This window comes from Streptomyces sp. NPDC055254 (assembly GCF_053606025.1).
The window spans coordinates 1-40980 of the sequence record NZ_JBSGQV010000007.1; the positions used below are offsets into that span (position 1 = coordinate 1).

At 71.8% G+C, this 40980-nt stretch carries 31 protein-coding genes and 1 pseudogene; 23 read left to right on the plus strand and 9 right to left on the minus strand.

Annotated features, from left to right (window positions below):
* Positions 1-194: 194 nt before the first annotated feature.
* On the plus strand, positions 195-2012 hold the full coding sequence (locus ACWFQ8_RS09860) for a glycoside hydrolase family 3 protein (protein WP_453785679.1): 1818 nt from the start codon (positions 195-197) through the stop codon (positions 2010-2012).
* 70 nt (positions 2013-2082) lie between these two features.
* On the opposite strand, the gene ACWFQ8_RS09865 is transcribed toward ACWFQ8_RS09860, so the two are convergent.
* The 5 genes from ACWFQ8_RS09865 to speB form a co-directional block, all read right to left on the minus strand.
* Entirely contained in the window at positions 2083-3516 is a 1434-nt protein-coding gene (locus ACWFQ8_RS09865; protein WP_453785680.1) for a S28 family serine protease, read from the minus strand.
* 84 nt (positions 3517-3600) lie between these two features.
* Positions 3601-3951: a hypothetical protein gene (locus ACWFQ8_RS09870; protein ID WP_453785681.1), complete on the minus strand. Its 351-nt coding sequence runs from the start codon at positions 3949-3951 to the stop codon at positions 3601-3603.
* 375 nt (positions 3952-4326) lie between these two features.
* Positions 4327-8178: an ABC transporter ATP-binding protein gene (locus ACWFQ8_RS09875; RefSeq protein ID WP_453785682.1), complete on the minus strand. Its 3852-nt coding sequence runs from the start codon at positions 8176-8178 to the stop codon at positions 4327-4329.
* A 153-nt stretch (positions 8179-8331) separates the two neighbouring features.
* Positions 8332-10014 (minus strand): thiamine pyrophosphate-binding protein, encoded by a 1683-nt coding sequence (locus ACWFQ8_RS09880; protein ID WP_453785683.1) that lies wholly within the window; start codon positions 10012-10014, stop codon positions 8332-8334.
* A gap of 4 nt (positions 10015-10018) precedes the next feature.
* Complete coding sequence (gene speB, locus ACWFQ8_RS09885) at positions 10019-10987, minus strand: agmatinase (protein ID WP_453785684.1); 969 nt, start codon at positions 10985-10987, stop codon at positions 10019-10021.
* A 122-nt stretch (positions 10988-11109) separates the two neighbouring features.
* Between speB and ACWFQ8_RS09890 the strand changes: the two genes are divergently transcribed.
* The 3 genes from ACWFQ8_RS09890 to tesB all read left to right on the plus strand — a co-directional run bounded on the left by ACWFQ8_RS09890 (position 11110) and on the right by tesB (position 15634).
* The gene (locus ACWFQ8_RS09890) at positions 11110-13179 is read left to right on the plus strand and encodes a helix-turn-helix domain-containing protein (protein WP_453785685.1); all 2070 of its coding nucleotides are present in this window, start codon (positions 11110-11112) and stop codon (positions 13177-13179) included.
* A 391-nt stretch (positions 13180-13570) separates the two neighbouring features.
* On the plus strand, positions 13571-14728 hold the full coding sequence (locus ACWFQ8_RS09895) for an acyl-CoA dehydrogenase family protein (protein WP_453785686.1): 1158 nt from the start codon (positions 13571-13573) through the stop codon (positions 14726-14728).
* 27 nt (positions 14729-14755) lie between these two features.
* Positions 14756-15634: an acyl-CoA thioesterase II gene (gene tesB, locus ACWFQ8_RS09900; protein WP_453785687.1), complete on the plus strand. Its 879-nt coding sequence runs from the start codon at positions 14756-14758 to the stop codon at positions 15632-15634.
* Between the two features lie 105 nt (positions 15635-15739).
* On the opposite strand, the gene ACWFQ8_RS09905 is transcribed toward tesB, so the two are convergent.
* Positions 15740-16558 (minus strand): phosphatase, encoded by an 819-nt coding sequence (locus ACWFQ8_RS09905; protein ID WP_453785688.1) that lies wholly within the window; start codon positions 16556-16558, stop codon positions 15740-15742.
* A gap of 64 nt (positions 16559-16622) precedes the next feature.
* Positions 16623-17201: an SACE_7040 family transcriptional regulator gene (locus tag ACWFQ8_RS09910; protein WP_453785689.1), complete on the minus strand. Its 579-nt coding sequence runs from the start codon at positions 17199-17201 to the stop codon at positions 16623-16625.
* Positions 17202-17291: 90 nt separating this feature from the next.
* Between ACWFQ8_RS09910 and ACWFQ8_RS09915 the strand changes: the two genes are divergently transcribed.
* The 10 genes from ACWFQ8_RS09915 to ACWFQ8_RS09960 all read left to right on the plus strand — a co-directional run bounded on the left by ACWFQ8_RS09915 (position 17292) and on the right by ACWFQ8_RS09960 (position 30553).
* The gene (locus tag ACWFQ8_RS09915) at positions 17292-18908 is read left to right on the plus strand and encodes a carboxyl transferase domain-containing protein (protein ID WP_453785690.1); all 1617 of its coding nucleotides are present in this window, start codon (positions 17292-17294) and stop codon (positions 18906-18908) included.
* A 23-nt stretch (positions 18909-18931) separates the two neighbouring features.
* Positions 18932-20965, plus strand: coding sequence for an acetyl/propionyl/methylcrotonyl-CoA carboxylase subunit alpha (locus ACWFQ8_RS09920; protein ID WP_453785691.1), 2034 nt, complete (start codon positions 18932-18934; stop codon positions 20963-20965).
* Complete coding sequence (locus tag ACWFQ8_RS09925; protein WP_453785692.1) at positions 20962-21906, plus strand: hydroxymethylglutaryl-CoA lyase; 945 nt, start codon at positions 20962-20964, stop codon at positions 21904-21906. The genes ACWFQ8_RS09920 and ACWFQ8_RS09925 overlap by 4 nt, the downstream gene beginning before the upstream one ends.
* Positions 21907-21911: 5 nt before the next feature.
* On the plus strand, positions 21912-23072 hold the full coding sequence (locus ACWFQ8_RS09930; RefSeq protein ID WP_453785852.1) for an acyl-CoA dehydrogenase family protein: 1161 nt from the start codon (positions 21912-21914) through the stop codon (positions 23070-23072).
* A gap of 144 nt (positions 23073-23216) precedes the next feature.
* Positions 23217-24251: an ABC transporter substrate-binding protein gene (locus ACWFQ8_RS09935; RefSeq protein ID WP_453785693.1), complete on the plus strand. Its 1035-nt coding sequence runs from the start codon at positions 23217-23219 to the stop codon at positions 24249-24251.
* A 58-nt stretch (positions 24252-24309) separates the two neighbouring features.
* Positions 24310-25239, plus strand: coding sequence for a siderophore-interacting protein (locus tag ACWFQ8_RS09940; RefSeq protein ID WP_453785694.1), 930 nt, complete (start codon positions 24310-24312; stop codon positions 25237-25239).
* A gap of 164 nt (positions 25240-25403) precedes the next feature.
* The gene (locus tag ACWFQ8_RS09945) at positions 25404-26894 is read left to right on the plus strand and encodes a pyridoxal phosphate-dependent decarboxylase family protein (protein WP_453785695.1); all 1491 of its coding nucleotides are present in this window, start codon (positions 25404-25406) and stop codon (positions 26892-26894) included.
* The gene (locus ACWFQ8_RS09950) at positions 26878-28188 is read left to right on the plus strand and encodes a lysine N(6)-hydroxylase/L-ornithine N(5)-oxygenase family protein (RefSeq protein ID WP_453785696.1); all 1311 of its coding nucleotides are present in this window, start codon (positions 26878-26880) and stop codon (positions 28186-28188) included. The genes ACWFQ8_RS09945 and ACWFQ8_RS09950 overlap by 17 nt, the downstream gene beginning before the upstream one ends.
* Positions 28185-28775 carry a GNAT family N-acetyltransferase gene (locus ACWFQ8_RS09955; protein ID WP_453785697.1) on the plus strand — a complete coding sequence of 197 codons (591 nt, stop codon included), beginning with the start codon at positions 28185-28187 and terminating at the stop codon, positions 28773-28775. Before ACWFQ8_RS09950 ends, ACWFQ8_RS09955 begins: the two co-directional genes overlap by 4 nt.
* On the plus strand, positions 28772-30553 hold the full coding sequence (locus ACWFQ8_RS09960) for an IucA/IucC family protein (RefSeq protein ID WP_453785698.1): 1782 nt from the start codon (positions 28772-28774) through the stop codon (positions 30551-30553). The genes ACWFQ8_RS09955 and ACWFQ8_RS09960 overlap by 4 nt, the downstream gene beginning before the upstream one ends.
* A gap of 65 nt (positions 30554-30618) precedes the next feature.
* Here ACWFQ8_RS09960 and ACWFQ8_RS09965 read toward each other — a convergent pair whose 3' ends face one another.
* Positions 30619-32214, minus strand: a complete 1596-nt coding sequence (locus ACWFQ8_RS09965) for a beta-N-acetylhexosaminidase (RefSeq protein ID WP_453785699.1) — start codon at positions 32212-32214, stop codon at positions 30619-30621.
* A 271-nt stretch (positions 32215-32485) separates the two neighbouring features.
* Here ACWFQ8_RS09965 and ACWFQ8_RS09970 point away from each other — a divergent pair, with 271 nt between their 5' ends.
* From ACWFQ8_RS09970 to ACWFQ8_RS10010, 9 genes and pseudogenes are all read left to right on the plus strand, one after another.
* Positions 32486-32761, plus strand: coding sequence for a hypothetical protein (locus ACWFQ8_RS09970; RefSeq protein WP_030008735.1), 276 nt, complete (start codon positions 32486-32488; stop codon positions 32759-32761).
* A gap of 55 nt (positions 32762-32816) precedes the next feature.
* Complete coding sequence (gene glmS / locus ACWFQ8_RS09975) at positions 32817-34634, plus strand: glutamine--fructose-6-phosphate transaminase (isomerizing) (protein WP_453785700.1); 1818 nt, start codon at positions 32817-32819, stop codon at positions 34632-34634.
* Between the two features lie 875 nt (positions 34635-35509).
* Positions 35510-35821, plus strand: a complete 312-nt coding sequence (locus ACWFQ8_RS09980) for a hypothetical protein (protein WP_453785701.1) — start codon at positions 35510-35512, stop codon at positions 35819-35821.
* Entirely contained in the window at positions 35818-36459 is a 642-nt protein-coding gene (locus ACWFQ8_RS09985) for a DUF5819 family protein (protein ID WP_453785702.1), read from the plus strand. The genes ACWFQ8_RS09980 and ACWFQ8_RS09985 overlap by 4 nt, the downstream gene beginning before the upstream one ends.
* The gene (locus ACWFQ8_RS09990; RefSeq protein WP_453785703.1) at positions 36456-37457 is read left to right on the plus strand and encodes an HTTM domain-containing protein; all 1002 of its coding nucleotides are present in this window, start codon (positions 36456-36458) and stop codon (positions 37455-37457) included. The genes ACWFQ8_RS09985 and ACWFQ8_RS09990 overlap by 4 nt, the downstream gene beginning before the upstream one ends.
* Before the next feature lie 241 nt (positions 37458-37698).
* A complete protein-coding gene (locus ACWFQ8_RS09995; RefSeq protein ID WP_453785704.1) occupies positions 37699-38193 on the plus strand; it encodes a hypothetical protein in 495 nt (164 codons plus the stop codon).
* A 93-nt stretch (positions 38194-38286) separates the two neighbouring features.
* The gene (locus tag ACWFQ8_RS10000) at positions 38287-38697 is read left to right on the plus strand and encodes a thiol-disulfide oxidoreductase DCC family protein (RefSeq protein WP_453785705.1); all 411 of its coding nucleotides are present in this window, start codon (positions 38287-38289) and stop codon (positions 38695-38697) included.
* A gap of 8 nt (positions 38698-38705) precedes the next feature.
* Complete coding sequence (locus tag ACWFQ8_RS10005) at positions 38706-39572, plus strand: serine hydrolase domain-containing protein (protein ID WP_453785706.1); 867 nt, start codon at positions 38706-38708, stop codon at positions 39570-39572.
* A gap of 133 nt (positions 39573-39705) precedes the next feature.
* Positions 39706-40245 (plus strand): annotated as a pseudogene (locus ACWFQ8_RS10010) (Scr1 family TA system antitoxin-like transcriptional regulator); the annotation flags it as partial.
* Positions 40246-40392: 147 nt separating this feature from the next.
* Here ACWFQ8_RS10010 and ACWFQ8_RS10015 read toward each other — a convergent pair.
* On the minus strand, positions 40393-40770 hold the full coding sequence (locus ACWFQ8_RS10015) for a hypothetical protein (protein WP_453785707.1): 378 nt from the start codon (positions 40768-40770) through the stop codon (positions 40393-40395).
* Positions 40771-40980 lie beyond the last annotated feature (210 nt).

The window sequence follows — 40980 nt, forward strand, 5'->3', positions numbered from 1 at the left end:
CGGGCCGCGTTGGCCGAGGGCCGGGGGCTCCGCCACGTGGGCGCCCGCGGGGTGAGGGGCGCCCGCGGCGGCACCGCCGCCCGGGGGCCCCCGCCGGGGCGTGGCCCCGCCGCGCGGCGGGGCCACGCCCCGTCCGGGGGACCTCCCGAGTGTCCCCGGCCCCGTCGGCGCGGGCGCGCAGTAGGGTCCGGCGCGTGCCGAACCACGCCTCCCGCCGGACCCTGCTCGCCGCGGCCGCCCTGGCCGCCGTCACGGCCTCCGGGGCCGCCTCCGCAGCCCCGGCGGACCCGGGCTCCCGGCGCGCCCCCGGTCCGCGCCCGCCCGTCCCCTCCCCCGACCGGGACCGGCTGCGCGGCCTGATCGCCGGGATGAGCCCCGCCGAACTGGTCGGGCAGCTCTTCGTGTCCCGGGCGTACGGCCATTCGGCCACCGACCCCGACCCGGCGGACGCCGAGCGGAACATGGCGCTGTTCGGGGTGCGCACGGCCGCCGAGCTCGTGGCCCGCTACCACCTCGGCGGGGTCATCTACTTCGCCTGGGCCCACAACACCCGTACCCCGCAGCAGATCGCCGCTCTGTCGGGCGACCTCCAGCGGGCCGCCCTCGGCTCCGGCGCCGGAATCCCGCTGCTGCTCTCCACCGACCAGGAGCACGGCGCCGTCGCCCGGATCGGCGAGCCCGCCACCCTGCTTCCGGGAGCCATGGCCCTGGGCGCGGGGCACGCCGCGACGGGCTCCACCCGGGAGGCCCTGCGGGCCGCGCGCATCGCGGGCGCCGAACTGGCGGCGATGGGCATCCGGCAGGACTACGCGCCGGTGGCCGACGTGAACGTCAACCCGGCCAATCCGGTCATCGGCGTCCGCTCCTTCGGCTCCGACCCGCACGCCGTGGCGGAACTGGTCGCGGCCCAGGTGGCGGGCCACCAGAGCGCCGGGGTGGCCGCCACCGCCAAGCACTTCCCCGGCCACGGCGACACGGAGACCGACAGCCACGTGGGACTGCCGGTGATGCGGCACACCCGCGCCCAGTGGGAGGAGCTGGACGAGCCGCCGTTCCGGGCGGCGGTGGAGGCGGGGGTGGACGCCGTCATGACGGCGCACATCGTCTTCCCCGCGCTGGATCCCTCCGGGGACCCGGCGACCCTCTCGCGGCCGATCGTCACGGGCATCCTGCGCGAACGGCTCGGCTTCGCGGGCGTGGTGGTGACCGATGCCCTCGACATGGCCGGGGTCCGGCAGAAGTACGGGGACGACCGGGTGCCCGTACTGGCCCTGCGGGCGGGTTGCGACCAGCTGCTGAACCCGCCGGACCTCGGGCTCGCCCACCGCAGCGTGCTCGCCGCCGTAGGGTCCGGTGAGCTCTCCCGCGCGCGGATCGAGGAATCGGTCCTGCGGATCCTCGAACTGAAGGAGCGCCGGGGCCTGTTCGCGCAGGCCGTTCCGGTGGCGGGCGCCGTGGACGCCGTCGTCGGCACCGCCGCCCACCTCGCCGCCGCCGACGAGATCACCGCGGGTACGACGACCCTGCTGGCCGATCCGGGCGGACTGCTGCCGTTCGACGCGGCGTCGGGCCCCCGGCTGCTGGTCACCGGGGCCGACCCGGCCTCCCCCACAGGTACGACGGGCCCCCCTACGGCGGTACTGGCCCGGGAACTGACCGCCCTCGGCTGCCGGGCGGCGGCGGTGGCGCCCGGCGGCGCCGCCGCCTCGGCCGCCGGACACGCGGCGGTGGTGGTGTGCACGTACAACGTCCCGGAGGGGAGCAGCCCGCAGCGCACGCTGGTCGAGGAACTGCTGGCGACCGGGGTGCCGGTGGTCACGCTGGCGATCCGCAACCCGTACGACGGGGCCCGGCTGCCGGTCTGCGCGGCGGAACTGGCGACGTACTCCTGGACGGACGTGGCGATGCGCGCGGCCGCCCGGGTGCTCGCCGGGGCGGCGCGCCCCAGCGGCCGTCTCCCGGTCCCGGTACCGGGCCGCTACCCGCTGCGGCACGGCCTGACGTACGGGTGAGGGGGACGGACGGCGCGGGGGGCGCGCCCGCACCGTGGATGCGGACGCGCCCCCCCTGGCCGGTGACGGATTACGGCCGCAGCTGCGGCTCGCGCTCCGTCTCGTGCTGGTCGAGCGCCGCGTCCGGCTGCGCCAGCGGCGCGGCCTTGCCGGTGTCGGCGAGCGCGGCGGCCGGAGCCACTCCCGCCCACTGGAGGATCTTGGCGGTGGCCAGCGTCCGCTCGCCCTCCTGGAGCTTGGCGACGTTCGCACCGTGGTTGGCGCCCGGTGCGATCATCACGTAGCTGTCGTGCGCCCCGTACCCGATGCGGAACGGCTCGGAGCCCCACGGGTCGTTCTGCCCGTTCACGAACAGCATCTGGTGCGCGTTGTCGCGCACCCAGCGGTCCACGTCGGCCATGGCTCCCGGCTGGAAGGTCATGGGGATGTCGCTGGGAACGAAGTTGCGCGGCGGCTGGTAGCCGTAGCGGCTGAGGTTGCCCAGGTGCGGCAGCTTGATGTCGGGGGAGCCGAGCTGCGTACCCGCCTGGTAGTAGTACGGCGTGTAGGTCTGCAGGCCCTGGTCGGCGTAGGCCGAGAAGCCCGAGATGGCGTCGATCGTGTCCCAGATCTCCTGGTCCGACGCGGTCGCGGCGGTCGGGATGGTGGCGCAGTCGGCGAGCAGGCTGTACTGCCAGAAGGCCCACACGTAGTCGAGCACGACGGCCTCGTAGGCCTTGTCGAGGCTGCCGACGGTGGTGAAGGTCCAGCCGTTCTCGGCGGCGGCCGCCGCGTACTTGGCCTCCAGGGGCTCACGGCGCACGAGCGCCTCGCGCTGCACGGCGTTCAGGCGGTCGCGGCACTCCTTGGTGCCGACCTTGTTGAAGAACCGGTCGTAGGCCGAGTCCTCCTTGTCGTTGACGTCGTTGGGCGCGACGTACGCGACGACGCCGTCCATGTCGCGCGGGTAGAAGCGCTCGTAGTACGTCGCCGTCATACCGCCCTTGCTGCCGCCGGTGGCCAGCCAGTTCTTCTTGTAGGTCTTCTTCAGGGCGGTGAAGAGGCGGTGCTGGTCACTGGCGGCCTGCCAGATGTCCAGGTTCGCCCAATTGGCCGGGTCGGGCCGGGAGGGCGTGAAGAATCGATACTCCAGTGACACCTGGTTGCCGTCGACGATGGTCGTCGGCTCGCTGCGGCGCGGGTTGGTGTTGACGTTGTAGCCGGAGGTGAAGAACACCGTCGGCCGCGAGACGTCCTTGTGCAGCAGGGTCAGGCGCTGCTTGAAGGTGCCCTTCCACGGCTTCCGGTGGTCCACCGGCTGCTCGTAGTTCAGTACGAAGAAGCGGTAGCCGGGGTACGGCTTCTCCTCGATCAGGCTCATCCCGGGAATGCCGAGGATCTGGTCCTTGATGTCCGTGGCGGCCGCCGGCTCCGCGGCGGTGGCCGCTTGTGCCGTGGAGCCGGCCGCACCCATGGTGCCGATCAGCACCACGAGTGACAGCAGCCATCCGAGCGTCTTGCGCATTCACCCTCCCCTTGAGTTCACTTCGGTCGCCGTGAACCTAACCGGGTGAACGCGGCTGTGAACAGACCTAGTTGGGCCGCTCCGTCAGCACAGAATCCAGCCGGAATCAGCCGATCCCGGGCCGACTCGCCCCCGTACGTACACGCAACGGCTGATCGCGGCGACCGTAACGGGCCCCGTGCGCCGGTCGAACCGGCCCGCCACGCGCACCGGGGCACCGCCCCGGGCCTGGATGCTCACGGCCATCCGCCGCTCCCCCGAACCCCGGGCCACGGTCACCGCGCAGGCGTGGGTGCGGCTCTTGTACACGCGCACCTCGCCCGTCGTGAAGGACACCGTCCTGGCGAGGCGGCCGGCGCAACCGCCGGGCGCCGCGTCGGCGTCCGGGGCCGCGAACAGGCCGCCGACGCAGAGCCACAGCGCCGCCGCGAGCACCGCCGGGGGCGTGACCCGCCGGCCGAGGCCCCGCCGCCACCGCCTCCCCCGCCACCTCTGTACCACCCTGTCCCCCGATCAGTCGTACGTACCACGTGCGTACGCACGTACGACGCCCGGATCCCCCGGAAGGTTGCGGCGGGTACGGCCCCGGACCGGACGGCCCACCGGTCGGTCGACCCTGCCGATACCGGCGGACACAACGGATGCCGCGCCCGCCCGCCGGACGCCCTTGACGCGGTACGGGAGTACTGCACGGGCACCGACGAGGACGCCCCGGGCAACCTGCTCTTCGGCGAGCTCTGATTCCCCCGGGCCGGCTCCTCGGTCCGCGGGCACACCGGTCCCCGTGGGGGCCGCTCGTGAGCGATACGGCTAGGCCGCGGCCCGTTCGTCCTCCCCGACGAAGGTGCGCCACAGTTCGGCGTACCGGCCGCCGAGCGCCAGGAGTTCGGCGTGGCTGCCGTCCTCGACGACCCGGCCCCGGTCCATGACCACGACCCGGTCCGCGCGGGCGGCGGTGGTCAGGCGGTGCGCGACGACCAGCGTGGTGCGCTTGCCGGCGAGGCGGTCGGTCGCCCGGTTGACCTGGGCCTCGGTGGCCAGGTCGAGGGCGGCCGTGGCCTCGTCGAGGAGCAGCACGTCGGGGTCGACGAGCTCGGCCCGGGCGAGCGCGATCAGCTGGCGCTGGCCCGCCGAAAGGTTGCGGCCGCGCTCGGCGACCGTGTGCAGGTAGCCGCCGTCGAGCGTGGCGACCATGTCGTGGGCGCCGACCGCGCGGGCGGCGGCCTCCACCTCCGCGTCGCTCGCGCCGGGCCGCCCGTAGGCGATGGCGTCCCGTACGGTCCCCTGGAAGAGGTACGACTCCTGGGGGACGACGCCGAGCCGGTGGCGGTACGCCGTCAGGTCGAGCTCCCGCAGGTCCGCGCCGTCGGCGGTGATCCGGCCGGAGGTCGGATCGTAGAACCGGGCGACCATCTTGACGAGGGTGGACTTGCCCGCCCCGGTCTCGCCGACGAAGGCGACGGTCTGCCCGGCGGGGATGCGCAGGTCGATTCCGGCCAGCGCCTCCCCCTTCTCCCCGCGCTCCTCGGCGGTTCCGTACTGGAAGCGGACGTCCTCGAAGGCGATCTCCCCGCGCAGCCGCGGCACATCGCGGGGCTCCGCCGGGCGAGGGGTGGTGGTGGGTTCGCGCAGCAGCCCCTGGATCCGGCCGAGGGAGACGGTGGCCTGCTGGTAGCCGTCGAAGACCTGGGAGAGCTGCTGGACGGGGGCGAAGAACAGGTCGATGTAGAGCAGGTACGCCACCAGCGCGCCGGTGGTCAGGGTGCCCGCCTCCACCCGGCCCGCGCCGACGATCAGCACGGCGGCCGCGGCCCCCGAGGACAGCAGCTGCACGAACGGGAAGTAGACGGAGATCAGCCACTGGCCGCGGACCCGGGCCTCGCGGTACGCGTCGCTGCGCTCCGCGAACCGCTGGGCGCCGGAGCCCTCGCGGCGGAAGGCCTGGACGATGCGGAGCCCGGAAACCGATTCCTGGAGGTCGGCGTTGACGAGGCCGACCCGGTCGCGGGCCAGCTCGTAGGCGGCGACCGACTTGCGGCGGAAGACGGCCGTGCCGATCACCAGGACGGGCAGGGTGGCGAAGACGATCAGTGCGAGCTCGACGTCGAGGACGAGCAGGGCGACCAGGATGCCGAAGAAGGTGAAGACGGAGACGACGGCGGTGACGAGCCCGGTCTGCAGGAAGGTGGCCAGGGCGTCCACGTCCGTGGTCATCCGGGTCATGATCTTGCCGGTGAGCTCGCGCTCGTAGTAGTCGAGGCCGAGGCGCTGGAGCTGGGCGAAGATCTTGACGCGCAGGGCGTACAGCACGCGTTCGCCGGTACGGCCCGTCATCCGCGTCTCGGCGAACTGCGCGGCCCACTGCGCGACGACCACGGCGAGGGCGAGCCCCGCCGCCAGCCAGACGGCTCCGAGGACGGCCTGCTCGACGCCCCGGTCGATGCCGTACCGGATCAGGATCGGCAGGAGCAGACCGGCCCCCGCGTCGAGGGCGACCAGACCCAGGCTGACGGCCAGCGGCGCCCAGAAGCCGTGGAGCAGGCGGCGCAGGCCGTAGCTCTCCTCGGCGGAGGCGGCGCGGGTCTCGTCCACCTCGGGGGTGTCGTCGGCGGGCGGCAGCGCGGCGACCTGGGCGAGCAGTTCGGGCGTGGCGGGCATGCCGGCCGCGGCCCCGGCCATCGAGTGCCCGGCTCCGGGCGCCGCGCCGGCGGCGACGGGAGCGGCGGCGCACCCGTCGCGGTCCTCTTCCTGGCGCCGCCAGAGCTCGGGGGTGATCCCGCCCCCGACCCGGCGCTTGGCGTTGACCGGCTCCGAGTCGATCTCGGCCTCGATCTCGATGTCCCGTTCCAGGTCGCGGTCGGCGTCGCGCTCGAACTCGCCGAGCGCCAGCGCCTCCGGAGTGCGGGGCGACGCCGCGCCCAGCGCGTCCGGGTCGGTGAGCAGCCTGCGGTACAGGGCGGAGCGGCGCTCCAGCTCCTCGTGCGTACCGATGTCGACGAGCCGCCCCCGGTCCAGTACGGCGATCCGGTCGGCCAGCGCGAGGGTGGAGCGGCGGTGGGCGATCAGGAGGGTGGTCCGGCCGGCCATCACGGCCCGCAGCGCCTCGTGGATCTCGTGCTCGACCCGCGCGTCCACGGCGGAGGTGGCGTCGTCGAGGAGCAGCAGCCGGGGGTCGGTGAGGATGGCGCGGGCCAGGGCGATGCGCTGGCGCTGGCCGCCTGAGAGGGTCAGGCCCTGCTCGCCGACCTTGGTGTCGTACCCGGCGGGCAGGGCCCTGATGAACCCGTCGGCCTGGGCGGCCCGGGCGGCGGCCTCGACCTGTGCGTCGGTGGCACCGGGGTGCCCGTAGGTGATGTTGGCGCGGATGGAGTCGGAGAAGAGGAAGGAGTCCTCGGGGACGAGTCCGATGGCGGCGCGCAGCGACCCGTAGGTCAGCTCGCGGACGTCGTGGCCGCCGACCCGGACGGTGCCGGCGTCGGCGTCGTAGAAGCGCGGCAGCAGCAGGGAGACGGTGGACTTCCCGCTGCCGGACGCGCCGACGAGGGCGATGGTCTCCCCCTCGGCGAGGGACAGCGAGAACCCGTCGAGGACCGGCCGCTCGGGGTCGTACCCGAAGCGGACGCCGTCGAACTCCACGGTGGCGGGCGCGTCGGCGGGGAGCTCGTGCTCCCCTTCCCGGATGACCGGTGCGGTGTCGATGAGTTCGAAGACGCGCTCCGCGCCGGCGCGGGCCTGCTGGCCGACGGTGAGCACCATGGCGAGCATCCGGACGGGGCCGACGAGCTGGGCGAGGTAGGTGGAGAAGGCGACGAAGGTGCCGAGGGTGACCTGGCCGCGGGTCGCCAGCCAGCCGCCGAGCGCCAGCATGGCCACCTGCGCGAGGGCCGGGACCGCCTGCAGGGCGGGGGTGTAGCGGGAGTTGAGGCGGATGGTGCGCATCCGCCCGGCGAAGAGCCTGCGGCCGGCTTCGCGGAGCTTGCCGGTCTCCTGCTCCTCCTGGCCGAAGCCCTTGACGACGCGCACGCCGGTCACGGCCCCGTCGACGACGCCCGCGACGGCGGCGGCCTGGCCCTGGGCGTACCAGGTGGCGGGGAAGAGCTTCTTGCGGCTGCGCTTGGCGATGAACCAGAGGGCGGGGGCCATGAGCAGCGCGACGAGGGTCAGCAGCGGCGAGAGCCACAGCATGATCCCGAGGGACATCCCGAAGAGCAGGAAGTTCCCGATGGTCATGGGCAGCATGAAGAGCAGGCCCTGGATGAGCTGGAGGTCGGTGGTGGCCCGGCCGACGACCTGCCCGGTGGACAGCTCGTCCTGCCGCCGGCCGTCGAGCCGGGCGATGGTGTCGTACATGTCCGTGCGCAGGTCGTGCTGCACGTCGAGGGCGAGGCGCCCGCCGTAGTACCTGCGGATGTACGTGAGCACGTACACGAGCAGGGCGGCGGCTATGAGCATCCCGGCCCAGAGCCCCATGGGCCGGCTCCGGTCGCCGATGACGTCGTCGATGATCACCTTGGTGACCAGCGGCACGAGCGCCATGACGGCCATGCCGCCGAGCGAGGAACCGAGCGCGAGCAGCACGTTGAGCCTGTACCGCCAGGCGTATGCGACGAGCCTCCTGCCCCAGCCCTGTTTCTCCCCGGTCGCAGTCTCCGCCGCCGCCACGTGGTGCCTCCCCGTTCGTCCTGTCCTGCCGCCTCCCCCAACGCGCCGACCGGCGGATTTCATCCCGCCGCAACAATCGAACGGGTTGACGTGCGGGCCGGCAAACCCGGCGGGGCCGAACGCCGCACGGAGGGGCCGCGTCCGGCGGCGGCTCTAGATGTGGGTCGGGGCGAACATCTTGAGGGTCGTGCGCAGGACCAGGAGGGAGGGGCCCGGGGTGGCGAGGGACGCGGCGAGGTCCTCGCGGAGGGTGGCCGGGACCGTGGTGGCCGCCGGGACGCCGAAGGAGGCGGCCAGGGCGACGAAGTCGGGGCGGGTGAGCTCGGTGGCCGTCGCACGGCCGAAGGAGTCCGTCATGTACGCGCGCAGGATGCCGTAGCCCCCGTCGTCCACGATCAGCCAGGTGACGTCGAGGTCGTGCTGGCGGGCGGTGGCCAGGTCCGCGAGCGAGTACATCGCGCCGCCGTCGCCCGAGACGGCCAGTACGGGGGTGCCCGGTTCCGCGGCGCACGCGCCCAGCGCCGCCGGGAAGGCGTAGCCCAGTCCGCCGGCGCCCTGGGCCGAGTGCATGGTGTTCGGGTGCTTCGCGTCGAAGGCCGACCAGGCCCAGTAGCCCAGGATCGTCATGTCCCAGAAGGACGGCGAGCGGGCGGGCAGGGCGGCGCGGATCGAGGTCAGCAGTTCCTGCTCCAGGGCCACGTCCTGCTCGGCCAGGCGGGCCGCGATGTCCGCCAGCAGCAGCTTCACCCGTTGCGGCGCGGCCGGGTCCTCGCGCTCGGACACCGTCTCCAGCAGGGCCTGGAGCCCGAGGCGGGCGTCGGCGTGGATGCCCAGGCCGGCGTGGTTGGACTCCAGCTTGCCGAGGTCGGCCTCGATCTGGACGACCCGGCCGGTGGGGAAGAAGGTGTGGTAGTTCGAGGACAGTTCGCCCAGCCCCGAGCCGACGACCAGCAGGACGTCCGCGTCCTCCAGGAAGTCCGTCATGTGGCGGTCCTCCAGCCAGGACTGGAGGGACAGCGGGTGGGTCCACGGGAAGGCGCCCTTGCCGCCGAAGGTGGTGACCACCGGGGCGTTCAGGCGCTCGGCCAGCTGCTTGAGCTTGCCCGCCGCGTCCGCGCGGACGACACCGCCGCCGGCGATGATCACCGGGCGTTCCGCGTGGGACAGCCAGTGGGCCGCGACCGCCGTCAGTTCGGGCCTCGGCGCGAGCTCGTGCGGGGTCGCGTCCATGCCGGTGACGGGCGGGACGATCGTCTCCGCCCGCAGGACGTCCTCGGGGATCTCGACCCATACCGGGCCGTGCGGTGCGGTGAGCGCGGACTCCCAGGCCTGCGCGACGGCGGTGGGGATCTGGGACGGGGTCCGGGCCACGTGGACGGACTTGACCACGTCCCGGAAGGACGCGGACTGGTCGCGCAGCTCGTGCAGGTGCCCGCGCCGGCCGCCGCCCAGGCCCGCGACGGGCACCTGGGAGGAGAGGGCGAGGACCGGCGCCGACGCGGCGGCCGCCTCGGCCAGGGCGGGCAGCGCCATCAGCGCGCCCGGTCCGGTGGACAGCAGCAGCGGTACGGCCTCGCCCGTGATGCGGCCGTACGCGTCGGCCGCGAACCCGGCGTTGTTCTCCGTACGGAGCCCGATGAACCGCAGGTCGGAGCGGCCCACCGCGTCGAAGATGCCCAACGCGTGCTGGCCGGGCAGCCCGAACACGGTGGTCGCGCCCAGCGAACGCAGCGTCTCCACGACCAGGTCCCCGCCCGTCCGCCCCGGCGGCGGCGCGAGGGCGGCCGCCGTCTGGGCCTCGGTGGGACGGAGTACCAGGTCGTGGTCGTGCGTCACGGTGTCAGATGCCCTTCGCCTTCGCCGCCGCGATCTGACGGCTCATGATCGTGGTGAGCTCGTACGCGGTGTGCGAGGCCGCGACCGAGGTGATCTCGGCGTGATCGTACGCCGGGGCGACCTCGACGACGTCGGCGGAGACGAGGTTGCAGGACGACAGACCGCGGATGATCTCCAGCAGCTCGCGGGAGGTCATGCCGCCCGCCTCCGGGGTGCCCGTGCCGGGGGCGTGCGCCGGGTCGAGCACGTCGATGTCGATCGAGATGTAGAGCGGGCGGTCGCCGATGCGCTGGCGCAGCTGGTCCGCGACCTCGTCGGCGCCGCGCCGGTAGACGTCGGCCGAGGTGACGATGCCGAAGCCCATCTTGGCGTCGTCGTCGAGGTCCTGCTTGCCGTACAGCGGGCCGCGGGTACCGACGTGCGACAGCGCCTCGGTGTCGAGGATGCCCTCTTCGACGGCGCGGCGGAACGGGGTGCCGTGGGTGTACTCGGCGCCGAAGTAGGTGTCCCAGGTGTCCAGGTGCGCGTCGAAGTGCAGCAGGGCGACCGGGCCGTGCTTCTTCGCCACCGAACGGAGCAGCGGGAGGGCGATGGTGTGGTCGCCGCCGAGGGTCATCAGGCGGGAACCGGCGCCGAGCAGCTCGTCGGCGGCGGCTTCGACCGTGTCGACGGCCTCGTTGATGTTGAAGGGGTTCACGGCGATGTCACCGGCGTCCGCGACCTGCGCCAGGGCGAAGGGGGAGGCGTCCTGGGCCGGGTTGTACGGGCGCAGCAGGCGCGAGGCCTCGCGGATCGCGTTGCCGCCGAAGCGGGCGCCGGGCCGGTACGAGACACCGGAGTCGAAGGGGACGCCGACGATGGCCACGTCGGCGGAGCCGACCTCGTCGAGGCGGGGCAGCCGGGCGAAGGTCGCCGGGCCCGCGTAGCGCGGGATGCGGGAGGAGTCGACGGGTCCGCGCGGCTGCGTGCTCATGAGGGGGGCCCTTCTGAAGGTCGTGCGGGTGCGGGTGCGGTCCTTCGAGCGTAAGGGGGTGCGCGGAGGGCGCGAAGTGTACGTTTCATCCATAGCGTCCTCTCCAACTGTACGGAGCATCCATGCCGGCTTCGATCCACGCCGAGGCGGGACCCGCCGGACCGCCGGTGGCGCCGGTGGCGCTGGGCGCGCTGCTGGCCGACCGGGATCTCGGGCTGCGCCTGCTGGCGGGGCCGGCGGAGGCCGAGGTGCACGGGGTGCACGCCTCGGAGATGGCGGACCCGTCGCCGTACCTGTTGGGCGGGGAGTTGCTGCTGACCGCCGGGGCGGAACCGGCCGGGGCTGCCGGGGCCGCGGAGGCCGAGAGGTACGTGGCGCGGCTCGCCGGGGCCGGGGTGGCCGCGCTCGGCTTCGGCGTGGCCCCCGTGCACGAGGAGGTGCCGCCGGCGCTGGTCGCGGCGTGTGCCCGGTACGGGCTCGCGCTGCTGGAGGTGCCGCCGGGGACCCCGTTCACGGCGGTGGCCCGTACGGTCTGGCGGCTGATGGCGCAGGCCCGTACGCGGGAGCTGCGCCGGGTCACCGAGGCGCAGCAGTCGCTCGCCGCGGCGGCCGCCCGGCCGGATCCGGTGGCGGCGGTGGTCGCCCGGCTGGCCTCGACGCTGGGCGGCCGGGTCGAGCTGGCGCCGGACGGCCGGTCGGCGGGCGCGCCGCTGCCGCCGCCGGTGGCCGGGGCGCTGGCCGCGCTGCTGGCCCGGGTCGGCCGCCCCGCCGGCCCCGCGACGGCAACGGACCAGTCCGCCGGCTGGCACCTGGCGGCCTACGCCCTCTCCCGCGACCCGTCCCCGGCAGGAGCCCCGGGCCCGGCGGGAGCCCCGGGCCCGGCAGGAGCCCCGGGCCCGGCAGGAGCCCCGGGCCCGGCAGGAGCTTCCGCGACCCCGCCGGCCACCGGCCCGAGCGGAGTCCCGCCCAGGCCTTCCGCGACGCCGGCGTCCACCGGCCCGGCCGGAGCCCCCGCGCCGGTGCCGCCGGGAGCGGGCCCGGAAGCATCCGCCGCGACCGCTCCCACCGCGCCCGCCGCGGGTGCGCCGAGCGCGGGCCCCGCGGTGGGCGGGAGCACGGGGGACGCCGACTCGGCCCCCGCGACGGAGGGCGGCGGCGCGGGCGCGGCCGCCGCGCCCGCGCCCCGGGCCACCGGAACGCCCGCATCCACCCCTACCGCACCCGGGACCACCGCGCCCGCACCTTGGGCCGGGCAGGCCGCGCCCGGGGCCCGGGCCACCGGAACGCCCGCGTCCACCCCTACCGCACCCGAGACCACCGCGCCCGCACCTTGGGCCACACCCACCGCGCCCGGGGCCCGGGCCACCGGAACGCCCGCGTCCACCCCTTCCGCACCCGGGACCACCACGCCCGCACCGCGGGCCACCGCGCCCGTCGCGGGTGGGGCGGACGGGGCCGGAGAGGTGCGGGCGCTCGGGGTGGCCACGTACGGGCGGGGGGCGGGGGATCACACCATCGCCTCCGTGGCGGCCGTACTGCTGACCCTGCTCACGGCGTCCCGACCGCCCGCCGGGGACGCGGCCGCCGCGTTGACCGGGCTCCTCCTCGACGGGGATCCGGCCCGGGCGCTGGCCGGCGGGCCCTGGTACGTCGTCCACGCACGCGGCGCCGGTGACCCGCGGGCCCTGGCCGCGGCGCTGGGCACCGTACTGGTGGACCCGCGCGCCGACCCCGTACGCCTGCTCACCGACCGGGAGCCCGCCCCCCGCCCCGGGTGGCGGCTGGGGGTGAGCGCCCCGGCGGCGCCGGGCGGGCTGGCCGCCGCCGGGCTCCAGGCCGCACGGGCCCTGGACCGGGCCCTGGCCGCCCGCATCCCGCTGGCCCGGCACTCCCCCGGTGGCCTGGCCGCCCTCCTGGACCCCGCCGAGGCCCTGGCCCACGCCGAGGCGCTGCTCGCCCCGCTGGGCCCGGCGCTGCGGGAGACGCTGCGGGCCTGGCTGGCGCACCACGGCGGGTGGGACCGTACGGCCGCCGCCCTCGGGGTGCACCGCAACACCGTCCGCCAGCGCGTCGCCCGCTGCGCCGACCTGCTGGCCGTCGACCTCGACGACCCGGACACCCGCATGGAGCTGTGGTTCGCGCTGCGCCACGCCCGCGCCGACCGGAACGGCCCGCCGACCGCCGGGGAGTGAGCGGCCCCGTGCCGCCCGGGGCCCGGGGGCGAGCGGCCCCGCGCCGCCCAGGGCTCGGGGGCGCCCCCGCGACGTCCGGCTTGCCCGGATCCGTACCGGCCGGCCGGGAACGCGCCCTCGCCGAACGCCTCGCACCGGCCGCCCGTCAGCGCCCTGGTGATCTACCCCACACCGGTGACCGGGTACCCGCCGAGCTGCGGGAGAGCGCGGTCGGCACCGCCGTCGTGACGTTCGGCGCCTTTGCCGCCCCACTCTGGACACCGGCAACAACTCGCCGGTAACTTAATCTGAGCAAGCGCTTAGGCGCCCGCCATGTATTGACGAACCACTACGGCGCGCGACCACCCCCGCGAGAGCGGCGGCGGTTCAGCCGCAAAGAGGGGAGCCGGCCGTGCGCCGTACCGTTTACAACGAGGACCACGAGGCGTTCCGGGACACCATCCGCGCCTTCATCGAGGCCGAGGTCGTCCCCGTCTACGACGAGTGGTTCGCCGCCGGTCAGGCGCCGCGCGACTTCTACTACAAGCTCGGTGACCTGGGCGTCTTCGGCATCAGCGTGCCCGAGGAGTTCGGTGGCGCGGGCCTGGACACGCACAAGTTCGAAGCCGTGCTCTACGAGGAGACCTCCCGCGCGGGAGTGAACTTCGGCGGCTCCGGCGTCCACGTGCTGCTGGCCCTGCCCTACATCAAGATGCTCTCCACCGACGAGCAGAAGAAGCGCTACCTGCCGAAGTTCGTCACCGGCGAGGAGATGTGGGCGCTGGCGATGACCGAGCCGGGCACCGGCTCCGACGTCGCGGGCATGAAGACCACCGCCAAGCTCTCCGAGGACGGCACCCACTACGTCCTCAACGGCTCCAAGACCTTCATCACCGGCGGCGTGCACGCCGACCGCGTGATCGTCTGCGCCCGCACCTCCGCCCCGCGCGAGGACGACCGCCGCTTCGGCATCTCCCTGTTCGCCGTGGACACCAAGTCCGCGGGCTACTCCATCGGCCGCAAGCTCGACAAGCTGGGCCTGCGCACCTCCGACACGGCCGAGCTGGCGTTCGTCGACGTCAAGGTCCCGGTCGAGGACCTGATGGGCGAGGAGAACAAGGGCTTCTACTACCTCGGCGCCAACCTGCCCTCCGAGCGCTGGGGCATCGCCTTCGGTGCGTACGCCCAGGCCAAGGCCGCCATCCGGTTCGCCCAGCAGTACGTGACGGAGCGCACCGTCTTCGGCAAGCCGGTCGCGCACTTCCAGAACACCAAGTTCGAGCTGGCCGCCTGCCAGGCCGAGGTGGACGCCGCCGAGGCCGTCGCCGACCGCGCCCTGGAGGCCCTGGACGCCGGTGAGCTGACCGCCGCGGAGGCCGCCTCCGCGAAGCTGTTCTGCACCGAGGTCGCGCACCGCGTCATCGACAAGTGCCTCCAGCTGCACGGCGGCTACGGCTACATGAACGAGTACCCGATCGCCCGCCTCTACGCCGACAACCGCGTGAACCGCATCTACGGCGGCACCAGCGAGGTCATGAAGTCCATCATCGCCAAGTCCATGGGTCTGTAGGGGAGTCGGGGCACCTACCCTTCCCCCATGAACGAGGCACTGACGACGCTCCTCGATCTGCTCGACCTGGAGCAGATCGAGGAGAACATCTTCCGCGGTACCAGCCGTTCGGCGCTGGTACCGCGCGTCTTCGGCGGCCAGGTCGCGGCCCAGGCCCTGGTCGCGGCCGGGCGGACCGTGCCCGCCGACCGCACGGCGCACTCCCTGCACTCGTACTTCCTGCGCGCGGGGGACCCGGGCGCGCCCATCGTGTACTCGGTGGACCGGATCCGCGACGGGCGCTCCTTCACCACGCGCCGGGTCGTCGCCGTCCAGCACGGCCAGCCGATCTTCCACCTCTCGGCGTCGTTCCAGACGCACGAGGAGGGGCTGGACCACCAGAGCGCCATGCCCTCGGCCCCGGACCCGGAGACCCTTCCCACGGCGGCCGAGTCACTGCCCGCGTACCGGGGGATCTTCCGCGACCCGGGCACGGTGGAGCGGCTCATCGAGGCGCGCGGCGCGGTGGACCTGCGCTACGCGACCACGCCGCCGTGGGGCAGCGTCGGCGAGCCCGTGGAGCCGCGCACCCAGGTGTGGTTCCGTACGGCCGGCAAGCTGGAGAGCGACGACGCCCTGCTGCACACCTGCCTGGCCACGTACGTCTCGGACATGACCCTGCTGGACTCGGTGCTGCTCGCGCACGGCCGGGGCGGATGGGCGGTCGGCGACGTGGTGGGCGCCTCCCTGGACCACGCGATGTGGTTCCACCGGCCGTTCCGCGCGGACGAGTGGCTGCTGTACGACCAGGAGTCCCCCTCGGCCTCCGCCGGGCGGGGCCTGGGCCAGGCCCGCATCTGGACCCAGGACGGCCGGCTGGCCGTGACCGTGATCCAGGAGGGCGTGGTCCGCGTCCCCCGGGGGTGAACCGCCGCACCCCCCGGGCGTGATCCACCGCGCCTCCGGATGTGATTCCGCCGCACCCCCGGGGCTCCGCGGCAGAGCCCCGGCGCGCCGGAAGGTCCGGACGGTCTACGCGTCCAGGAGGCCCGCGGCGGCGAGGAGGTAGGCCACCAGCGGGTCGTAGAACCGCGGGTCCCGGACGTGGTCGTCCAGCGGGACCGCGACCTGCAGCGTGCCCTCCGCCTCGCCGAGGAACAGCGCCGGGTCGTTGCAGTCCGCGTAGCCCACCGCGTCCAGCCCCCGCTGGGCCGCGCAGCCCGCCCAGCCGTGGTCGGCGACGACCAGGTCCGGCAGGGGGCGGTCCGCTGCCGCGAGGCCGTCCAGGATCGCGGCCATCGGCTCCGGGGAGTGCGTGTGCCACAGCGTCGCGCCCCGCTCCAGCACCGCGACGTCCGCGAACTGCCACACGGAGCCCTCGTCGGCCGTCAGACCGCTCGGGACGACCACGATCTCGCAGCCCGCCGCGCGCAGCGCCTCGGCCGTCGCCCGGTGCACGTCGAGCAGGCCCCCCGGGTGGCCGGTGGCCAGCAGCACGCTCTGCCGGTCCAGCGCGGCCTTCCGCAGCCGGGCGGCCATCCGGTCCAGGCCGGACACGGTCAGTTCGGGGTCGATGGTGTCCTGGCCGAAGCGGTGCGCCGGGTCGTCCACCACGCCGCAGCGCTCCGCCATCACCGCGAGGACGTCCTGCTCGTCGGTCCAGCGGTCGCCCAGCTCCAGGCCGAGCCAGTAGTGCCGGTCGCCGTTGGCGAGCTTCCTGTAGTGGGCGAGGTTGTTCTCGCGCGGCGTGGCGACCTGCCCCGCGATGCGCGTGCGGACCAGGTGGTCGACGAGTTCGGCGCGGCTCGGCGTTTCAACAGATCGGTCGGGCGTCTCTATCGGCTTCGGCATACGGCCATTCTGCCGTCGCGCGGCCGGAGGCGTCCCGTCCGTCCCGGTCGGCGGACGCGCCGGGTCACCGCGACAGGGCTCCGAACGCGCCGTGCGCGAGTCGCCGGAGCAGCGATTCGGTCGCCTCCCGGCCGAGTGCTGCCAGATGGGGGGTGGAGTTCAGCAGGCCGAACACCGCGTGCACGGAGACCCGTACCTCCGCCTCTCCCACCTCCGGGTGCAGTTCCCGTACGACCGCCACCCACAGCTCCACGTACTGGCGCTGGAGCTGGCGCACGAGCTTGCGGTCGGCCTCGCGGAGCCGGTCGAGCTCGCGGTCGTGGAGGGTGATCAGCGCCCGGTCGTCGAGGGCGAAGTCGATGTGGCCGTCGATGAGGGAGGACAGGACCAGCGCCGGGTCGCCCGCCGCCTCCTCCACCCGGCGCCGGCCTCCGGTCAGCAGCCGTTCGCTGATGCCGACCAGGAGCTCGGCCAGCATCGCGTCCTTGCCCGCGAAGTGCCGGTACAGGCCGGGGCCGCTGATGCCCACCGCGGCCCCTATCTCGTCGACGCCCACGCCGTGGAACCCACGCGCGGCGAAGAGGCGAGCGGCCTCACTGAGGATCTGCTCGCGACGGGTGGGGGCGGCCGCTCTGGTGCTCATGGGAAACCATTCTAGACAGGGCCGTTAGCGCTCGTTAACCTAGGCGACACATGCGTTAACGCTCATTAACCGAGCAAGGGAGCTCGACCGATGCAGCAGGCACCAGTGCTGACGAGCGCCGCGGACCCGGCGTCCGAGGCCTGGCGGACCAACGAGGCCGCCCACCGCGAGCTCACCAAGGGGCTGCGGGCCCGGCTCGACGCGGCCCGGCTCGGCGGCGGCGAGAAGGCCCGCGCCCGCCACACCGCACGCGGGAAGCTCCTCCCGCGCGACCGGGTGGACACCCTCCTCGACCCCGGATCCCCCTTCCTCGAACTGGCCCCGCTGGCCGCCGAGGAGATGTACGGGGGCGCCGCGCCCGCCGCCGGGGTGATCGCGGGCATCGGCCGGGTCAGCGGCCGCGAATGCGTGATCGTCGCCAACGACGCCACGGTCAAGGGCGGCACGTACTACCCGATGACCGTCAAGAAACACCTGCGCGCCCAGGAGGTGGCTCTGGAGAACCGTCTCCCCTGCCTCTACCTGGTCGACTCCGGCGGCGCCTTCCTCCCCATGCAGGACGAGGTCTTCCCGGACCGCGACCACTTCGGCCGCATCTTCTACAACCAGGCGCGCATGTCGGGCGCGGGCATCCCGCAGATCGCCGCCGTCCTCGGCTCCTGCACGGCCGGCGGGGCGTACGTGCCCGCCATGAGCGACGAGGCCGTGATCGTGCGCGGCCAGGGGACGATCTTCCTCGGCGGCCCGCCGCTGGTGAAGGCCGCGACCGGCGAGGTGGTGACGGCCGAGGAGCTGGGCGGCGGCGAGGTCCACTCGCGGACCTCCGGCGTCACCGACCACCTCGCGGAGGACGACGCGCACGCGCTGCGGATCGTACGGAACATCGTGGCGACCCTGCCGGAGCGCGCGGCCCTGCCCTGGTCCGTGGAGGCTCCGGAGGAGCCCGTGGTGGACCCGTGCGGGCTGTACGGCGCGGTCCCGGTCGACTCCCGGACCCCGTACGACGCCCGCGAGATCATCGCGCGGATCGTGGACGGGTCCCGCTTCCAGGAGTTCAAGGCGGAGTTCGGGCAGACCCTGGTCACCGGCTTCGCCCGGATCCACGGCCACCCGGTCGGGATCGTCGCCAACAACGGCATCCTCTTCTCCGAATCCGCCCAGAAGGGCGCCCACTTCATCGAGCTGTGCGACCAGCGCGGCATCCCGCTGCTCTTCCTCCAGAACATCTCGGGCTTCATGGTCGGCCGCGACTACGAGGCCGGCGGCATCGCCAAGCACGGCGCCAAGATGGTGACGGCGGTGGCCTGCACCCGGGTCCCCAAGCTGACGGTGGTGGTCGGCGGCTCGTACGGGGCGGGCAACTACTCGATGTGCGGGCGGGCGTACTCGCCCCGCTTCCTGTGGATGTGGCCGAACGCCAAGATCTCCGTGATGGGCGGCGAGCAGGCGGCCTCGGTCCTCGCGACCGTCAAGCGGGACCAGATCGAGGGCGCGGGCCAGGAGTGGCCGGCGGAGGACGAGGAGGCCTTCAAGGCCCCGGTCCGCGCGCAGTACGAGGAGCAGGGCAACGCGTACTACGCCACCGCCCGGCTGTGGGACGACGGGGTCATCGACCCGATGGAGACCCGGCAGGTGCTGGGACTGGCCCTGACCGCGTGCGCGAACGCCCCGTTGGGCGACTCGGGCTTCGGCATCTTCCGCATGTGACGTGTGACGTGAGGACCTCACTGATGTTCAGCACTGTTCTGGTCGCCAACCGCGGCGAGATCGCGGTACGCGTCATCCGCACCCTGCGGCAGCTCGGGGTGCGGTCCGTGGCCGTCTTCAGCGACGCCGACGCGGACGCCCGGCACGTACGGGAGGCCGACACGGCCGTCCGGATCGGCCCCGCCGCGGCCGCCGAGAGCTACCTGTCGGTGGAGCGGCTGCTCGACGCGGCCCGCCGCACCGGGGCCGAGGCCGTCCACCCCGGTTACGGCTTCCTCGCCGAGAACGCGGCCTTCGCACAGGCCTGCGCCGAGGCCGGGCTGGCCTTCATCGGGCCGCCGGCGAGCGCGATCTCCCTGATGGGCGACAAGATCCGGGCCAAGGAAACGGTCAGGGCGGCGGGCGTGCCCGTCGTACCGGGCTCCTCGGGCAGCGGTCTGACCGACGCCGAGCTGACCGCCGCCGCCGTGAAGATCGGCATGCCGGTGCTGCTGAAGCCCTCCGCGGGCGGCGGCGGCAAGGGCATGCGCCTGGTGCGCGACGAGGCGGTGCTGGGCGAGGAGATCGCCGCCGCCCGCCGCGAGGCGCGGTCCTCCTTCGGCGACGACACCCTCCTCGTGGAGCGGTGGGTGGACCGGCCCCGGCACATCGAGATCCAGGTCCTCGCGGACGCCCACGGCAACGTGGTCCACCTGGGCGAGCGCGAGTGCTCGCTCCAGCGGCGCCACCAGAAGGTGATCGAGGAAGCGCCGAGCGTGCTGCTGACGCCGGAGCTGCGGGCCTCGATGGGCGCGGCGGCCGTGGAGGCCGCCCGCTCCTGCGGGTACGTCGGCGCGGGCACCGTGGAGTTCATCGTCCCGGGCGGGGACCCGTCCTCGTACTACTTCATGGAGATGAACACCCGGCTCCAGGTCGAGCACCCGGTCACCGAGCTCATCACCGGGCTGGACCTGGTCGAACAGCAGCTGCGGGTGGCCTCGGGCGCCCCCCTCGGGTTCACCCAGGCGGAGGTCCGGCTGACCGGCCACGCCATCGAGGCCCGCGTCTGCGCGGAGGACCCGGCGCGCGGGTTCCTGCCCTCGGGCGGCACCGTGCTGGCCCTGTCCGAGCCGTCGGGCGGGGCGGTGCGCACCGACTCCGGTCTGACGGCGGGCGTCCCCGTGGGCTCCACCTACGACCCGATGCTGTCCAAGGTCATCGCGTACGGGCCCGACCGGGCCAGTGCCCTGCGGGTGCTGCGGGGGGCGCTGGCCGACACCGTGATCCTCGGCGTCCAGACCAACGCCGGTTTCCTGCGGAGGCTGCTGGCGCACCCGGACGTCGTCTCCGGCGACCTGGACACGGGCCTGGTCGAGCGCGACCTCCCGACCCTGCTGCCGGAGGGGGTCCCGGACGAGGTGTACGCGGCGGCGGCCCTGCTGGCGCAGGTCGGCGGGCCGAAGAGCGCCGGGCCGCAGGGCTGGATCGACCCGTTCGACGCCGCCGACGGCTGGCGCCTGGGCGGCACGCCGGCCTGGACGATCCGTCACTTCCGCCTCTCCGGCCAGGATCCGGTGACCGTCCGCACCCGCCCGGCCTCCTCCGGCTCGGCCACGGAGCTGCTCCGCACCGACGCCGGCCGGGAGCCGGCGGCGCCGGCCCGCGCCCGGGTCGTGGCACGCACCGGCGACACCGTCACCGTGGAACTCGACGGCGTCACGCACCGGTTCAGCCACGCCGCCTCCCCGGAGGGGACCTGGCTGGGCCGCGACGGCGACAGCTGGCACGTGCAGCGCCACGACCCCGTCGAAGCGAACCTCAGCGGCAGCGCCCACGCCGGCGCCGACACCCTGGCCGCCCCGATGCCCGGCACGGTCACCGTCGTCAAGGTCGCCGTCGGCGACCGCGTCGCCGCCGGCCAGAGCCTGCTGGTCGTCGAGGCCATGAAGATGGAGCACGTCATCTCCGCCCCGCACGCCGGCACGGTCACCGAGCTCGACGTGACCCCCGGCACCACCGTCGCCATGGACCAGGTCCTGGCGGTCGTCACCCCGGAAGCCGAGGAGGAGGGCGCATGAGCGGCCTGCCCATGACCGTCCCGGCGCCCGGGCTCCCGGCCCGGGTCCGCATCCACGAGGTCGGCGCCCGGGACGGGCTGCAGAACGAGAAGACGACCGTCCCCACCGCGGTGAAGGCCGAGTTCGTGCACCGGCTCGCCGCGGCCGGGCTCACCACGATCGAGGCCACCAGCTTCGTGCACCCCAAGTGGGTGCCCCAGCTCGCGGACGCGGAGCAGCTCTTCCCGCTGCTCGCCGACGTGCGGGCGGCCCTGCCGGTCCTCGTCCCCAACGAGCGCGGCCTGGACCGCGCGCTCGACCTCGGAGCCACCCGCATCGCGGTGTTCGGCTCGGCGACCGAGACCTTCGCCGCGCGCAACCTCAACCGCACCGTCGCCGAGTCCCTCGCCATGTTCGAGCCCGTCGTGGCCCGCGCCAAGGGGTCCGCCGACCGGCCGGTCCATGTGCGCGGGTACCTCTCGATGTGCTTCGGCGACCCGTGGGAGGGCGCCGTCCCGGTCGACCAGGTGGTCTCCGTGGCCCGGGCGCTGCTCGACCTCGGCTGTGACGAGCTGAGCCTCGGGGACACGATCGGCGTCGCCACCCCCGGCCACGTCCGGGCCCTGCTCTCCGCCCTGAACGCGGCCGGGGTCCCGACCGACCGGATCGGCGTGCACTTCCACGACACCTACGGCCAGGCCCTGTCGAACACCCTCGCCGCGCTCCAGCACGGCGTGACCACGGTCGACGCCTCCGCCGGGGGCCTCGGCGGCTGCCCGTACGCCAAGAGCGCCACCGGCAACCTCGCCACCGAGGACCTGGTGTGGATGCTCGACGGCCTCGGCATCGAGACCGGCGTCGACCTGGCCGCCCTCACCGCCACGAGCGTGTGGATGGCCGAACAGCTGGGACGCCCCAGCCCCTCCCGTACCGTCCGCGCCCTCTCCCACAAGGAGCAGTGACAGACATGTCCCTCGACCACCGGCTCACCCCCGAGCACGAGGAACTCCGCCGTACCGTCGAGGCGTTCGCGCACGACGTGATCGCGCCGAAGATCGGCGACCTGTACGAGCGGCACGAGTTCCCGTACGAGATCGTCGCCGAGATGGGCCGCATGGGCCTGTTCGGCCTGCCCTTCCCCGAGGAGTACGGCGGCATGGGCGGCGACTACCTCGCGCTCGGCATCGCCCTGGAGGAGCTGGCCCGCGTCGACTCCTCGGTCGCCATCACCCTGGAGGCCGGGGTCTCCCTCGGCGCCATGCCGCTCTACCTCTTCGGCTCCGAGGAACAGAAGCGGCAGTGGCTGCCGAAGATGTGCTCCGGGGAGATCCTGGGCGCCTTCGGGTTGACGGAGCCGGGCGCGGGCAGCGACGCGGGCGGCACCCGCACCACCGCCGTCCGCGAGGGCGACGAGTGGGTCATCAACGGCTCGAAGTGCTTCATCACCAACTCCGGTACGGACATCACCGGTCTGGTCACCGTCACGGCCGTGACGGGCCGCAAGGCGGACGGCCGGCCGGAGATCTCCTCGATCATCGTCCCGTCCGGCACGCCGGGCTTCACGGTGGCCGCGCCCTACTCCAAGGTCGGCTGGAACGCCTCGGACACCCGCGAGCTGTCCTTCGACGGCGTCCGGGTGCCGCTGGCCAACCTGGTGGGCGAGGAGGGCCGCGGGTACGCGCAGTTCCTGCGCATCCTGGACGAGGGCCGGATCGCCATCTCCGCGCTCGCCACCGGTCTGGCGCAGGGTTGCGTGGACGAGTCGGTGAAGTACGCCCGGGAGCGGCACGCCTTCGGCAAGGCGATCGGTGACAACCAGGCCATCCAGTTCAAGCTGGCGGACATGGAGATGCGCGCGCACATGGCCCGCATCGGCTGGCGCGACGCGGCCTCCCGGCTGGTGGCGGGCGAGCCGTTCAAGAAGGAGGCGGCGATCGCGAAGCTGTACTCCTCCACGGTGGCCGTGGACAACGCCCGTGAGGCCACGCAGATCCACGGCGGCTACGGGTTCATGAACGAGTATCCGGTGGCGCGAATGTGGCGGGACTCCAAGATCCTGGAGATCGGTGAGGGCACCAGCGAGGTGCAGCGGATGCTGATCGCCCGCGAGCTGGGCTTCTCCGCCTAGCCGCAGGCCCCTTGAGGCGGCGGGTGAGGTGCGGGGGTCCCGGAAATAACCCGGGGCCCCCTTACCGTTTCAGGCCAAGGTTAGGCTAACCTTCCCTCCGAACGGCCCCGTGGCCGCCCTGCGCGTACGAAAGCGGACATCGACATGCCCAAGTCCCGATCCTCCCTCCTGACCCGCCGTGGCCTCATGGCCGCCGGCGGCGCCCTCGGCCTCGTCGCGGCGCTCACCGCGTGCGGCGGCGGCGACACGGCGAAGGGCGACGACAAGGACAAGGGCGGCGCGGCCTCGGGTCCGTGGACCTTCAAGGACGACCTCGGCAAGGAGGTCAGCACCAAGTCCACGCCGAAGAACATCGTGGCCTTCACCGGCACCGCGGCCGCGCTGTACGACTACGGCATCCAGGTCAAGGGCGTCTTCGGCCCGACGAAGACGGCCGACGGCAAGCCCGACGTCCAGGCCGGCTCGATGGACATCTCCAAGGTCGAGATCCTCGGCAACGTCTACGACGAGTTCAACGTCGAGAAGTACGCGGCCCTCCAGCCCGACCTGCTCGTCACCAACACCTGGGACGGCACCCTCTGGTACGTGCCCGAGGCCTCCAAGGACAAGATCCAGCAGCTGGCCCCGGCCGCCGCCATCTCCGTGGGCGGCGACGCCACCCTCGACAAGGCGCTGGCCCGCACCGCGGACCTCGCCAAGTCCCTGGGCGCCGACCTGAACGCCAAGAAGACCGTGGACGCGAAGGCCCGCTTCGAGGCCGCCGCCGCCAAGGTCCGCGAGGCCACCAAGGCCAACCCGGGCATCAAGGTGCTCGTCGGCTCCGGCTCCGCCGACCTGTTCTACGTCTCCACCGCGAAGACCTCCGCGGACCTGAAGTACTTCGAGTCCCTCGGCGTCGAGTTCATCACCCCGGAGAAGCTCGACGAGGGCGGCTTCTTCGAGAGCCTGAGCTGGGAGAACGCCGGCAAGTACAAGGCCGACGTCGTCCTGCTCGACAACCGCACCGGCACCCTGCAGCCCGAGGACCTGAAGGCGAAGGCCACCTGGGCCGAGCTCCCCGCGGTCAAGGCCGGCCAGGTCACCCCGCGCGTGACCGAGCCGATCTACTCGTACGAGAAGTGCGCGCAGATCCTTGAGGACCTCGCGAAGTCCATCCAGGGTGCCAAGAAGGTCAGCTAGTCCAGTCGAGTCCCGGTGCCCGCGGGCGCCGGAGCGACTCCCAGGGGGGATTCTCCGCATGACCACCACCGCCACCGCGTCCGACGCCCCGGCCGTAGCCCACTTCCGGTTCTTCGCACTGGAGGTGCTGCGCACGCGCCGCATCGGCCACTCGTTCCTGCGCGTCACGTTCGGCGGGGAGTCCCTCGCGGACTTCCGCTCGGGCGGCTTCGACCAGAGCCTGTCGCTGTTCCTGCCGCCGGCCGGACGGGAGCACACCGAGCTCCCGTCCACCGACGAGGACACCTGGTTCGGCGCCTGGCGCGGGATGCCGGACGAAGAGCGCCCGGTCATGCGCTCGTACACCGTGCGCGAGCAGCGCCGTACGCCCGAGGGCGCGGACGAGGTCGACATCGACTTCGTCCTGCACGGTGACACCGCCGGGGCAGCGGCCGATGACACGGCGCCCGCCTCGCGCTGGGCCGGCCGCGCCGTCGCCGGCCGCCGGATCCTGGCGATCGGCCCGGCCGTCGCGGAGAACAAGTCCGTGCGGTTCCGGCCGTCGGCCGCCGCCGACGCGATCTGGATGTACGCCGACGAGACCGCCCTGCCGGCCGCGGCCGCGATCCTGGACCGGCTGCCCGCCGGGACCCGGGTGCGGGCCTGGTTCGAGGTCCCGCACGCCGACGACCGGTTGGACCTGGCCACCTCCGCCGAAGCGGACATCACCTGGATCGTGCGCGGGGGCGCCGGCCGGGAGCGCACCGAGCGGGTCCTGGACGCGCTGCGCGCGGACGGACCGGCCGCCGCGCAGGCCCCGTACGTCTGGCTGGCGGGCGAGGCGGGCACCGTGCGCGCCGTGCGCCGCCACTTCGTGCAGGAACGATCCGTCGATCGCCGCGCGGTGCGCTTCACCGGCTACTGGCGACTCGGCGCGAGCGAGGAGGAGTTGCTCGCCGAGGCGTACGCGGGCCGGGCGCCCAGCGAGGACCCGGCGTCCGAGTTGTAGCCGTGCGGGGTGGACTCCCACCCGCCAACTCCCGCTGCGTGCAGGGAATTCACCGTTGGGCCCCGGCTTCCGGCCGGGGCCCAACGGCATTTGGCTTGTAACTTAGGTTAGGCTAGCCTAAGCAACACATCGCCCACCCCCTCTTCCCTGCCGGAGGAAAGTTGATGCGTTCGCATCTGCTCAACGAGACGACCGCGGACCTCTACCGGCGTTCAGTCACCGAGGGAGTCGAGCGCGTGGCCGCCAAACTGGCCACCACGGAGCGCCCCCACACGGGCATATCCGTCGACGAACTCGCCCCCCTCATCAACGGCATCGACCTGGACCGTCCGCTGGAGGACCCGGCCGCCGTCCTCGACGAGCTGGAAGAGGTCTACCTCCGGGACGCGGTGTACTTCCACCACCCCCGCTACCTCGGCCACCTGAACTGCCCGGTCGTCATCCCCGCGGTCCTCGGCGAGGCGATCCTGTCGGCCGTCAACTCCTCGCTCGACACCTGGGACCAGTCCATCGGCGGCACGCTCATCGAGCGCCGCCTCATCGACTGGACCGCCCAGCGCATCGGCCTGGGCCCCGGCGCGGACGGCGTCTTCACCTCGGGCGGCAGCCAGTCCAACTTCCACGCCCTGCTGCTGGCCCGCGACGAGGCCTGCCGGATCATCATGAAGCGGGCCCTGGACGAGGGCCGCGCGCTCGCCAAGTCCGACGTCCTCCCCAAGCTGCGCATCTTCACCTCCGAGGCCAGCCACTTCAGCGTGAAGAAGTCGGCCGCCATGCTCGGACTCGGCTACGAGGCCGTCATCTCCGTGCCCGTGGACCGCAACCGCCGGATGGACACCTCGCTCCTCGCCCTGGAGCTGGAGGACTGCGCCCGCGAAGGCCACTTCCCGATGGCCGTCGTCGCCACCGCCGGCACCACCGACTTCGGGTCCATCGACCCGCTCCCCGAGATCGCCCGCCTGGCCTCCGAGCACTCCGCGTGGATGCACGTGGACGCCGCGTACGGCTGCGGACTGCTGGTCTCCCCCACCCGCCGGCACCTCCTCGACGGCATCGAGCACGCCGACTCGGTCACGGTCGACTACCACAAGTCGTTCTTCCAGCCGGTGAGTTCCAGCGCCATGCTGGTCCGCGACCGCGACACCCTCAAGCACGCCACCTACCACGCGGACTACCTCAACCCGCGCCGGATGGCCGAGGAGCGGATCCCGAACCAGGTCGACAAGTCGATCCAGACCACGCGCCGGTTCGACGCCCTCAAGCTCTGGATGACCCTGCGCGTCATGGGCGCCGACGGAATCGGCTCGCTGTTCGACGAGGTCATCGACCTCGCCGCCGCCGGCTGGGACGTCATCGAGGCCGACCCGCGCTTCGAGGTCGTCGTCGAGCCCCAGATCTCCACCCTGGTCTTCCGCTACTCCCCCGAGGGCGAAGTGCGCCAGGACGTCGTCGACGAGGCCAACCTGCACGCCCGCAAGGCCCTGTTCGCCTCCGGCGAGGCCGTGGTGGCGGGCACCAAGGTCGACGGCAAGCAGTACCTGAAATTCACCCTGCTCAACCCGCAGACCACGACGGCCGACATCGCGGCCGTCCTCGACCTCCTCGCGTCCCACGCCGAGCAGTACCTGGGAGAATCCCTTGTCCACGCCTCGTGAACCCCGCCGGCCCCTCGATTTCATCGGTATCGGCCTGGGGCCCTTCAACCTGGGGCTCGCCTGCCTGACCGCGCCGATCGACGAGCTCGACGGGCTCTTCATCGAGTCGAAGCCGCACTTCGAGTGGCACGCCGGGATGTTCCTGGACGGCGCCCACCTGCAGACGCCGTTCATGTCGGACCTGGTCACCCTCGCGGACCCGACCTCGCCCTTCTCCTTCCTGAACTACCTCAAGGACAAGGACCGGCTGTACTCCTTCTACATCCGGGAGAACTTCTACCCGCTGCGGGCCGAGTACAACGACTACTGCCGCTGGGCCGCGGACCGCCTGGACAACGTGCTGTACTCGACCTCCGTCACCGAGGTCACCTACGACGAGGCCGCCGGTCTGTACGAGGTCCGCACGGACCGGGGCGAGACCCACCGCGCGCGCCGCCTGGTCCTGGGCACCGGCACCCCGCCGTTCGTCCCCGAGGCGTGCGCGGACCTGGGCGGCGACTTCCTGCACAACTCCGCCTACATGCAGCACAAGGCGGAGCTCCAGAAGAAGAAGTCGATCACCCTGGTGGGCTCCGGTCAGAGCGCGGCCGAGATCTACTACGACCTCCTCGCCGAGATCGACGTGTACGGCTACCAGCTCAACTGGGTCACCCGCTCGCCGCGGTTCTTCCCGCTGGAGTACACGAAGCTGACGCTGGAGATGACCTCCCCGGAGTACGTGGACTACTTCCACGCCCTCCCCGAGGACACCCGCTACCGCCTGGAGACCCAGCAGAAGAACCTCTTCAAGGGCATCGACGGCGATCTGATCAATGCGATCTTCGACCTGCTCTACCAGAAGAAGATCACCATGCCGGGCGCGGTCCCCACGACCCTGCTGACGAACACCTCGCTGAACGGCGCGGCCCACGACGCCACCACGGGCACCTACACCCTGGGGCTGCGCCAGGACGAGCAGGAGCGGGACTTCACCCTCGCCACCGAGGGCCTGGTGCTGGCCACCGGCTACAAGTACACCGTGCCGGAGTTCCTGGCACCCGTGCGGGACCGGCTGAACTTCGACGGCCGCGGCCGGCTGGACGCCGCCCGCAACTACACCGTCGACACCACCGGCCGTGCGGTCTTCCTCCAGAACGGCACGACCCACAACCACTCCCTCACCTCCCCCGACCTGGGCATGGCCGCGTACCGCAACGCGTTCATCGTCGCTGAGCTGCTCGGCCGCGAGTACTACAAGGTCGAGAAGTCCATCGCGTTCCAGCAGTTCGCCGCCCCGGAAGGCACGCACGCATGAGCACCACCACCACGGAGATCCTCTACAGCCGCACCGACGCGGCTCTGGGGACCTTCTCCGTCCGCGCACTGGACCCGTTCAAGGACGGCGAGCTCCTGCACGGCTGGGTGACCCACCCCAAGGCCGAGTTCTGGCTGATGCAGGGCATGTCGCTGCCGGACGTCGAGCGCGAGTACATGAAGATCGCCGCGGCCGAGCACCACCAGGCCTTCATCGGCCTGCACGACGGCCGGCCCGCCTTCCTCATGGAGACCTACGACCCGTCCCGGCTGGAACTGGTCGGGCTGTACGACGCCCGGCCGGGCGACGTCGGCATGCACTTCCTCGTCGCGCCCAGCGACGAGCGGCTGCACGGCTTCACCCGCGCGGTCATCACCACGGTCATGGCGGCCGTGTTCGCCGACCCGGCGGCCGAGCGCGTCGTGGTCGAGCCGGACGTCCGCAACACGGCCGTGCACGCCCTGAACGAGGTCGTCGGCTTCGTGGCGGACGGTCCGGTCCAGAAGCCGGAGAAGGTCGCCCTGCTCAGCTTCTGCACCCGCGAGCGGTTCACCGCCGCCACGACCGCCCTGGGGGTGTCGATATGAGCCTCGCCGACGCCGTCTCCCACCTCACCCCGCAGCTGTGGGCCCGCGCCAACCGCGCGTTGGTCCGCAAGGCCCTCGCGGAGTTCTCCCACGAGCGCCTGCTGACCCCGAAGCCGCTGGGCCCCGGCCGCTACGCGGTGCTCAGCGACGACTCCTCGGTCGAGTACCGCTTCGAGGCCGCCCTGCACGCCCTGGACCACTGGGCGGTGGACGAGGCCTCCATCACCCGCCACCGGGACGGCGCCGAGCTCCCCCTGGACGCCCTCGACTTCCACATCGAGATGCGCGAGTCCCTCGGCCTGAGCCCGGAGGTCCTGCCGGTCTACCTGGAGGAGATCTCCTCCACCCTGGCCGGCTCGGGCTACAAGTACACCAAGCCGCAGGTCTCCTCCGCCGTCCTCGCGAAGTCCTCCTTCCAGGACATCGAGACGGGCATGACCGAGGGCCACCCCTGCTTCGTGGCGAACAACGGCCGCCTCGGATTCGGCGTGCACGAGTACCTCGCGTACGCCCCGGAGACCGCGAGCCCGGTCCACCTCGTGTGGGTGGCGGCCCGCAAGGACGTCTCCACCTTCACCGCCGGCGCGGGTCTGGACCACGACTCCTTCATGCGCGAGGAGCTGGGCGAGGAGACCATCGCCGTCTTCGCCGAGCGCCTGTCCTCGCTGGGCCTGGACCTGACGGACTTCCACCTCTTCCCGGTGCACCCCTGGCAGTGGTGGAACAAGACCGCGGTCACCTTCGCGGCCGAGATCGCGAACCAGCGCCTCGTCCTGCTGGGCGAGGGCCCGGACGCGTACCTCGCGCAGCAGTCGATCCGTACGTTCTTCAACCGGAGCGCTCCGGGCAAGCACTACGTGAAGACGGCCATCTCGGTCCTCAACATGGGCTTCATGCGCGGCCTGTCCGCCGCCTACATGGAGGCCACGCCGGCCATCAACGACTGGCTGCACCAGCTGATCGAGGGCGACGAGGTCCTGCGGTCGGTGGACTTCTCGATCATCCGCGAGCGCGCGGCGATCGGCTACCACCACCGCCAGTACGAGCGCGCGACCGACCGGTACTCCCCGTACCGCAAGATGCTGGCGGCGCTGTGGCGCGAGTCGCCGGTCAACTCGATCCAGGGGGACGAGCGCCTCGCCACGATGGCGTCCCTCCTCCACGTGGACGCCGAGGGCAAGTCCTTCGTCGGCGCGCTGATCGCGGAGTCGGGCCTGAGCCCCGCCGAGTGGCTGCGCTCGTACCTGCGCGCCTACCTGGTTCCCCTGCTGCACTGCTTCTACCAGTACGACCTCGCGTACATGCCGCACGGCGAGAACACCATCCTCGTCATCGAGGGCGGCGTCGTGAAGCGGGCGATCTTCAAGGACATCGCCGAGGAGATCGTCGTCATGGACCCCGACGCGGTCCTGCCGCCGGCGGTCGAGCGGGTCCGGGCGGACGTACCGGAGGACATGAAGCTGCTGTCGATCTTCACGGACGTCTTCGACTGCTTCTTCCGCTTCCTCGGCTCGATCCTCGCGGCGGAGGGCATCTGCGAGGAGGACACCTTCTGGCGTGCGGTCGCCGAGTGCGGCCACGCGTACCAGGACTCGATGCCGCAGCTCGCGGAGCGCTTCGAGCGGTACGACCTGTTCGCGGAGGAGTTCCAGCTGTCCTGCCTGAACCGCCTCCAGCTGCGCAACAACAAGCAGATGGTCGACCTCGCCGACCCGTCCGCCGCGCTCCAGCTGATCGGCACCCTCAAGAACCCCGTCGCGGCCCACGCCCGGCGGTAAGGCCGGACGGGCGCGCTTCCCCGGATACGTCCCTCGGGAGCGCGCCCGTCCACCCCGATGGGACGCTACGACCACGGCACGTCGGGCGCCCGGTGGTAGGTGACCTTCTGCGCGTCGAGCCGGGGGCCCTGCGCCGCGAGGCGCCTGCTGTACGAGGCCCAGTCGAGCGCGCCGGCCGGCGACCAGCCCAGCTCCGCCAGTCCCAGGACCCGGGGGAAGGCCATCAGCTCCCAGTCCCCGCGCGTGGCGATCGTCTCCGTCCACAACGGGGCCTCCACGCCCAGCACCGCGGATTCCGGTACTCCCGCCAGGTAGTTCCCCGGGTCCCAGGAGTAGGCCCGCCGCACCGGCACGTAGCCGGCCCAGGCCAGCCCCGGCTTCGTCGCCGCGTCGTACTTCATGTCCAGGTAGAGCCGGTCCGCCGGCGACAGGATCAGCCGGTGCCCCGCCGCGGCCGCCGCGCTCACGGCCGCCTTCTCCGCGGCCGGGGTCCGATCGTGCCCCCAGTACTGGATCACCGCCCCGTCCGCCGGACGGGCCGCCGCCAGCTGGTGCCAGGCCACCACCGTCTTGCCGTGCCGTGCCACCACCGCCTGGGCCCGGTCCATGAAGGCCGCGTAGTCCGCCGCGGACGTCCGGTGCGCCTCGTCGCCGCCGATGTGCAGGTAGCGGCCCGGCGTGAGCGCGGCCAGCTCCCCGAGCACGTCGTCGATGAACTCGTAGGTCCGCTCCTTGCCGACGCAGAGGGAACTGAAGCCCACCTTGGTCCCGGTGTACCGCTCGGGGGCCTTCCCGTCGCAGGTCAGCTCCGGATAGGAGGCCAGGGCCGCGTTCACGTGCCCCGGCATGTCGATCTCCGGGACCACGTCCACGTACCGCTCCCCCGCGTACGCCACGAGCTGCCGGTAGTCGTCCTTCGTCCAGTAACCGCCCGGACCGCCGCCGACCTCGCTGCCGCCGCCGTACTCGGCCAGCCGCGGCCAGGAGTCGACGGCCAGGCGCCAGCCCTGGTCGTCGGTCAGGTGCACGTGCAGGGTGTTGACCTTGTACTGGGCGAGCTGGTCGACGTACCGCTGGACCTGCTCCACCGTGAAGTGGTGCCGCGCGATGTCGATCATCGCGCCCCGGTACGCGAAGCGGGGCCGGTCGGTGACCGTGCCCCCCGGCACCGTGCCCGGCCCGGACTGCGGGAGGAGCTGCCGCAGGGTCTGCCCCGCGTGGAACAGCCCGGCCGGCGTCCGGGCGGTGAGCGTGACCCCGCCCGGGCGGGACTCCAGCCGGTACCCCTCGTCGCCGACCCCCTCGGTCTCCTCGTCGATCCGGAGCCGGATCCCGTCCCCCCGGGACCCGTCGACCACCGGCAGCGGCAGCCCGCTCGGGCCGCGCAGCTGCTCCGCGAGGAGTTCGCCGACCTTGCGGACCCGCTCGTCGGGTCCCGGGCCGGTCCGGATGACCGTGCCCGGCCCGAAGGTGTACCCGGGACCCTCCGCCCGCGCCGATACGGGGGCGGGCAGCAGCCGTTCGAAGGGGGCGAGGGCGGCGGGCGGGTCGTCGCCGGGTCTGGCGTCGTCCCCGCCGCGGGCGGTGGTGCAGGCCGTGAGCAGGGCCGGGGTCAGGCCGAGGGCGAGGAGGGGGCCGAGCGTGCGTCGCAGGACTCTCATGCGCCCAGGTATAGGCCAAGGGGGCCGCTGAGACCGGTGCGCGAATCCCCGGACGGCGGAAATCATCCGGAAGGACGGCACATGGACCTTCGGCGGGGCGACCCGCTCCGGTCGGGCGTCCTCACGGTGGAGGTGTGCACGGCGGCCACGCGGGGCGTTTTGCGCGGTTTCTCACCGGATCTATCCATTCCCCTGGTCCAGACCATCGATATCCTGCCCGGAATCGGGCAGGATCTTTGCTTTCACCGACGTCTCCGGCCAGTATCTACGGGTGCTCGATCGCCGCCCGTCGCATGACGACCTCGTCGACCACCTGGTGCGCAGCACCGCGCTGCAGCGCGGGGAGGCCGCCCGGGTGGTGCTCGACGTGCTCGCCTACTTCGACGAGACGACCGAGGAGTTCGTCCGCCGCCGCCACCGGGAACTGCAGTCCGGCGGAGCGGTGAACGCGGAGATCTTCGAACGGATCGCCGCCGAACTGCCGCACCGCGCCGTGGCGCCCCCGGAGCTCTCGCTCCGGCAGCTGCGCCGCATCGTCTACGGCTGACCGGACGCGGCATCGAGCACGGGCACGAACCGAACTTCAGGAGGGGCAGAACCGTATGTGCGGAATCGTCGGTTACATCGGCAAGCGTGACGTGGCACCACTGCTGCTGGAAGGCCTGCAGCGGCTGGAGTACCGCGGGTACGACTCCGCGGGCATCGTCGTGAACAGCCCGAAGGCCTCCACCTTGAAGGTGGTCAAGGCCAAGGGCCGGGTACGCGAGCTGGAGTCCCGCGTCCCCAAGCGCTTCGCCGGCACCACCGGCATCGCCCACACCCGCTGGGCCACGCACGGCGCCCCGAGCGACATCAACTCGCACCCGCACCTCGACACCGAGAACAAGGTCGCCGTCGTCCACAACGGCATCGTCGACAACGCCGACGAGCTGCGCGCCAAGCTGACGGCCGATGGCGTCGTCTTCGTCTCGGAGACCGACACCGAGGTCATCGTCCACCTGATCGCCCGCTCCGAGGCCGACTCCCTGGAGGAGAAGGTCCGCGAGGCCGTCAAGGCGATCGAGGGCACCTACGGCATCGCCGTCATGCACGCCGACTTCGCCGACCGCATCGTCGTCGCCCGCAACGGCTCCCCGGTCGTCCTCGGCATCGGCGAGAAGGAGATGTTCGTCGCCTCGGACGTCGCCGCGCTGGTCGCCCACACCCGCCAGGTCGTCACCCTCGACGACGGCGAGATGGCCACCCTCAAGGCCGACGACTTCCGCACCTACACCACGAGCGGCGCGACCACGACGGCCACGCCGGAGACCGTGGAGTGGGAGGCCGCCTCGTACGACATGGGCGGCCACGACACGTACATGCACAAGGAGATCTCCGAGCAGCCCGACGCGGTCGACCGCGTGCTGCGCGGCCGGATCGACGACCGCTTCAACACCGTGCACCTGGGCGGCCTGAACCTGGACCCGCGCGAGGCGCGCGGCATCCGCCGGGTCAAGATCCTGGGTTGTGGCACCTCGTACCACGCCGGTCTCATCGGCGCCGGCCTCATCGAGGGCATGGCCCGCATCCCGGCGGACGCCGAGCCGGCCTCCGAGTTCCGCTACCGCAACCCGGTCGTGGACCCCGACACCCTGTACATCGCGGTCTCGCAGTCCGGTGAGACGTACGACGTGCTCGCGGCCGTGCAGGAGCTCAAGCGCAAGGGCGCCCGCGTCCTCGGCGTGGTCAACGTGGTCGGCTCCGCCATCGCCCGCGAGGCCGACGGCGGCGTGTACGTGCACGCCGGCCCGGAGGTCTGCGTCGTCTCCACCAAGTGCTTCACCAACACGGTCGTGGCCTTCGCGCTGCTGGCCGTGCACCTGGGCCGGATCCGCGACCTGTCGGTCACCGACGGCAAGCGGATCATCGAGGGCCTGCGCAAGCTGCCCGCGCAGATCCAGGAGATCCTGGAGGGCGAGGACGAGATCAAGAAGCTCGCGGCCGAGTACGCCGAGGCCAAGTCGATGATGTTCATCGGCCGGGTCCGCGGTTACCCGGTGGCCCTGGAGGCCTCGCTCAAGCTCAAGGAGATCTCCTACATCCACGCCGAGGCCTACCCGGCCTCCGAGCTCAAGCACGGTCCGCTCGCACTCATCGAGCCGGCCATGCCGACCGTCGCGATCGTCCCCGACGACGACCTGCTGGAGAAGAACCGCGCGGCGCTGGAGGAGATCAAGGCCCGCAGCGGCCGCATCCTCGCGGTCGCCCACCGCGAGCAGGAGAAGGCGGACCACACCATCCTCGTCCCGAAGAACGAGGACGAGCTGGACCCGATCCTGATGGGCATCCCGCTCCAGCTCCTGGCGTACCACACCGCCCTGGCCCTGGGCCGGGACATCGACAAGCCGCGCAACCTGGCCAAGTCGGTCACGGTCGAGTAGTCCACACCGCACGGCGCACGCGTACGGCCCCCGGAACATCCCGGGGGCCGTTCGCGTGCCCCTCCGCTGCCTCGACCACGTCGGCGGGCGCGGGACCCCGTGACCGGTCTCTTTCATCCGGAGCAGGATGTTGCGATCGGCCACCGTCGCGCCGTCGCCGATCCAGGCCCGCTGCCTTCCGAAGCTGCCCCCGGGCGCGCGCACTCGGCGCACCCGGACCGGCCGGGGCCGAGGCCGTTCCCACGACGCTTTCGTCTCTCGCCTGCTGGCGACGCCTCAACAAGCCCGACTCGTGATCGCGTTACGAGCTCTGTGCACGCGAACACGCAGAGCCCCGAGCGGGAAATTCAGTGACGCTGCTCACGCATCGCTCGCGCAATTTCGTGCATTTCAAGCCGTCGTCACCCCGTCAGCCCCTCAAGCCCCTCCTGGCCAGCATTCAAGTTGACCTGAAAGATCTCTCACGCAGAGTGAGGCCGTGAGTGGACTCCACTATTCCGCCACGAACGAGAGGGGAAAGGTTCCAGTCTATCCCTTTTGCCCCCACCTCGCTGAATCCGTGCGCATTACACACACCCGAGGGGCAAAGGTTTTTATTCAGACACGAGGCCGAAAAAGCACTCGCAATGGACACAAGATCGACTGTCGTGGAAAGGTAAAGCTCAGTTCACGGGCCAATTCAGCACGACAGAAAAGCCGGTGGAGCAGAGCGCTCTGCTCGACTGCCTGGAAAGCTGTCGTGGCTCGTGAACAACAAGGGACCTCACGATGTCCCGGTGCATCTTTCCTTGGTGCATTATCTGAAATGCAGTCCTGGGCATGACCAGCCCAGGCGTCAATCCTGGGTAATGACCAACCCAGGTAAAGGGGGAAAAATGAACAAGATCATTGCGACGGCTGGAATCGCCGCCGGCGGCGTGGCGCTCATGCTCGGCATGCAGGGCACGGCGCAGGCCGCAGCACCGCGTGTCGAGGCGCCGACCGCGGTCTCTCAGGACACCGGTGCGCAGCCGATGGCGATCGGCGGACTCGGCAAGGCCCTGGGCAAGGTCGGTGTTCACGTCAAGGCCGCGTGCCCCTCGGTGGCCAAGTCCGCCGGCCAGGTGGCGGGGAACTTCATGGGCAGCGTTGCCCCGGTCACCAAGATCGACGGTGCGAGCCAGATGGACACGGTCTTCGACAAGTGACCAGTCACATCAAGGCCAGGAGGGCAGCGCTGCTTGTCGGCGCTGCCCTCCTGGGCGCCTACCTCTCGGTCGCAGCGTTCTCACAGATGCCGCTCAATCCCGTCAAGCTGCGCTATTACGACAGAGTCAACAGCGTCATGCAGCCCTATCTCGCCCAGAACTGGATGCTCTTCGCCCCCGATCCGCTGTCGGACGAACGGGGCATCCTTGCGCGGGCCAGGTGCAGCGACGGCCACGTGACCGACTTCTACAACGTCACGCGGCCGTACGTGGAACGGGAACAGAACGACCGTTTCTTCGCCTCCCGCACGAACCGGCTCGTCAGCGGGACGATCTCTCAGCTGAACAATAGCGATCCCATCCTGGACAGGATGAGAAAAAGTGAGGAGGAGAGGAAGCAGCCAGTAATCCCTCTTGCCCCGTATGAGAAGACCACCCGCGAACAGGCAGAAAAATTCCTGTCTCGCTTCTCACTGAGGCAGCTCGCCGATGTCTGTTCCGGAAATCCCGTCGCCGCCGTTCAGGTACGCGCCTACGTCCACACGCTTCCGCCGTGGTCCAAGCGCAAAGACCCCTCGGCTGTTGGCGAGGCGACTGTCCAGGACTTGTCATGGCAGGAGGCCGGCGCACTGAAATGAAGCAATTGATCTCTGTCATCGATAAATGGGGCACCAATCCTGTCAGCTTGCTGGGCGTGTCCGGGACCCGCGCTCTCCTCGGATTCGTCGGCCTCATGTACTACGTCAGTCAGTATTCCGACCGGGAATACCTGTTCGGACCCGACGGCGCCCTTCCCTGGCACGATTTCACGGCCAACATAGCCGAGAACAATTCCTTCAGCCTTTACGCCCTCAGCGGTTCGGAAACATGGTTCGAAATCGTGTTCCACCTGGGCCTCCTCCTCGCCTTCTTGGCAATGCTGGGAATCGGCGGAAGGCTGGGGCTGGCCCTTCACTGGGTCTTCCTGTGGTCCATCTACGAGCGCCAGCCGTCACTCCTGGACGGCGGGGACAACCTGGCCTACCTCGTTATCCCCATGCTCCTGCTGACCCGCTGCTACGACCGCTTCTCGTTCCCCACCGGCCTGCTGAGCAAGCTCGTCCACCGCATCCCCGGTGCACTGCGGTCCCTGGCGACGCCACTGCACAACATCGGCGTTCTCGCCATCGCCCTGCAGATCTGCCTCGTCTACATCGTCAGTGGTCTCTACAAAATCCAGGGCCAGATGTGGCAGGACGGCACCGCTCTCTTCTACGTGCTACGGGTTCCCGAATTCACTTTCCCCGGCCTGTCGCACCTGGTCTACGAGAATGACTTCCTGGTCATCTCCGGCACCTACGCCACTGTGATCTTCCTCGTTTACTTCCCTCTGGGCCTTCTGGTCCCCGCGCTCCGTCCATGGGTCGCAGTGATGTCGATCGGATTCCACCTCGGGATCGCACTCCTGATGAACCTGACCGGTTTCGCGCTGACGATGGTGGCGTGCGACCTGGTGTTTCTGAGCGCGGGGCTGAGTGAGGCCCTCGCCCGCGGCACCGTGCTGGCCGACAGGGTGCGTTCCCGGTTCGGCCCCACCAAGACCGCCGAGGTGAAGAGCGAACCTGCCAACCCCCTGCTACCGGAGAAGGTCTCCTAGCCCTACGGGACCCCGTGACCACCGGGCGCCGGCGGCACATGCGCCACGCGCACGGAGGCGGTCCAGGGAAGCGAAACCACGGGCACACACCTCTCTGACCTGCGTGGCTCAAATGCGGCAGCGCAATTCCGGCACCTGCCTATGCTCGGGAGCGCCGGTCCCCATCACCGGGCCGGCCAGGAACAAGGAGCTGACAGTGGAATCGACACCGCCCCACGGCCCCCAGCGGAATCTGGGCAGCATGGTCGGTCTCTTCTGGGTCGGAGTGGACGGCCCGTACGTGGGTATGCCGCCCGTCGAACCGAATCCGGGCGTGCTCCTGTCGCCCGCGGGCCCGCAGCTTGTCGGTCCCGAACCGCTGCGATGGAGCTGGTCCGACGTTACGGATCTGCGGGTGACCGAAGCGCCGGTCCGGTCAGCGGCCACCCGATGGGCAACCCGCGCCGCAACCTTTGCTGCGGCAGCCTTGGACGCATGGGTTCCCGACAGCCCGGCGGAGATGACCGTGGTGATCGTCACGGGAAGCGACGAGATCGCTACGCCGGTCTATTCCGGTGCCTCGTCGGCATACACCCAACGGGAAGTCGATCTCTCGCTCGGGCTGCTGGCACGCATGGTGCGAGGCGAATTCTCACCGTCGGTCATGTCCGACTGGTGGGAGAAGACGCAGCCGGGCGAAGTGCTCCGGTCGCGGCACCGCGAGAGCCTCCTGGAGGAATGGCTGTCCACGGGGTGAAACACCGACCTCTTCCACACGGCTGAGATGTGGCGAGTCTCCCGGGGCCGCTCCCGCTGTCCTGCCCACCACTGACGAGAGGGGACTCTCACCATGGACAACATCACATCCGACGGCGTGACCAGACCGCACACCGTCCTGGCTTTCGACGGCGACTGCGGCTTCTGCCAGGCCGCCGTGCAACAGATCCGCGACCGCGCCCGGCCCCGGATATCCGCCGCCACTTGGCAATCACTCCCCGAGCACCTGACGCAGCCGCATCTCCTGCGACTGGACCGGGAAGTCCTGCTCTTCGTCGTCGACAGCCCACGCTGGGGTGGTGCGGACGCTCTCGCCCGCTTCCTCGGGTCCTCTCCGACCCGCCGCTACCGTGCGGTGGCCCTCTTCCTGCGGCTACCCGGCATCAGCCTGATCGCTCACCGGACCTACCGGTGGGTTGCTGCAAACCGGCACCGGATGCCCGCTGGAACCGCCGCCTGCGCGCTTCCCCGCCCCTCACACTGAGAGCACCCATGTCCTCGGTTCCCACCTGCATCTTCAGCAGCAACCAGGCCCCCCAGGTCCTCCACGGCCACGCAACGGACCTCTATGTACAGCTCGGTTCGCTGAGCAAAGTACTCACTGGGACGGTGTTGGCCCAGCTGGCTGCGGCAGGAACAGTCAACATGGATGCCCCTCTGGACGAGTTCCTACCGGTCCCCCCGAACACCGGCATCACTTTGCGGCATCTCGCCCTGCACACCTCCGGCTTGCCCCGAGTCCCTCCATGCCTGCGGCGGCGCGACCCCTACCTCACATTCGACGCGGCAGCCTTGCGGACGGTGCTCGGAAAGCTGGACTCCCTCACCACCGCCGAACCGGGCGCCACCGAGGAGTACTCCAACCTTGGGTACGCCATGCTCGGTGCGGCGCTCGTTGCTGCTGCGGGTATGCCATACCAGGAACTTCTGACCCGGTACGTTCTCGCACCTCTGGATATCGGGGAGGTGACGACCGCTCCTCCGCCGGACAAAAGCCTGTACAGCCGCGGCCTCTTCGGACGGCCGCGCCGCCCCTGGACCATGACCGGCGCGATCCTGCCCGCCGGGGGACTCTGGGCCACCCCAAGGGCCGTCGCCCGCCTGGTGCCCGCACTCCTCGTCGACCGGAAACTGGGAGATCCTGCGCTCTCCTGGCAGAGGGCCGGACGCTTGCTCTGGCACAACGGCGCCACCGGCGACGCGTCGATCTTCACCGGGGCGCTTCCTGACGGCAGCTGGGTGCTGGTGCACCGCCTCAGCGGACGAGTGAACCGCACCGACGAACTGGCCATCGCTCTCTTGAAACAGTTCGCACCCAGTCCATCCGACGAGCAGCCGTCGGATGGTGCCCGGCAATAATCGCCGCCGCCCCACGCCCCGCTGACGCCAGAGCCTTCGACCGGCTGTCGCGAAGAGCCGCCCGCGGAGTGGCGGCGCGGTCTCTCACAGCGGGCGCGTTGACTCTTGGACGCCGCCGAATGAGTGGCACGCCAGACGGATCCGCACCATGCAGACGGTGCACCTGCCGGGCCTTCTGCACCAGAGCGACTACGCCCGGGCGATCTTCGCCTCGGCCGTTCCGCCGCTTCCGGCATCCGAGGTCGAGCTGCGCGTCACCCACCGGCTCTCGCGGCAGCAGGTCCTGGAGGGCGCGAATGCCCCCGCGTACGTCGGCTACGTCCACGAAGCGGCCGTACGCATGCAGTTCGGCGGCCGGCGGGCGACGCACCCAACCGACGCACCTTTGTCAGATGTCCGAGCGACCCGACATCAGTCCGCGCGTGCTGACAGTGGGGGCCGGCGAGTTTCCAGGGGCCGGGCACGCCGTGATGTACGCCCATGGCCGGTACCCCAACTGGACACGGTCCAGCTGGATTCGGCCCACGGACCGGAATTCACACATGCCGAAGCACAGTGGTCCAAGTACGACGCGCACCTGAGCTGGATGGACGAGCATGCCCTCGACGAAACGGCTTCGCGCGACTTCATCCACGGCATCGCCCGCCGACTCCGAGGAGCCCGCCATGCCTGATATCGCGTGGGAAGAAACCTTCTGCGGCGAAGGCAACAACTGACAGACGTCCGGACACCGGGCAGATCGCGGGGAGCCGCCCGCCCGGCCGTCGCGGTACCTGCAGGAGCACGACCGCGTCCACATCGCTGATGAGCTGATCTCCGCCTACCTGGGATCGTCGCTTTCCCAGGGGTAGACGAAGAGGCCGGGCCGGATGCCCCATACGTTGAGAACGGTGCTCAGCTCAGACTCGTCCGGGGCGTCGGCGGACCTGATGAGGGCTGCCCCGAGGTCGTAGTCGAAGCCGTCAATGTGCTCGTGGTCGTACTCCCAATGCTCCAGCCGAAAGCTCCGTTCCACGTCGCTGCGAACCCATCCCTCGTCCCGGGCCCGGACATCCGGCTCGCTCCGCGCGGGACGGATGTCCACGAACGCGCGGCGATCCGGTCGCGATGCCGGGACTTCCACGACCAGCCGCCTCCCCAGTCGCAGCGCGGTCAGTTTGTCCGTCGGCCAGTCCGATCCGTCATTCATGCGGCTCATCTGTTCCCGTCCGTTGAGGGCTCAGGGGCCCGGGCGGGACCTCTGCGAACGCCCAACCCCGGACTCGCCGGAGCGCGGTGCAATCCCACCGACGACGCAGCAGTGGGGGGGGGGGGGGCGGCCCGGGCCGGCCCCGCCGGGGCAGGGGGCGCCCCCCCCCCCCCGGGGAGCCGGGGGGGCGCCCCCGGGGGAGGGGCACCCCCCCGGGGC

What these genes read in the sequence shown, in the direction of transcription:
- ACWFQ8_RS09865 (WP_453785680.1), bottom strand. Translation starts at nt 3,516, where the DNA reads ATGCGCAAGACGCTCGGATGGCTGCTGTCACTCGTGGTGCTGATCGGC.
- speB (WP_453785684.1), bottom strand. Translation starts at nt 10,987, where the DNA reads ATGAGCACGCAGCCGCGCGGACCCGTCGACTCCTCCCGCATCCCGCGC.
- ACWFQ8_RS09890 (WP_453785685.1), top strand. Translation starts at nt 11,110, where the DNA reads ATGCCGGCTTCGATCCACGCCGAGGCGGGACCCGCCGGACCGCCGGTG.
- tesB (WP_453785687.1), top strand. Translation starts at nt 14,756, where the DNA reads ATGAACGAGGCACTGACGACGCTCCTCGATCTGCTCGACCTGGAGCAG.
- ACWFQ8_RS09905 (WP_453785688.1), bottom strand. Translation starts at nt 16,558, where the DNA reads ATGCCGAAGCCGATAGAGACGCCCGACCGATCTGTTGAAACGCCGAGC.
- ACWFQ8_RS09910 (WP_453785689.1), bottom strand. Translation starts at nt 17,201, where the DNA reads ATGAGCACCAGAGCGGCCGCCCCCACCCGTCGCGAGCAGATCCTCAGT.
- ACWFQ8_RS09915 (WP_453785690.1), top strand. Translation starts at nt 17,292, where the DNA reads ATGCAGCAGGCACCAGTGCTGACGAGCGCCGCGGACCCGGCGTCCGAG.
- ACWFQ8_RS09920 (WP_453785691.1), top strand. Translation starts at nt 18,932, where the DNA reads ATGTTCAGCACTGTTCTGGTCGCCAACCGCGGCGAGATCGCGGTACGC.
- ACWFQ8_RS09925 (WP_453785692.1), top strand. Translation starts at nt 20,962, where the DNA reads ATGAGCGGCCTGCCCATGACCGTCCCGGCGCCCGGGCTCCCGGCCCGG.
- ACWFQ8_RS09930 (WP_453785852.1), top strand. Translation starts at nt 21,912, where the DNA reads ATGTCCCTCGACCACCGGCTCACCCCCGAGCACGAGGAACTCCGCCGT.
- ACWFQ8_RS09935 (WP_453785693.1), top strand. Translation starts at nt 23,217, where the DNA reads ATGCCCAAGTCCCGATCCTCCCTCCTGACCCGCCGTGGCCTCATGGCC.
- ACWFQ8_RS09940 (WP_453785694.1), top strand. Translation starts at nt 24,310, where the DNA reads ATGACCACCACCGCCACCGCGTCCGACGCCCCGGCCGTAGCCCACTTC.
- ACWFQ8_RS09945 (WP_453785695.1), top strand. Translation starts at nt 25,404, where the DNA reads ATGCGTTCGCATCTGCTCAACGAGACGACCGCGGACCTCTACCGGCGT.
- ACWFQ8_RS09955 (WP_453785697.1), top strand. Translation starts at nt 28,185, where the DNA reads ATGAGCACCACCACCACGGAGATCCTCTACAGCCGCACCGACGCGGCT.
- ACWFQ8_RS09960 (WP_453785698.1), top strand. Translation starts at nt 28,772, where the DNA reads ATGAGCCTCGCCGACGCCGTCTCCCACCTCACCCCGCAGCTGTGGGCC.
- ACWFQ8_RS09965 (WP_453785699.1), bottom strand. Translation starts at nt 32,214, where the DNA reads ATGAGAGTCCTGCGACGCACGCTCGGCCCCCTCCTCGCCCTCGGCCTG.
- glmS (WP_453785700.1), top strand. Translation starts at nt 32,817, where the DNA reads ATGTGCGGAATCGTCGGTTACATCGGCAAGCGTGACGTGGCACCACTG.
- ACWFQ8_RS09980 (WP_453785701.1), top strand. Translation starts at nt 35,510, where the DNA reads ATGAACAAGATCATTGCGACGGCTGGAATCGCCGCCGGCGGCGTGGCG.
- ACWFQ8_RS09990 (WP_453785703.1), top strand. Translation starts at nt 36,456, where the DNA reads ATGAAGCAATTGATCTCTGTCATCGATAAATGGGGCACCAATCCTGTC.
- ACWFQ8_RS09995 (WP_453785704.1), top strand. Translation starts at nt 37,699, where the DNA reads ATGGTCGGTCTCTTCTGGGTCGGAGTGGACGGCCCGTACGTGGGTATG.
- ACWFQ8_RS10000 (WP_453785705.1), top strand. Translation starts at nt 38,287, where the DNA reads ATGGACAACATCACATCCGACGGCGTGACCAGACCGCACACCGTCCTG.
- ACWFQ8_RS10005 (WP_453785706.1), top strand. Translation starts at nt 38,706, where the DNA reads ATGTCCTCGGTTCCCACCTGCATCTTCAGCAGCAACCAGGCCCCCCAG.
- ACWFQ8_RS10015 (WP_453785707.1), bottom strand. Translation starts at nt 40,770, where the DNA reads ATGAGCCGCATGAATGACGGATCGGACTGGCCGACGGACAAACTGACC.